The sequence below is a fragment of the Mesorhizobium hunchu genome (genome assembly GCF_040081975.1).
GTDB classification, from domain to species: Bacteria; Pseudomonadota; Alphaproteobacteria; order Rhizobiales; family Rhizobiaceae; genus Mesorhizobium; species Mesorhizobium hunchu.
In genome coordinates this window covers 1-56,537 of sequence record NZ_JBEBMG010000002.1, presented here as the reverse complement: position 1 = coordinate 56,537, position 56,537 = coordinate 1, and the positions used below count along the sequence as shown (strand labels likewise).

Here is a 56,537-nt window from a genome sequence, read left to right as displayed (position 1 = left end):
CACGCCCACCGGTTTCAAGGAGGCGTTTCGCCAGTATTGCGAGGGCGGATGGATGGGGCTGGCCGTGCCGGCCGAGCATGGCGGCCAGGGCCTGCCCTATGCGCTGCACAGCGCCGTCGGCGAATATATGGCGGCGGCCAACATGGCGCTCTTGATGTATCCCGGCCTCACCCAGGGCGCGATCGCGGCGATCCTCGCGCATGGCTCCGACGAGCAGAAGGCGACGTGGCTGCCGAAGATGGTGGAAGGTGCATGGACCGGCACCATGAACCTGACCGAGCCGCATTGCGGCACCGATCTCGGTCTCCTGCGCACCAAGGCCGTGCCGGCGGGCGACGGCATCTATAAAATCTCCGGCCAGAAGATCTTCATCTCGGCCGGCGAACATGACATGGCCGACAACATCGTCCATCTGGTGCTGGCGCGCATCGAGGGCGCGCCGGAAGGCACCAAGGGCATTTCGCTTTTCATCGTGCCGAAGTTCAAGCTCGATCGAAATGGCGATCCCTCGATGCGCAACGCCGTCGCCTGCGGCTCCATCGAGGAGAAGATGGGCATCCACGGCAACGCCACCTGCGTCATGAATTACGACGAGGCGGAAGGCTATTTGCTGGGCACCGAGAACGGCGGCCTGAAGGCGATGTTCGTGATGATGAACGAGGCGCGCCTCGGCGTCGGCCTGCAGGGCCTGTCGCAGTCGGAAGTCGCCTGCCAGAACGCGGCGATCTATGCGCGCGAGCGCCTGCAGGGCCGCGCGCTGAGCGGCCCGAAGGAACCGGACAAAAAGGCCGATCCGATCATCGTCCATCCCGACGTGCGCCGCAATCTGATGACCATGCGGGCCTGGAACGAGGCCGGCCGCACCTTCATGCTGTGGACGGCGCTGAAATCCGACATCGCCCATCGTTCGCCCGACGAGAAGGACCGTCAGGCCGCCGACGACATGCTCGGCCTGATGACGCCGGTGCTCAAGGGCGTCATGACCGACAAGGGCTTCGACCATGCCGTCATGGCGCAGCAGGTGTTCGGCGGGCACGGCTACATCGAAGAGAACGGCATGAGCCAGTTCGTGCGCGATGCCCGCATCGCCATGATCTACGAGGGCGCCAACGGCATCCAGGCGCTCGACCTGGTCGGCCGCAAGCTGGCGATGAACGGCGGCCGCGCCATCCAGGCCTTCTTCAAGGAGGTCGGCGACTTCTGCGAGGAGAACCGCGCCGACGAGAAGATGGCGCCGTTCACCAAGGCGCTGAAGAAGGGCCTCAACGACCTGCAGGCCGCCACCATGTGGCTGATGCAGAACGCGATGGCGAAGCCCGACAATGCGGGCGCCGCCTCCAACGACTACATGCACCTGACCGGCCTCGTCGCACTTGGCTATATGTGGGGCCTGATGGCCAAGACCGCGCAGGCAGCCCTTGCCGCCGGTGCCGGCGACGACGCCTCCTTCTATGAGAACAAGCTGGTGACGGCGCGCTATTTCATGGAGCGCGTCATGCCCGAAAGCGCTGCCCACCTCGCCCGCATCTCGTCCGGCGCCGACACGATGATGGCGCTGCCGGCGGAGGCGTTCTAAGGTGGCGAACACCGACACTCCCCTCCCCCTTGAGAGAAATTCGGGAGCACTTCCATGACTGCCCCCGCCGAAATCCTCTCCCTGCCGAGGCCCACCTGGGTCACGGACGACGTCGCCATGCTCTACGACATGGCGCATCGCTTCATGGCGGACGAGATCGCGCCGCATTACGACGCTTACGAGAAGAACGAGATCGTCGATCGTTCCGCCTGGGAAAAGGCCGGCGCGGCGGGCCTGCTGTGCGCCTCCATGCCAGAAGAGTACGGCGGCGCGGGCGGCAGCTTTGCCCATGAAAGCGCCATCATCGACGCCGTCGCCCATGTCGGCGTCGACGGTTTCGGCATCGTGCTGCATAACGCCATCGTCGCGCCCTACATTCTCCACTACGGCTCGGAGGAGCAGAAGAAAAAGTGGCTGCCGCGGCTGGCGAGCGGCGAGTTGATCGGCGCCATCGCCATGACGGAGCCCGGCGCAGGCTCCGACCTCCAGGGCATCAAGACGCGCGCGGAAAAGGACGGCAACCAGTACCGCCTCAACGGCTCAAAAACCTTCATCACCAACGGCCAGAACGCCAACCTGGTCATCGTCGTCGCCAAGACCGATCCTGCGCAAGGCGCCAAGGGCACCTCGCTGATCGTGGTGGAGACGGACGAAGTGGAAGGTTTCGAACGCGGCCGCAACCTCGACAAGATCGGGCTGAAGGCCAACGACACGTCGGAACTGTTCTTCAACGATGTGCGCGTGCCGACCGCCAACCTGCTCGGCAGCGAGGAAGGTCAGGGCTTCGTGCAGCTCATGCAGCAGCTGCCGCAGGAGCGGCTCTTGATCGGCGGCCAGGCGGTGGCCATGGCCGAGCGGGCGCTGGCGGTGACGATCGACTATGTGAAGGAGCGGCAGGCGTTCGGCAGGCCGATCCTGGATTTCCAGAACACGCAGTTCAAACTGGCCGAACTCAAGACCGAAACCACCATCGGCCGCGTCTTCTACAATGACTGCGTGACGCGCCATCTCGACGGCGGCCTCGACCCGTCCACCGCTTCGATGGCGAAATACTGGCTGTCCGACCTGCAGGGAAAAGTCGTCGACGAATGCCTGCAACTTCACGGCGGCTATGGCTATATGAATGAATATCCGATCGCCCGCATGTATCGCGACGCCCGCGTGCAGCGCATCTACGGCGGCACCAACGAGATCATGAAGTTGCTGATCGCGCGCACGCTCTGACGCGATCAGCCACCCGAGGAGACAAAAATGGCCGAAGCTTATGTCTATGACGCCGTGCGCACACCGCGCGGCAGGGGCAAGAAGGACGGATCTCTGCACGAGGTGCCCGCCGTGCGGCTGGCGGCCAGGACGCTCGAAGCGTTGCGCGACCGCAACGACCTCGACACGGCAAATGTCGACGACATCATCTTCGGCTGCGTCGATCCGGTCGGCGAGGCCGGTTCGGTCATCCCGCGCGCGGCGGCCTTCGAGGCGGGCTACGACAACAAGGCGCCAGGCATGCAGATCTCGCGCTTTTGCGCGTCCGGTCTCGACGCCATCAATTTCGGCGCCGCCAAGATCGCACAGGGGGCGGACGACATCGTCATCGCCGGCGGCGTGGAATCGATGAGCCGGGTGGGCATGGGCGCGTCAGGCAGCGCCTGGGCGATGGACCCTTCGGTCGGCCTGCCGGGCTGGTTCGTGCCGCAGGGCATCTCGGCCGACCTGATCGCCACCAAATACGGATTCTCCCGCGACGATGTCGACGCCTATGCGGTGGAGAGCCAGAAGCGCGCGGCGCACGCCTGGGAGAAAGGCTGGTTCAGGAACTCGGTGATCCCGATCAAGGACCAGAACGGGCTGACCATCCTCGACCATGACGAGCACATGCGCCCGTCCACCGACATGCAGTCGCTGGCGGCCCTCAACCCGTCCTTCACCATGATGGGCGAGATGGGCGGCTTCGATGCTGTGGCGGTGCAGCGCTATCCGGAACTGGAAGAAGTCAACCACGTCCACCACGCTGGCAATTCCTCCGGCATTGTCGACGGCGCGGCCGCCGTGCTGCTCGGCTCGAAGAAGGGCGGCAAGGCGATGGGATTGAAGCCGCGCGCGCGCATCAAGGCTTTCGCCAATATCGGCTCGGAACCCGCGATCATGCTGACCGGCCCGGTCGACGTGACAGAAAAGCTGCTCAAGCGTGCCAAGATGAAGCTGTCCGACATCGACCTGTTCGAGCTCAACGAGGCCTTCGCCTCCGTGGTGCTGCGCTACATGCAGGCGTTCGACATTCCGCACGACAGGATCAACGTAAACGGCGGTGCGATCGCCATGGGCCATCCGCTCGGCGCCACCGGCGCCATGGTTTTCGGCACGGTGCTGGACGAACTGGAGCGGCGCGATTTGAACACCGCGCTGGTGACGCTGTGCATCGGCGCCGGCATGGGCACCGCGACGATCATCGAGCGTGTCTGAGACGATCCGAGGGAGACAGGACATGACCTACAAGAACTTCTCCGTCGAAACCGACGCAGACGGCATCGCGCTCGTCACCTGGGACATGCCGGATCGATCCATGAACGTCTTCACCGAGGCGGTGATGGACGAGCTGGACAAGATCATCGACCAGGTGGTGACTGACGCCGGCATCAAGGGAGCTGTCATCACTTCCGGCAAGGAGACCTTCTCGGGCGGCGCGGACCTGAACATGCTCAAAGGCCAGCTCGAGCGCTTCCATGCAGCGAGGGCGAAGGACCCGGAAGCCGCGACGAAAATGCTGTTCGAGGGCGCCGGCCGCATGACGTGGCTATGGCGCAAGCTGGAAACCTGCGGCAAGCCCTGGGTCTCGGCCATCAACGGCACCTGCATGGGCGGCGCGTTCGAACTGTCGCTGGCCTGCCATGCGCGCGTTGCCGCCGGCAGCGACGCCGTGAAGATGGCGCTGCCGGAGGTCAAGGTCGGCATCTTCCCCGGTGCCGGCGGCACCCAGCGCGTGCCGCGGCTCGCCGACACGCAGGCCGCGCTGCAGATGCTGACGTCGGGCCAGACACTGACGCCGCAAAAGGCCAAGTCGATGGGCCTCGTCACCGAGATCTCCCCGCCGAAGCAACTGGTCGAGGCAGCGAAGGCGCTCATCAAGAACGGCCTGTCGCCGGTCGCACCGTGGGACCAGAAGGGATTTCGGATACCCGGCGGACAGATCTACTCGGCCGCCGGCGCGAACCTGTGGCCGCCGGCCATCGCTATCCTGCGCCGCGAGACCTGGGGCAACTATCCCGCCGCCACGGCGATCCTGAAATGCGCCTATGAGGGCCTGCTGGTGCCGTTCGATACGGCGCTGCGCATCGAACAGCGCTACTTCACCGAAATCATGCAGTCGAAGGAAGCGGCGGCGATGATCCGCTCGCTGTTCATCTCGCTGCAGGAATTGAACAAGGGCGCGCGCCGGCCGGAGGGGGTGCCGCAGACGAAGTTCAAGAAGATCGGCGTTCTCGGCGCTGGCTTCATGGGCGCCGGCATCGCCTTTGTCACAGCCAGGGCCGGCATTCCCGTGGTGCTGCTCGACCGCGACGTGGCCTCGGCCGAAAAGGGCAAGGCGCACTCTGCCGGCCTGATGGACGAGCTTCTCAAGAAAGGCCGTGCCAAGCCGGAAGACAAGGAAAAGCTGTTGTCGCTGATCACACCGACGGCCGACTACGCGACCCTCGACGGCTGCGACCTCGTCATCGAGGCGGTGTTCGAGGATTCGGCGGTGAAGAAGGAGGCCACAGAGAAGGCCGAGGCAGTGCTGAAGAGCTCGGCCGTCTTCGCCTCCAACACCTCGACCATTCCGATCACCGCGCTGGCGAAGAACTCGGCGCGGCCGAAGAATTTCGTCGGCATCCACTTCTTCTCACCCGTCGACAAGATGATGCTGGTGGAAATCATTCTCGGCAAGAAGACGGGCGACAAGGCGCTGGCGCGCGCCATCGACTATGTGCGGGCGATCAAGAAGACGCCGATCGTCGTCAACGACACACGCGGCTTCTACGTCAATCGCTGCGTGCTGCGCTACATGTCGGAAGCCTACAAGATGCTGATCGAGGGCGTGCCGGCGGCGATGATCGAGAACGCCGCCAAGGCGGCCGGCATGCCGGTCGGCCCGCTGGCGCTGACCGACGAAACGGCCGTCGATCTCGCGCAGAAGATCATGCATCAGACCGTGCGCGACCTCGGCGAGAAGGCCGTCGATCCCGAGCAGATGAAACTCATCGACACGATGGTCGACAAGCATGACCGCAAGGGCCGCAAGAACGGCAAGGGCTTCTACGACTATCCGGCGAAGCCCGCCAAGAAGAAGCTGTGGCCGGGCCTGAAGGACCTCTACCCGCAGAAGAAGCCGGAAGACGTGGACTTCGAGGAACTGAAGCAGCGCCTGCTGGTCGTCATCGCGCTGGAAGCGGCGCGGGTGATGGAGGAGAAGATCGTCACCGATCCGCGCGAGGCCGACGTCGGCTCCATCCTCGCCTTCGGTTTCGCGCCCTACACCGGCGGCACGCTCTCCTATATCGACGGCATCGGCGCGAAGGAATTCGTGGCGACGGCCAAGCGGCTGCAGAAGAAATACGGCGCGGAGTTCAAGGCGCCGAAGCTGCTTCTCGACATGGCCGAGAAGGGCGAAACCTTCTACCAGCGCTTCAATCCGTACGCAAAGGGAGAGGACAGGAAGGCTGCCCAGGAGGTAGACAAGAGCGCCCGGCAGGCCTAGAACGAAAAGGCATTTTTTCCTGTTCAGGGAGAGCATGATGCTCTCACACGACCGCGTCTGGGCGGCCATAGATGCGCTTGCCGAGCGCTACGCACTGTCGGCCTCCGGACTGGCGAAGCGCGCCGGGCTGGATTCCACGGCGTTCAACAAGTCCAAACGCCAATCCGCCGACGGACGCCCCCGCTGGCCGTCGACCGAATCGCTGGCCAAGATCATGGAGGCGACCGGCGCGTCGCTGGAAGAATTCATGACTCTGGTGGAAGCGCGCGTCGCCGCAAAGCCGTCGAGCAGCTTGCAGGGGCAATTGCCGCTGCCGGCTTCGTCGGTGCCGCTGCTCGGTTTCGCGCAGGCGGGCGCCGGCGGCTTCTTCGAGGATGCCGGCTTTCCGCAGGGCCAGGGCCTCGACCGCGTGGACCTGCCGGTCGGCGCGCGCGAGGATGCCTATGCGCTGAAAGTCCAGGGCGATTCCATGCTGCCGCTCTACCGTGACGGCGACGTGCTGATCGTCGAGCCGGGCGCTGCCCTGCACAAGGGCGACCGGGTCGTCGTGCGGACGGGCGGCGGCGAAGTGATGGCCAAGGTGCTCGGACGCCGGACACCGGAAAGTGTGCGACTGGTCTCCCTCAATCCGGATCATCCGGAGCGCGAACTCGCCATGCGCGACATCGAATGGATGGCGCGCATCGTCTGGGCGAGCCAGTAGAAGATGCGGCCGACACAAATCCTGCTCGGCGTCGCGATGGTGGCCGCCGCCACCGCCCTCATCGCCATGGGCAGCGGGCGGTTCGCGGCCCCGACGGACAGCGCCGTCACGATCGACAATCCGGACATGAGCGACCTGCCTGACGAAAGCGCGGCGCAGACATCGCAAGGGAATGAGGGCACCCAAGCCGAACTTTCGCCGGTGCAGCAGGAACAGCCGGAAGCGCAGGCGCAGGACGCACCGTCCGCTCCTCTATCGCCATCGTACGATCCGGCCCGCACCATCGACCCGGAGACGATCGCACCACCGGACGTGGCGGCGCGCGAACTCGAGCGCGTGGCCCCGCGCAAGCCGCTGAGCACTCTTTCGCTGGCGCAGCCGCCGAAGCCCAAGCCGCCCGAGGAACTCAAGAACGAACCGCTCTACCAGCCGGTCGCCGTGGCGGCGGGGCTCATCGAGGCCAAGGGCAACACGATCGCGCTCTCCGGCGTCGAGGCGGTCAAGCCGGACGAGACCTGCTCCGACGCCGCCGGCAAGTCCTGGAACTGCGGAATGCGCGCGCGGACCGCCTTCCGCGCCTTCCTGCGCGGACGCGCGGTCACCTGTAGCGGTGCCAGGACGACGAAAGACGCGGCAGCGTCCGGCACAGACGCTCCGACAGCGACGGTAGCCGACTGCAAGGTCGCCAGGCAGGACGTCGGCCAATGGCTGGTCGAGAACGGCTGGGCGCGCGCAGCACAGGGCGGAGCCTACGCCGATGCAGGCGAAGTGGCGCGCAAGGCCGGCAAGGGCATCTTCGGCGCGGCGCCCGATCTGTCAGGCCTGCCGCCGCCACCTGCGGCGGTCGAGGACACGGCGCCGGAAGCGCCCTCCTCCATCCTCGACCTGTCCGGCACGGCGGCAACGCCGCCCGACGATCCGTCTATGCAGCAGCAAGTTTTCCCGCCAGCGCCCGCTCAATGAGCGCGCGGGTTTCGCCGATGCCGTAGAGGGCGGAGAAGGAGCCGAAGCGCGGGCCACGCTCCTGGCCGATCAGCACCTGGTAGATCATCTGGAAGAAAGCGACGGAAACGCCCGGCCCGCCTTCCGGCGAGCGCTTCGCGTGATCCTGATACCGCTCGACCTTGCGCGCGACGTTGAGCGCCGCGTTCTGGATCGCTTCGCCGTCGGCGTCGGCCGGGAGAGCGCCGAGCGCGTCCGACAGTGCCGTCAGCGCCTCGCGCTCCACCGCGTCGGCGGCGCGATAGACCTTGGATGGCTTCACGAAATCGTCGAAGTAGCGGATCGCGTAGCCCGTCAGCCGGTCCAGCTCGGGATGCGTCGCGGCGGTAACGCCCGGCGCGTAACGCGAGATGAAGCCCCACAGCACGTCCTTGTTCTGGGCGTTGGAGGCGCTGACGAGATTGAGCAGCAGCGCGAAGCTGACCGGCAGGTCGATCGCCGGTGGATTGCCGCTATGGATGTGCCAGACCGGATTGCCGAGTCGCTCCTTCCAGTCCTGACGCTGATAGGCGGAGAGGAAGGCATAGTACTCGTCGACCGCCTTGGGGATGACGTCGAAATAGAGCTTCTTGGCCTGGCGTGGGCGCTGGAACATGTAGAGCGCCAGGCTCTCGGTCGGCGCATAGGTCAGCCACTCGTCGATGGTCAGGCCGTTGCCCTTCGACTTGGAGATCTTCTGGCCGTTCTCGTCGAGGAACAGTTCGTAGACGAAATGCTCGGGCGCGCGGCCGCCGAGGATGACGCAGATGCGATCATAGATTACGGCATTGGTCTGATGGTCCTTGCCGAACATCTCGAAATCGACGCCGAGCGCTGCCCAGCGCATGCCGAAATCCGGCTTCCACTGCAGCTTCACAGCGCCGCCGGTGACGGGCAGCGTCGTCTCGGTGCCGTCCTCGTCGTCGAAGGTGACGGTGCCGGCCTTCGCGTCCACCGCCTTCATCGGCACATAGAGCACGCGGCCGCTCTTTGGCGAGATCGGCAGGAAGGGGCTGTAGGTCGCCTGGCGTTCCTCGCCCAGCGTCGGCAGCATCACCTTCATGATGGCGTCGTACTTTTCGACTGCACGCAGCAAGACCTCGTCGAAACGGCCGGACTTGTAGTAATCGGTGGCGCTGGCGAACTCGTAGTCGAAGCCGAACGTGTCGAGGAAGCGCCGCAGCATCGCGTTGTTGTGGTGACCGAAGCTCTCGTAATCGCCGCCGAAGGGGTTTGGCACGACGGTCAGCGGCATGTGAAGATAAGGCTCGAGCGCGGCCCGGTCCGGCACGTTGTCGGGAATCTTGCGCATGCCGTCCATGTCGTCGGAGAAGCAGAGCAGCCGGGTCTTCACCTTGTCTTCGGTCAGAATGCGGAAGGCGTGGCGCACCATGGTCGTACGCGCCACCTCGCCGAACGTGCCGATGTGCGGCAGGCCCGACGGACCGTAGCCGGTCTCGAACAGGACCGTTTCCGGCAAGCCGCTCTTCTCGTAGCGCTTGATGATCTTTTTCGCTTCCTCGAAAGGCCATGCCTTGCTTTCCGCGGCGGCGGCCAGAAGGTCGGGGGTGAGGTCGAGCGGTGCCAATTGTGTCATGATGATCTTCCGAAATCCGCGGTTGCTCTAGGCCGCGTTGACAGAGGCGTCAACGATGGCGCGGCTTTTTCCTTGCGAGCGGCATTGGGCGCTCCTACGTTCGATGCGCTTTCAACGGAGAAATCGATGTCCCGACCGTCTGTCCACGAAGCCCTGATCTACCTGATGGTCATCACCTCGGCCTCCGACAGCGACATGACGGACGCGGAACTGTCCCGCATCGGCGAGGTCGTGCGCTCCTGGCCGGTTTTCGAGGATTTCGATGCCGAAAAACTCATAGGCGTGGCCCAGGATTGCCAGAAGCGGCTGCACGGACCGGGCGGGCTGGAGGCCGTGCTTGAGGCGGTGGCCGTCGCCCTTCCGGACAGGTTGGGTGATACCGCCTATGCCGCCGCCTTCGAGGTCGCGGCCGCGGACCTTGAAATGCGGCTGGAGGAGGTGCGCGTGCTGCAACTCATCCGCCGCGCGCTCGACCTGGACACGCTCGTCGTCGCGGCGATCGCGCAGGCGGCCAAGGCGAGGCTGCGCACGCTCAGCTGAGCGGCGTCTCCCGGCTCAGTAGAAGTCGACCGGGAAATAACGCAGATAGAGTTCGGCGAACGTACCCTTGATCGACAGTTGCTGCAGCGCATAGTCCAGTGCCGCCGCAAGGGCGGCGTCCTGCGGCTTGACGGCCACGGCCATGCCGCCGCCGACATATTCGGGGGCGAGATAGGGGCCGCCGACGAAGCGGCAGCATCCGGCCGCATCGGCGCTGTCCAGCCAGAAGGAAAGCCGCATGCCGTCGCCGAAGGCGGCGTCGATCTTGCCGTTCTTGAGGGCGTCCCGGAGCGCTTCCGGCTTGTCGTAGGCAACGGCCTCGACCCAACCGAATTCATCGCGCAGCATACGCTCATGCGCCGATCCGCGCAGCACGCCGACGCGCCTGCCTTGCAGCTTGTCGTAGAGCGGATCAGCCAGTGCCTTCGACTTCAGCGTGACGAAACGCGCCGGGAACTGGAGGTAAGGCCGGGAAAACACGTATTTCTGGCGGCTCGCGCCGGTGACGGCGATCCCCGCCAGGATCGCCTCCCCCTCCCCTTTTGCGAGCGCCGTTTCGAGATCGCTCCAGGGCAGCGCCTGGATTTCGCATCTGTCGGCCAAGGCAAGTTCGGCACAGATGGCGCGGGCGAGATCGACATGAAAGCCGGACAGATGGCCTTGCCCGTCGAGGAAGTTGAAAGGCGGAAAATCGGTCGTCGTCAGGAAACGCAGCCGCGGCAGCGCGGACAGGTCCGGTTTCGGCAGCGGTTCCTTGGAGTCCCAGAAGATCGGCGCCTGTGGCGCTGCCGCAAGCGCGAAGGTCGGCATGAACAGCGCCAGCACGATCGCCAGCAGTCCACCGAACCGGACCCCGGCCCGGCGGTTTGTCGATCTTGGCCTTTCGTCCAAGAGACGGCGGGGCGCGACTCTTTTGACTTTGAATAAGCGGATTTGCGGATAAGCTCGATCGGGACGAAGGTCTGACACGCGTGCGACTATCATTGACCTGTCAGGCAACCGGCTGAGCTTTTTCATGGAGGTTTTGAGCGTCGTCTGCGCCATTCCTAACATCAGACGATCCGACGACATAGAATAAAAGAGGGACTTGACGCCGGCAGCCGAAACTAGGCCGGCGCAGCGCCTGGGCAGGCGCTTCGGGGGGACAAGAATGGACATGTCAGGACGTCTCCATGGGAATGGAGAGCTGCCTGTCGACGACCTGGAAAATTCGATCGGCGAAGCCGATCTCGACTATGGCACGCGCCTGTCGGAGATCTTCTTTCCGGTGCTCGCAGAATGGCGGTCGGTCCTTGCGCGCCTGTCCATTCCTCCCGAAGACGCCTTTCAGGCAGCCGCGCTCGCCAAATCGAACAATGCCGACTTCGCGTCCACCCTTCTGGCTTTCGGCGTGCGCGAGCACGAACTGGTTCTCGCGCTGGCCGCCGACCTTGGCCTGTCCGCGGCGCATCGGATCGATCCGACACGGCTGGTTATCAGCGACGACCATGCCGGGATGCTGTTGCGCAATCCGGCATGGCATGTCCCGGTGAAGCTGCTCGAGACCGACGGCGGCGTCTCGTTCCTGATCACCCAGCAACGCATTCGGCTCGATCTCGTGCGCGCCCGCCTCAGGGCGAGCCCCGGTCTGGCGGCCCGGCTGAAGATCGTCGGTTCGTCGCATTTGCGCGCCGCCATCATCGAGAAGACGAAACCCGCCTTGTCGCGGGCGGCCGTGAGCGATCTTTTCGACAGGTTCCCGCCGATGTCGGCCCGTTTCGTCGCCAACGCCTGGCAAGGCACAATCCTGGGCATGGCGCTCGCCATCCTGCCTGTCGGACTTCTGCTTGCCCCAACCGCAGTGATGGCGATCCTGCACGGATTGGCCACCTTCTTCTTTTTTGCCTGCATCAGCCTGCGCTTCGCAGCCATCGCATCCCTGAATCCAATCGGCGAGGAGGCTGCCGTTGAAACACCGCCGGAGGAGGCGCCGTTGTTTTCGGTTCTCGTCGCGCTCTATCGGGAAGCGGAGATGGTGCCGAACCTGCTGGCCGCGCTGGACCGGCTCGTCTGGCCGAGGCACCGGCTGGAAATCAAGCTGGTCTGCGAGGCGGACGACGCACCGACGCTTGCCGCGATCCGGGCGCATGACCTTCCACGCCACGTCGAGGTGGTCGAAGTGCCGCCCGGCCTGCCGAGAACCAAGCCGAAGGCGCTGGCCTATGCTCTGCAACTGACGGGCGGCACGTTCCTGACGCTCTACGACGCGGAGGACGAGCCGCATCCGCTGCAGCTTGTCGAGGCATGGCGGCGTTTCAGCCGGAGCGGGCCGGAGCTCGCCGTGGTGCAGGCGCCGCTGGAGATATCCAACCGCAAGGATGGCGCCATCACCAGGATGTTCGCCTTCGAATATGCCGGGTTGTTCCGAGGCTTGCTGCCCTGGCTGTCGAAACACAGGCTGATGCTGCCGCTCGGGGGCACCTCCAACCATTTTCGCCGCGCCGCTCTGGACCACGTCGGCGGCTGGGACCCCTACAACGTCACCGAGGACGCCGATCTCGGCATGCGGCTTGCGCGTTTCGGCTATCGCGCCGAGACGATCACCCTGCCGACCTTCGAGACGGCGCCGAACCGGATCCATGTCTGGCTGCCGCAGCGAACGCGCTGGTTCAAGGGCTGGGCGCAGACGTGGCTGGTGCATATGCGCGATCCGCTCGGGCTGGCGACAGACCTCGGTCCGGCATCCTTCATCGTCGCGCAGATCCTGTTCGCCGGCATGTTGGCGTCGGCCATGCTGCACCCGCTGCTGCTCGCGACCCTCCTTCTCCTCGTCCTGGAATTCCTGTCCGCGAAGCCGCTCACCACCTTCGGATCGGCGCTGCTCCTGTTCGACGTGGCCAACGTCGCCTGCGGCTACCTGTCCTTCCTGCTGCTCGGCTGGCAGACGCTCAAGCCCGGCGAGCGGACAGGCTTCTGGAAAGTGGTGCTGCTTACGCCGCCTTACTGGGTCCTCCTGTCGTTCGCGGGCTGGCGGGCGGTCTGGCAATTGTGGCGCCGGCCGCATCTGTGGGAAAAGACGCCGCACGAGGCGCGACGCCGGTGGCCGCCGTCCGCTATGCGCAATGAGTCCTTGCGCACGCCGCCCTGGCGCGATCTCAATCGTCCAGCAGGTCCGGTCCGCCGATGATCTTGTCGTCTTCCTGGCCGATCACCTCCAGATCCCGCCCCTCATAGGGCAGGGAAAGCAGGACACGGCGTATGGCCGCCAGGCGGGCGCGGCGCTTGTCGTTGGAGCGGATCACCGTCCAGGGCGCGGCGTCGCTGTGGGTGCGCTCCATCATCTCCTTGCGAGCGCGCGTATAGTCGTCCCACTTCGCCACGCCGGCGATGTCTATGGGCGAGAACTTCCAGCTCTTCAGCTTGCTGTGACGCCTGTCGTGGAAGCGGTCGAGCTGCATCTCCCGGCCGATGTTCAGCCAGAACTTGAAGAAGTGGATTCCGTCGTTGTGGATCATGCGCTCGAAGTGCGGCACCTCGGCGAGGAAGCGGGCATGCTGTTCGGGCGTGCAAAAGCCCATGACCGGCTCGACGCCCGCCCGATTGTACCAGGAGCGGTCGAAAGTCACGAACTCGCCGCTGGTCGGGAAATGCGCGACGTAACGCTGGAAATACCACTGCCCCTGCTCCGTCTCCGTAGGCTTGGGCAGGGCGACGTTGCGGGCGGTACGCGGGTTCATGTATTGCCGCATCACGAAGATCGTGCCGCCCTTGCCGGCGGCGTCGCGCCCCTCGAAAAGCGCCAGCACCCGCTCGCCGCTTTTCTGCATCCAAGCCTGCGCCTTGACGAGTTCGACCTGCAGCAGCGCAAGCGTCGCCTCGTATTCCTTGCGCTTCATCTTGTGGTCATAGGGATAGCCGCCCGAGGTCAGCTTGTTCTTCTCGACCCAGTCGGGAAGCTTCGGATCGTCGATATCGAACTCCCGCTCCTTGCCTCCCACCTTGATCTTGATGGTCTCGGTTTTCTGTGATCGAGCAGCCTGACTGGCCTTCTTCATGAAACTGAACCTTTTGGACACTACGGTTCATGCTATGGGGAGGTCCCGAAAGGGTCCAGCGGAAGTTGCGGGCAGGGTTACGGAGCGCCGGAGGATGTCGGTCCCAACAGAAGACGACGATCAGGACAACGCCATCGGCAGATTCTTTCGACGGCTGGGATTCAGCAGCGAGAGGATGGCCGAAGGTACAGCGGGCCTGTCAACCGGCAACGAGGAACTGAAACACCTGTCCGGCGAGGCGCTGGCCGCCGCCGTGACCGATCCGCTGATCATCTTCGACCGGTTCGGCGCGCTGGTGCACGCCAATACCACCGCCCACGCGGCGTTCAATGGATTGCGCGACGGCATGTCGCTGGCGCTCCGGTTCCGGGCGCCGGAAATGCAGGAGATGTTCGATGCGCTGCTATCGGGCGCCGCCGCGTCCGCCACGACCGACTACGGCGAAAAGCTGCCCGTCGAGCGGGTTTTTCGGGTGACGGCCTCGGCAGTCGGCCAGGGCACCGACCTTTACGTGCTGATCTTCAAGGACCAGAGCGAGTCGCGCCGCATCGAACGGATGCGGGCCGATTTCATCGCCAACGCCAGCCATGAACTGCGCACGCCGCTGGCTTCCATCGCCGGCTTCATCGAAACACTGCGCGGTCCGGCGCGCAACGACGCGGCCGCGCGCGACCAGTTCCTGTCCATCATGCAGGACCAGACGGGGCGCATGGCGCGGCTGATCGACGACCTGCTTTCGCTGTCGCGCCTGGAAATGAAACCCTATCTCAGGCCCGGAACGCGCGTCGACCTCAACCGCACGCTGGATGCGGTGATCGACTCACTGGCGCCGCTGGCCAGCGACAGCGGCGTCATCATCGAGCGCGATCTGCCCGGCGGCGACCTGATGGTGCCGGGCGATCGCGACGAACTGTTCCAGGTGTTCCAGAACCTCCTGGAGAACGCCTGCAAATACGGCCAGTCCGGCAAGCGCGTCGTCGTCTCGGCGAGCGAAGGCAGCGACGGTCCCGAGCCGACGATCGACGTCACGATCAGGGACTTCGGTCCGGGTATCGCGGAAGAGCATATTCCCCGCATCACCGAGCGCTTCTACCGGGTGGACGCCGAGACCAGCCGGGCGCAGAAGGGAACGGGACTGGGGCTTGCCATCGTCAAGCACATCCTGACCCGCCACAAGGCCTGGCTGTCGATCCGCTCGGAGCTGGGCAAGGGCGCGGCGTTCACCGTTCACTTGCCGGCAAACTAGATTTATCACTCGCGCCGGACTATCTGTGGCGTTGAGGACATTCGTCTTTCTGTCACGCAGGAAGCGTATCAACACGCATTCCGGCAAGACGAATCACCTGATCGGGAAGGCGAGGCCATGCAGTCGGTGCACACCGTCAGCGCCTATGACGGCGAACTGAACTATCTGGCGAAGCGGATCGCCGCGATGGGCGGCCATGCCGAGCGCATGGTCGAACAGGCGATCGCAGCGCTGATCAACGCCGATGCGGGACTGGCCCAGAAGGTGATCGAGGACGACCAGGTGCTGGACGACGCACAGCGCGAGATCGACGACAGGTCGATCGTCGTCATCGCGCGCCGCCAGCCGATGGCGACGGACCTGCGCGAGATCATCGGCACCATTCGTATCTCGGCCGACCTGGAGCGGGTCGGCGACCTGGCCAAGAACGTGGCCAAGCGGGTGGTGGCGGTGACGCAGGGCCAGCATCCGACCAGCCTGTTTCGCGGCATCGACGCGCTGGCCGGCCTTGCGCTCACACAACTCAAGGAAGTGCTCGACATCTACGCCTCGCGCGCGGTGGACCGGATCGCGTTCCTGCGCGACCGCGACGACCAGATCGACGCCATGTACACGTCGCTGTTCCGCGAACTGCTGACCTACATGATGGAAGACCCGCGCAACATCACGCCGTGCACGCATCTCCTGTTCTGCGCCAAGAACATCGAGCGCATCGGCGACCACGCCACCAACATCGCCGAGACGATCTATCACATCGCCACCGGCGAGCAGATGCCCGTGGACCGCCCCAAGGGCGACAAGACCGACAGGGTCGGCGCGCCCAGGGACACCGCGGCGATCTGAAGACTTTCCAGGCGGAAAGAACCGGCCAACCGCTGGTCGGTTCAGGCCGTCGCCACGCGTTCACCGTCCTGGCCGTTCTGACATTCCCAAACGGATCGGCGCGCCCGCAAACGGAACGGACCCTCGAACCGACATTCGCTTCAGCGCCGCATGGCCCGGCGGTCAGCGCGCGCGACGGCGCTCGGCGACCGGCTGGAAAGCGACGCGCGAATGATAGGTGCAGTAAGGGCCGCCTTCCTTGGAATCGTTGCCGCAGAAGGAGAAGTCCTCCGTCAGCGGATCGCCGTTCGGCCATTTGCAGGTGTGCTCGGTCAACTCGACCAGTTTCAGCCGGCGCGAGATCGGCACGACCACGTTCTCGACGGGACGCAGATGCTGGCGCGCTACCGGCTCGGCGTCGAACTGGATCTGCAAGGCCGTGGCGCCAACCGTCGCGGTGACATGGCGATGCGCGGCGGCAGGCCGGCTCGCCGACTTCGACGCGGACGGGCTGGCCTTCTTCTTGTGCGCCGGCGCGGCCGTGGCGCGGCCCCGGCTCGACAGCTTCAGCCGGTGCACCTTGCCGATCACCGCGTTGCGGCTGACGCCGCCGAGCTGCGCGGCGATCTGGCTTGCAGACAGACCCTCCGACCACAGCTTGCGCAAGAGTTCGACGCGTTCATCAGTCCAGTTCATCAAACTGCACTCCCTTGAACCGTACGACGTCCGGAATCGTTCCACGCCCCGGCTCTCGCCGAGCGAACACCACATCTATCGGGTGATTAGATCCGCCGCACGAAATCTAGCTATTTCCAGTTCACAGATACCGTATGCGTTGACTCGGTGACAAGAGTCCGAACGGCAACACGAATCTGTTTTTTCGGTTTTCCCCAACTTGCCTTTTCGCTGATGCGCAAGATGGGGCGTTGGAGCGGGCCGGGGCGTCAGGCGACGTTTTCGTTGACTTCACAGCCGAAAACCACCATAAGCCGCAAAAGGCCGCCGCGTTGGCGGCTTTTTGATTTTCCGGTTCCGGAGACGCATATAATGAGCGGTTCGGCGCTTTACGAGACCTTCGCCCGCGCACCCCTTGCCTTCGATCATGGAGAAGGCTCCTGGCTGGTCACGGACCGAGGCGAACGATATCTCGATTTCGCCGCCGGCATCGCCGTCAACTCGCTCGGCCACGGCCATCCGCATCTCGTCGAGGCGCTGACGGAGCAGGCGCGCAAGCTGTGGCATGTCTCGAACCTTTATGAGATTCCCGGCCAGAGCCGGCTTGGCGAGCGCCTGGTCGAGGCGACGTTCGCCGACAAGGTGTTCTTCACCAACTCCGGCGCGGAAGCGCTGGAATGCGCCATCAAGACGGCGCGCCGCTATCAGTATGCCGGCGGCCATCCCGAGCGTTACCGCATCATTACCTTCGAAGGCGCCTTCCACGGCCGCACGCTGGCGACGATCGCCGCCGGCGGCCAGCAGAAATACCTGGAAGGCTTCGGCCCGAAGGTGGACGGCTTCGATCAGGTCCCGTTCGACGACCTCCAGGCTGTCGAGAAGACGATCGGCCCGGAAACAGCGGCGATCCTGCTGGAACCCGTGCAGGGCGAAGGCGGCATCCGCGATTTTCCCATGCAGTCGTTGAAGAAGCTGCGCCAGCTTTGCGACGAGCACGGCCTGCTGCTTATCTTCGACGAGGTGCAATGCGGCATCGGCCGGACGGGCAGGCTGTTCGCCTATGAATGGTCCGGCATCGCGCCCGACATCATGGCGATCGCCAAGGGTATCGGCGGCGGCTTCCCGGTGGGCGCTTGCCTGGCCACCGAAGAAGCGGCGAAGGGCATGACTGCGGGCGTCCACGGCACCACCTTCGGCGGCAATCCGCTCGCCATGGCGGTGGGCAACGCGGTGCTCGACGTGGTGCTGGAGCCCGGCTTCCTCGATGAGGTGAAACACAAGGCGCTGCTGTTCAAGCAGGGGCTGGCTGCGATCGCCGACGAATTCCCAGACGTCATCGAAGGCGTGCGCGGCTCGGGCCTGATGCTCGGCCTGAAATGCGCCATGCCCAACGGCAAAGTGAACGCTGCGCTGCGCGACCAGCATCTCCTGGCCGTGCCGGCCGGCGACAACGTGATCCGGCTGTTGCCGCCGCTCACCGTCACCGAGGACGATATCCGCCAAGGGCTGGAGCGCATCCGCGCCGGCGCCCGGCATCTCTCCGAAGCGGCGCAAGCCGCCGCACAGTGACGGAGACCCATCCATGACGCTCCGCCATTTCACCGATCTGTCCACCGTTGCGACCGGCGACCTCAGGGCCATGCTCGACGATGCCGCGGCGCGCAAGGCGCGCCTCAAGGCAGGCGAGCGCTCGCGGCCGCTCGACGGCAAGGTGCTTGCGATGATCTTCGACAAGCCGTCGACGCGCACGCGCGTGTCGTTCGACGTCGGCATGCGCCAGCTCGGCGGCGAGACGATCATGCTGACGGGCACCGAGATGCAGCTCGGCCGCTCCGAGACCATCGCCGACACGGCAAAAGTGCTGTCGCGCTATGTCGACGCCATCATGATCCGCACGACCTCGCACGACCGGTTGCTCGAGCTGACCGAGAACGCGACGATCCCCGTCATCAACGGGCTGACCGACGACACGCATCCGTGCCAGATCATGGCCGACATCATGACCTTCGAGGAGCATCGCGGCCCCGTCGCCGGGAAGACCTTCGCCTGGAGCGGCGACGGCAACAACGTGTTGCATTCCCTGCTGGAAGCCTCGGCGCGCTTCAGCTTCAACCTCAACGTCGCGGTGCCGGAAGGCAGCGAGCCGGGCGACAGATACGTCGAGTGGTCGCGCGGCAACGGCGGCCAGGTGCGCTTTACCCGCAGCGCCGAGGAGGCCGTGGACGAAGCGGACTGCGTCGTCACCGACACCTGGGTGTCGATGGGCGCCGAGCACCGGGCGCGCGGTCACAACATCTTCATGCCCTACCAGGTCAACGCCGCGCTGATGGCGAAGGCGAAGCCGGACGCGCTGTTCATGCACTGCCTGCCGGCGCATCGCGGCGATGAGGTGACCGACGAGGTGATCGACGGCCCGCATTCGGTGGTGTTCGACGAGGCGGAGAACCGGCTTCACGCCCAGAAGGCCGTCCTCGCCTGGTGCCTCGGAGCGTGACGGACGGCGCTTGAATGCCGCAGCGGTGGTGCCTATCTCCGGCCCATCACCGCAAACCAAGAATGCCCTGCGGCACGCTTTCCACCCGGAAGCGCGGCCGACGGCCGGAGATTTGTCATGCTGGAAGCTGTGCAGTTGACCGAACATAATCCCAAGCTCGGCGAATTCGACCATGCCGGCGACGACCATGTCGTCCCCTTCGAGGTCGGTCCGCTCGACGTGCGCGGCCGCGCCGTCCAACTCGGCCCGGCGCTGGAGGCGATCCTGTCGCGCCACGCCTATCCGGAGCCGGTTGCCCGGCTGCTGGCGGAAGCGTGCGTGGTCACGGTCCTGTTGGGGACGTCCCTGAAGTTCGAGGGCAAGTTCATCCTGCAGACCCGCACCGACGGGCCGGTCGACATGCTGGCGGTGGACTTCTCCACGCCGAACGCGCTGCGCGCCTATGCGCGCTTCGACGCCGAACGGCTCGACGCGCTGACGGCCGGCGGTCCGCTGACTGACCAGGCCCTACTGGGCGCGGGCGTGCTGGCGCTGACCATCGACCAAGGCGTGCACATGCAGCGCTACCAGGGCATCGTCCAGCTCGACGGTATCGGACTGGAGGAGGCCGCGCGCATCTATTTCCGCCAGTCGGAGCAGATCCCGACCGACCTCAGGCTCGCCGTGGCCCGCCAGGTGCTACCTGGCGGACGCAGCCAGTGGCGCGCCGGCGGCGTGCTCGCGCAGTTTCTGCCAGAAGCACCGGAGCGCATGCGCGTGCCGGACCTTCCCGGCGGCGACGGCGATCCGGCCGAGACGATCAACGACCCGGTCGACAATGCCTGGCAGGAGGCGCTGGCGCTGATGGAGACAATCGAGCCGGCGGAACTGGTCGATCCGACCGTCGGCTCGGAACGGCTGCTGTTCAGGCTGTTCCACGAACAGGGCGTGCGCGTGTTCGACGCCGTGGCGGTGGACGACCAGTGCTCGTGCTCGCGCGAGAGGATCCACGGCGTGCTCAGCGGCTTCACGGCCGAGGAGATCCGCGACAGCACCGAGGACGGCAAGATCACCGTCGCCTGCGAGTTCTGCTCGACGAGCTATGAATTCGACCCGGCCGAATTCAGCGGCAATTGAGCGGCCGCCTTCTGCCTGTTCGCGGCGGGCAGCCGCGTATGGCGATGTACCCCTACCCTAACCCTCCCCTCAAGGGGGAGGGAAATTTTGCGTCGGCTCTACAATGAGTCGACGTTTGCATTTCGGGCGGAACGGCGATGTCGGCATCTCTCTCCCCCTTGTGGGGAGGGGACAGGGGTGGGGGTGCGCGACCGTCAAAATTCGATATGCGATTGCCCTGCCTGAGGGGCGGGAAGAAAGTCAGTTCACGGTTCTCATCGTGCCCGGCAGGTCGAGCGAGAAGGCCGGAATGGCGACGTCGAACAGTTCGTCTTCCGTGTTGCGCATCGTATAGTGCCCGACCATGACGCCTGACGGCGTCGAGAGCGGACAGCCGGAGGTGTATTGATAGCTGTCGCCCGGATCGAGTTCCGGCTGCTCTCCGACGACGCCCGGACCCTGCACCTCCTCCACGCGCCCCGCCTCGTCGGTGATGCGCCAGTAGCGCGACAGAAGCTGCACCCATTCGTCCGAGCGGTTGGCGATGGTCACGCGATAGGCCCAGACATAACGGTTCTCGTCAGGGTCGGAGCGCTCCGGCATGTAGAACGGCTCGACTTCGACTACGATGTTTCGGGTCGCGGCGCGATACATGAGCCCTCCTTGCCGGCAACATCCATGACTGCGATAATGCCGCCTCGGGCGAGGCCGGCAGCCGCCGGACGCTTACGCCCTGTCCAGCGCCTGGACGATGTCGTCGATCAGGTCGCCCGTATCCTCCAGGCCGACCGAAAGCCTGACCGTGCCCGGCCCGATGCCGAGTTCGGCTCTCGCCTCGTCGGTCAGGTTCTTGTGCGTGGTCGTGGCCGGATGGGTGATCAGGCTCTTGGCGTCGCCCAGATTGTTGGACATCAGCACGATCTCCAGCGCGTTCTGGAAGGCGAAGGCAGACCTCTTGCCCCCCTCGATATCGAAGCAGATCAGCGTCGAGCCGCCGCTCATCTGTTTCCTCACGATCTCTGCCTGCGGATGATCAGCGCGGCCGGGATAAATCACTCGCGCGACCCTGGAATGATCGGCCAGCACGTCGGCGATGCGGCCGGCCGACTCCGTCTGCTGGCGAATCCGCAGCGGCAGCGTCTCCAGCCCTTTCAGCAGAACCCAGGCGTTGAACGGCGACATGGACGGACCGGTGTGGCGGAAATAGTCGTGCAGGTTCTCCTCGATCCACTTCTTGTCCGACAGGATGACGCCGCCGAGGCAACGCCCCTGCCCGTCTATGTGCTTGGTGGCGGAATAGACGACGACATGGGCGCCCAGTTCCAGCGGCTTCTGGAAGAGCGGCGTGGCGAAGACATTGTCGACCACCAGCCGCGCGCCGGCCGCGTTGGCGAGCCTGGCGACGGCGGCGACATCGACCACTTCGAGCGTCGGGTTGGTCGGGCTTTCGAGAAAGAACAGCTTCGTCTCGGGCCGCACCGCCTTTTCCCAGTTGGCGATGTCGCGGCCATCGACGATGGTGCAGGCGATGCCATATTTCGGGGCGAGCGTCTCGACCACCCAGCGACACGACCCGAACAGGGCGCGCGCGGCCACGATATGATCTCCGGCCTTGAGCCCGCACAGCACCGCTGCCGCCACCGCGGCCATGCCCGACGCCGTGGCGCGGGCATCCTCCGCACCCTCCAGCGCGCACATGCGCTTCTCGAACATATCGACGGTCGGGTTGGAATAGCGCGAATAGATGAAGCCCGGCTCCTCGCCCTTGAAGCGGGCCTCCGCCTGCTCGGCGCTGGCGTAGTGATAGCCCTGCGTCAGGAACATCGCCTCCGACATCTCGCCGAAGCCTGACCGCAGCGTGCCTTCATGCACGAGTTGGGTGGCCGGCTTCCAGTTGCGCTTCTTTTCCGTCATCGTCCTTCACCACAAAGTTGGGCACCGCAAAAACCGATACGGGCACAAAAAAACCGGCCGCGAAAGCCGCAACCGGTGCCATGGGTCTCTGCCTGGCGGTCCTTTAGCGACTTGTTTAACGTGGCTGCAAGCCGACCGGCCAAATCACCACGGGATAAAGGTCCTTTAGACCTGCGCCCGGCTTGCGTCAATCGACGGCTCGGTTAAGAGCTTTGTGCCAGACTGCCAATGGAGCGACAGGTGCGGCAGACAGGCATCCTTCCCGACCAGGACATCGCAGCATTGTTTTCATCCGGCGCGCTCAAGGCCGCGCGGCCGCTCGATGCCGACCAGATCCAGCCAGCCAGCCTCGACCTGCGCCTCGGTGGCAGGGCCTACCGGGTGCGGGCGTCCTTCCTGCCGGGACCGGAAAGCACCGTCGAGGCCAAGCTCGACCGGCTGAAGCTGCACGAGATCGACCTGACCGAAGGCGCGGTGCTGGAGACGGGCTGCGTCTACATCGTGCCGCTGATGGAGCGGCTCGCGCTGCCGGCCGCCATATCGGCGTCGGCCAATCCGAAAAGCTCGACCGGCCGGCTCGACATCTTCACCCGCGTCATGACCGACCGCGGGCACGAATTCGACAAGATCGCCGCCGGCTATCACGGCCCGCTCTATCTCGAAGTCAGCCCGCGCACCTTCCCGATCGTGGTGCGGGCCGGATCGCGGCTGTCGCAGATACGCTTCCGCACCGGCCATGCCGTGCTTTCCGAAGACGAGGTGCTGGCGCTGCATCGCGCCGAGACGCTGGTGGCGACCGAACCGCCGGATATCTCGGGCGGCGGCATCGCGCTTTCCATCGACCTCGCCGGCGACGCCAACGGACTGGTCGGCTATCGCGGCAAGCACCACACCGGGCTGGTCGACGTCGACAGGCGCGCCGCGCACGACGTCGCCGATTTCTGGGAGCCCCTTTATCGGGACAAGGCGCGCGAACTGGTGCTCGATCCGGACGAATTCTATATCCTGGTCAGCCGCGAGGCGGTGCACGTGCCGCCGCTGCAGGCGGCGGAGATGACGCCGTTCGATCCGCTGGTCGGCGAATTCCGCGTTCACTATGCCGGCTTCTTCGACCCTGGCTTCGGCCATTCGGCAGCCGGCGGAACCGGCAGCCGCGCGGTGCTGGAAGTGCGCAGCCACGAGGTGCCCTTCATCCTGGAACACGGCCAGATCGTCGGCCGCCTCGTCTACGAGCACATGCTGAAGCGCCCGGACGCGCTTTACGGCAACGATCTCGGCTCGAACTACCAGGCGCAGGGCCTGAAGCTGTCGAAACATTTTCGCCCGGCGGGCGGCTGACGCAGCGAGGAGACCCCACGCCGCCGTCATCCCGGAAATCGAACGAAGCGAAGCGGAGTGCGGTTATCCGGGACCCATGCCTGAACGCTGCGGCCGCGCGAGGGGCGCCGGTTCTGCACCGTCGGCGTGGCATCACCATTCCGGAATGGATCCCGGCTCTCGCCTCACGACCTGCGGCCGCTCGGCAGCGGCCGGGATGACGAGCGTGGAGTCCCTCCTTGAGCGATATCCCTACAATACCCTGACCGTCACCGCCTCCGGCGCCTCGATCTCCAGCGGATTGCGCAGCGGCAGGCCGAAGTCGCCGGCCTCGATCTCGAACACGTCGCCGGCCTCGGCCCTGACACCGTCGGCGAAGGACAGCGTCGCGGTGCCGAACATGTGCACATGGACGTCGCCGGCCTGTCGGAACACGGGATATTTGAAGTGATGCCGCTCCAGGTTGGCGATCGAATGCGACATGTTCTGCTCGCCCGACAGGAACGGCTTTTCCCACAGCGTCTTGCCGCCGCGCAGGATGCGTGAGGTGCCGCGGATGTCGGCCGGCAGGTCGCCGACGAGGATTTCCGGGCCGAAGGATGCGTTGCGCAGCTTGGAATGGGCGAGCCACAGATAGTTCACCCGCTCCGTCACATGGTCGGAGAATTCGTTCGACAGGGTGAAGCCGACGCGGAAGGGCTGGCGGTCGTCGCCGATGACGTAGATGCCGGCGATTTCCGGTTCCTCGCCCGCGTCCTCGGCGAATGCCGGCGACATCAGCGGCGCGCCGGGTGCCACCGCCATGATGCCGTTGCCCTTGTAGAACCATTCCGGCTGGACGCCTTCCCTGCCCTCGGCCGGCTTGCCGCCCTCCAGGCCCATGCGGAACATCTTCATGGAATCGGTGAGTTGCTCGTCGGCGGCATCCAGCTTCTTGTGCATGGAATCGCGCGTGGCGGCGGAGCCCAGATGCGTCAGCCCCGTGCCGGTGAGATGCAGATGCGCGGGATCGGGGTGGTTGATCGGCGATATAAGGCGGTCCTTCCTGTAGGCCGCCTCCAAGTCGACGGCCTCGCCGAAGCCCTTACGCTCGATCAAAGCCTCCAGCCCGACGCCGGTGCGCGCCGCCTCCATGGCAAGCGAGTAGACGCTGCGGGCGCCGTTGACGACGCGCGCCTTGCCGCCGTTGCGGGCGACGACGCGGATGATGTCGGCGTCGTCCAGCATCTGTGAGATGAGCATGATGACTTCTCCCTTTGTCCGTGCCCGCCCACGCGAGGCAACCCGGCCTCACGGCACGGCCTGCCCACCCCCAATGGTTTCGAGACGATTTCCCGCAGGGCTTCGCCCTGCGACTCAGATCAGGCCTTGTTCTTGTTGTAGACGTCGAAGATGACGGCGCCGAGCAGCACCAGGCCCTTGACGACCTGCTGCCAGTCGACATTGACGCCCATGATCGACATGCCGTTGTTCATGACGCCCATGATGAAGCCGCCGACCACCGTGGCGATGACCTGGCCGACGCCGCCCATAGCGGAGGCGCCGCCGATGAAGACGGCAGCGATGACGTCGAGCTCGCTGCCGAGGCCGGCCGCCGGCACCGCCTGGCCGAGGCGCGCGGCGATGATCAGCCCGCCGAGCGCCGACAGCACGCCCATGTTGATGAAGACGTAGAGGGTCAGCCGCTCGATCTTGATGCCGGAAAGCTGCGCCGCCTTGGCATTGCCGCCGAGCGCGTAGACGCGGCGACCGATGACCATGCGTTTCGTGACGAAGACGAACAGGCCGATCAGCACGCCCATCACGACGAGAACGATCGGCAGGCCCTTGTAGACCGCGAACTGGTAGACGAGGAACAGGGTGAGCAGGCTGATCACAATCGTCTTGACGACGAACAGAAAGAACGGCTCGGCCTCGTAGCCGTGACGCTCGCGCGTGCGGCGCGCCGAAAGGCCGAACCAGGCATAGGCGGCCACGCCGACCAGGCCGAGAAGAACGGACGTCATCTGGAGCTGGACGCCGCTGCCGAAGATGGTCTTGCCGGCGGCGTTGACCGTGGGCGGCACCAGCGTCCACACGCCCAGCACCTCAGGGATGAAGCCGGAGCTCAGTTCCTTGAAGTCGACGGGCAGCGGGCCGACCGACAGGCCGCCGCCCAGCATGGCCTGACACAGGCCGCGGAAGATCAGCATGCCGGCGAGCGTGACGATGAAGCTCGGTATTCGATGATAGGCGATCCAGTAGCCCTGGGCGGCGCCGACGGCCGCGCCGACGACGAGGCAGAAGAGCGACGCAACCAGCGGATTGCTCAGGATGCCGAGATGCCACGTCACCATCATGTTGGCGGCCAGCGCCCCGATGAAGCCGGCGACGGAGCCGACCGACAGGTCGATATGGCCCGCCACGATCACCAGAAGCATGCCCAGCGCCATGACGATGATGAAGGAGTTCTGCTGCACCAGGTTCGACAGGTTCAGCGGCTTGAACAGGGTGCCGTCCGTCGTGAACTGGAAGAACAGCATGATGATGATGAGCGCCAGCACGAGGCCGTATTCGCGCAGGTTCGTCACCAGCGCCGAGACGGCGACGCGCTGTTGCCGGGTTTCCTGGGCGACGCCGGTCTGCGGCGAGGGAGAGCTGTCGACGCTCATGATGCCTTTTCTCCGCGAATGATGGCGCGCATGATCTTCTCCTGGCTGGCATCCGAAGCCGCCATTTCGCCGACCATGCGCCCCTCGTTCATGACATAGATGCGATCGGAGATGCCGAGCAGTTCCGGCATTTCCGACGAGATGACGATGATCGCCTTGCCCTCGGCGGCGAGGCGGGCGATGATCGTGTAGATTTCATACTTGGCGCCGACGTCGATGCCGCGTGTCGGCTCGTCGAGGATCAGAACCTCGGGATTGGCGAACAGCCATTTCGACAGGACCACCTTCTGCTGGTTGCCGCCAGACAGGTTGCCGGTCACCTGATAGACGCTCGAGGCGCGGATGTTGGTCGCCTTGCGGTAGTCGTTGGCGACGTCCAGTTCGCGCAGGTCGTTGATGACGCCGCGCCGCGATGACACCCCACCCATATTGGCGAGCGAGATGTTGTGCTTGATGTGGTCGATGAGGTTGAGGCCGTAGGTCTTGCGGTCCTCGGTGACGTAGGCGACGCCCTGATCGACGGCGCGGCCGACGCTGGACAGGTTGACCGGCTTGCCGTTGAGAAGAACCTCGCCGGTGATGTTGCGGCCATAGGAGCGCCCGAACAGGCTCATGGCGAACTCGGTGCGGCCGGCGCCCATCAGCCCGGCGATGCCGACGACCTCGCCCTTGCGCACGTTGAGGTCGATGCCCTTGATGACCTGACGCTCGGAATGCAGCGGATGATAGACGGACCAGTTCTTCACCTCGAAGACGACGTCGCCGATCTTCGGATCGCGCGGCGGGTAGCGGTCCTCCAGCGAGCGGCCGACCATCGAGGTGATGATGCGGTCCTCGCTCATGTCGCCGCGCGCCATCGTCTCGATGGTCTGGCCGTCGCGGATGACGGTGACGCGGTCGGCGACTCGGCTGATTTCGTTCAGCTTGTGCGAGATCAGGATCGAGGTCATGCCTTGCTTCTTGAATTCGACCAGCAGGTCGAGCAGCGCCTGGCTGTCCTTCTCGGACAGGCTGGCGGTGGGCTCGTCGAGGATCAGCAGTTGCACTTCCTTCGACAGCGCCTTGGCGATCTCGACGAGCTGCTGCTTGCCGACGCCGATATTGGTGATGAGCGTGTTCGAGTCTTCGCTGAGACCGACCTTGTGCAGCAATTCGCTGGTGCGCCTGCGGTTGGCGTTCCAGTCGATGACGCCGTGGCTGGCGTGCTCGTTGCCGAGGAATATGTTCTCGGTGATCGAGAGCATCGGCACCAGCGCCAGTTCCTGGTGGATGATGACGATGCCCTTGCGCTCGCTGTCGTGGATGCCGGCGAAGCGGCATTCCTCGCCGCGGTAGACGATCTTGCCGTCGTAGCTTCCATAGGGATAGACGCCCGACAAGACTTTCATCAGCGTCGACTTGCCGGCGCCGTTCTCGCCGACGATGGCGTGGATCTCGCCCTCTTCGACATTCAGGTTGACGTTCGACAGCGCCTTCACGCCGGGGAACGTCTTGGTGATGTCGCGCATCTCCAGAATGGTCGAGGCCATTGGGAACACAGCTCCTGGGAACCCGGAAGATACCGGGACCGCCCGTCAACGAAAAGGGGGGCCCGCCAGGCGCGGCCCCCTCTGACCGGTCGCGATTACTTCAGGTCTTCGGCCTTGATGTAGCCGGAGTCGACGACGAGCTTCTGGTAGTTCGACTTGTCGACCTCATGCGGGGTCAGCAGGATCGAGGGGACGACCTTGACGTCGTTGTTGTAAGTCTTCTCGTCCAGGCCTTCCGGCTTCTTGCCCGACAGCACCGTATCCACCAGGTCGACGGTGGCCTTGGCGAGATCGCGCGTGTCCTTGAAGACGGTCGAATACTGCTCGCCGGCGATGATCGCCTTGACCGAGGCGGTCTCGGCGTCCTGGCCGGTCACGATCGGCCAGGGCTGGGCGTCAGTGCCGTAGCCGACGGCGCGCAGCGAGGCGATGATGCCGCGCGACAGGCCGTCATAGGGCGACAGGACGCCGTCGACACGGGTGCCGTCGGAGTAGTTGGCCGACAGCAGGTTATCCATGCGCGCCTGGGCAGTGGCGGCCAACCAGCGCAGCGTGCCGACCTTGTCCATGCCCATCTGGCCCGACTTGATCTTGATCGAACCGTCATCGATCATCGGCTGCAGGACCGACATGGCGCCGTTGTAGAAGAAGAAGGCATTGTTGTCGTCGGGCGAACCGCCGAACAGCTCGACGTTCCAGGGCTTCTTGTCGGGGAAACGCTCCTTGAGGCCCTTCACCAGCGAGTTGGCCTGGATGACGCCGACGCCGAAATTATCGAAGGTGGTGTAGTAGTCGACGTTCGGGGTCTTCTTGATGAGGCGATCATAGGCGACGACGACGACGCCGGCGTCGTTCGCCTTCTGCAGCGCGTCACCTAGCGTGGTGCCGTCGATCGAGGCAATGATGAGCGCCTTCGGACCCTTGGTGATCTCGTTCTCGAGCTGGCTGAGCTGGTTGGGGATGTCGTCCTGGGCGTACTGCAGGTCGACGGTGTAGCCCTTCTCCTCGAGCTGCTTCTTGACGGCGTCGCCGTCATTGATCCAGCGCTGCGAGGTCTTGGTCGGCATGAGCACGCCGACGAGGCCCTTGTCTTCCGCATGGGCGGCGGCGACCGTCATGGCCGCGATGCCGAGAGCCGCCGCAGCGACCAACGATTTGATGATCTTCACTTCACTCACTCCCTGGTTGATGGGCGCCGGGCCGCACGACCTGCGGCTGCACAATCGGGCAACCGCGCTTCAGGCGCGGCATGGACTGATTAAAATCGCTATCCTCCCAATCGGCCCCGGTCGTTTCGATCGGCGTGCGTTCTCGCATCGCCAACCGAAGAACCTGCGGGCGCGGACAAATTGTTGGTCTTCGACATAACAGTCAAATGCGATCTCGGATCATTGCTATATCGAAATTGATATGCGATGGCGAACGCGAGACCGGAGAGCACCTTATGCCCACACCACGCGACCGCAATGCGGGTACGCTGCTGCTGCGCAGCGGGCTCAATCTCAGGCACATGCGCATGATCGTGGCGCTCGACGAGAACGGCCGCGTCAGCGCGGCGGCCCAGGTGATGAACATTTCGCAACCGGCCGCCTCGCGCATGATCGCAGAGATGGAAGCGGCGCTGGACGTGCAATTGCTCGAGCGCCTGCCGCGCGGCGTGACCCTGACCCCCTTCGGCAAGGCGCTCGCCCGGCGCGCGCGCCTCATTCTCCTGGAGATGCGCGAGGCCGGCCGCGAGATCGCCGAGCTGAAGTCCGGGAAGGGTGGCTCGGTGTTCATCGGCGCCGTCACCGCGCCGGCCATCGAACTCGCCGTGCCGGCGATCCGCGAGATCCGCAGGCTCTATCCGCGCATCGAAATCACCATGCAGGTGGAAACCTCCAACGTGCTGGCGCGCGAGCTGATCGCGTCGCGGCACGACTTCATCATCGCCCGCATCCCCGATGACCTCAATCCGCGCCTGTTCGAAAGCCGCGTGATCGGCGTCGAGAAAGCCTGCCTCATCGTGCGCCGGGACCATCCCCTCACCACGAAGACCAGCCCGGTCAGGCTGGAGGAAACGACCGGCTACGACTGGGTGTTCCAGTCGGGAGGCTCGCCGCTGCGGCAGGCGATGGAAGCCAACTTCCTCAACCGCAACATCGCGCTGCCCGAGCGCATCCTCAACACGTCGTCGCTGCTGCTGACACTGGTCATGGTGGCGCAATCGGACGCGATCGCCCCGGTCTCGATCCAGGTGGCGCGCTTCATCCAGAGTCCCGACGGGCTCGCCGGTGCCATCGACGTGCTGCCGACCGAGTTCGACATCGAGGTGCGGCCCTACAGCCTGATCACGGCCAAGCAGCGGGTGCTCTCGCCCGCCGCCAAGATGCTTTACGATTTCATCCTGCGCGAAGTGGGATGACCGGCGCGAGGCGCTACGCGTGCTTCAGGATCGCCGAAAGGCGCGGCGTGAAGGCGCGGCCGATCGGTTCGGCCGCCGCGCCGATCGGCACCGACCAGGGGTCGACGATACCGAGCTGGAAGCGCGGCAGGCGGCGGCCCGCCCGGTCGGCCAGCGACGGCAGCAGCGGGTGCGTCGCGTCGACGAGACGCCGCGCCAGTGCCGGCACCGTGCCGGTGGTCAGGATCACCGTCTGCGGGTCGAGCACGTTCTCGATCAGCTGGATGCTCCAGCGCATATCCTCCGACGCCTCGGCGATCCATGCGTTGATCTTGGGATGACCTTGGCGGGTCAGGGCTTCCAGCCTGGCTGGCAGAGCGGAATCGGCGGGATCGAGACCCAGAGGGCCGTAGAGCGCAGCGAGCGAGGCCCGATGCTCCAGCGGGATGCGATCGCTGCCGCGCGGCGACAGCAGCGCCATGCCGATTTCGCCGGCATTGCCGTTGCTGCCGCTGTAGAGTTCGCCGTCGAGAATGAGGCCGGCGCCGATGCCGTAGCCGAGATACAGACAGACCGCGTGATCGAGGCCATGCGCCGCGCCGACCATGCGCTCGGCGATGGCGCAGGCGGCCGCGTCGTTCTGCAGGGAAACGCCGAGCCCGGTCCTGGCCGCCAGCGTCTCGGCAAGCGGAAATTTCTGCCAGCTCGCCATCATCCAGGCGTTGTCGTCCGCGCCGTCGAGGCCGAACGGGCCGGGCATCGCCACCCCCAGGCCAATCAGGCGCGTTGGCGAATGCGGCCGCGCCGAAGCAAGCTCCGCACGCACCCGCTCGACCAGCCCGAGGACAACCTCGATGCCGTGCGAGGGGCCGCCCTGCGGCAGCGGCGCCTCGGCGCGGGCCAGCATTTCGCCTGCGAGGTTGACCGCGATGGCACGGGTGACGTGGCGGTCGATCTGCAGCCCGATGGCGAAGGCGCCGTCGGCCACCAGCGCATAGGGCGTGGAAGGCTGGCCGCGCCCCTTGCGCACCACATCCTGCGCGGCGACCAGCCCGTCGCGCTGCAATTCCTCGACGATGTTGGAGACCGTCTGTTTGGTCAGGTGCGTGGCCCTGGCAAGGTCGGCGCGGGAGAGGCTACCGTTTAGCCGCAGCGCCTCGATCACCACGCGCCTGTTGTGGGCGCTCGCGGCTTCCTGGTTGGTGCCGCTTCGCGCGCGGATTGGTCGAATCTCGTCCACCGGGCTGCTCCCCCTCTTGACTCCAGTAGAAGCATGGAAAACTATTAAGTCAATCGACTTGACTTAATGAGGATATGGCCACAGCGGCAAGCGCCGGCGGCTGCGAGCAAAGGCAGGTTCGTAAATCGGCGTGTGACCACGCCGGGCAGAGGCAACGGTCCGCCGGGCGGCGGCCACAATGGGAGGAACTGGCATGTTGAAATCCATCGGCAAGACACTTCTCGGAGCGGTTTTCCTGGGCGCGCTGGCCGCGCCGCACGCGGCGTTCGCGGACACCAAGATCAACGCGCTGTTCATGGCGCAGGCCGCCTATAGCGAGGCCGACGTGCGTGCCATGACGGAGGCCTTCCAGAAGGCCAATCCCGACATCAGCGTCAACCTGGAATTCGTCCCCTATGAGGGCCTGCACGACAAGACGGTGCTGGCGCAGGGCTCCGGCGGCGGCTACGACGTCGTTCTCTTCGACGTCATCTGGCCGGCCGAATACGCCACCAATAACGTGCTGGTCGACGTTTCCGGCAAGATCACCGACGACATGAAGAAGGGCGTCCTTCCCGGTGCCTGGACGACGGTCCAGTACGACGGCAAATATTACGGCATGCCGTGGATCCTCGACACCAAATACCTGTTCTACAACAAGGAAATGCTCGAGAAGGCCGGCATCAAGGAGCCGCCGAAGACCTGGGAAGAGCTCAGCGCCGACGCCAAGATCATCAAGGACAAGGGCATCGTCAAGGAACCGATCGCCTGGAGCTGGGCGCAGGCGGAAGCCGCGATCTGCGATTATACCACGCTGGTGAGCGCCTATGGCGGCGACTTCATCAAGGACGGCAAGCCGGACTTCCAGAACGGCGGCGGGCTGGACGCGCTGAAATACATGGTCGACAGCTACAAGTCCGGCCTCACCAATCCGAACTCCAAGGAATTCCTGGAGGAGGACGTGCGCAAGGTGTTCGAGAACGGCGATGCCGCCTTCGCGCTGAACTGGACCTACATGTACAACATGGCCAACGACCCGAAGGACAGCAAGGTGGCCGGCAAGGTCGGCGTCGTACCGGCCCCGGGCGTCGAGGGCAAGAGCAAGGTGTCGGCCGTCAACGGCTCGATGGGTCTCGGCGTCACCACGGCCTCCAAGCATCCCGACGAAGCTTGGAAATACATCGTCTTCATGACCTCGCAGAAGGTGCAGAACCAGTACGCCAAGCTCAGCCTGCCGATCTGGGCGTCGTCCTATGAGGATCCGGCCGTGACCAAGGGCCAGGAGGAACTGATCGCGGCGGCGAAGCAAGGACTGGCGGCGATGTATCCGCGCCCGACCACGCCCAAGTACCAGGAGCTTTCGGCCGCGCTGCAGCAGGCGATCCAGGAATCGCTGCTCGGCCAGAAGTCGCCCGAAGACGCGCTCAAGGAAGCCGCCGAGAACAGCGGGCTGTAAAGCCGCATTGAGCACTTTTCTGCCGACGGCGTTACGCCGTCGGCAGGAGTTTTTCGATCTGTATTGGCCCCATCCAGCAAATGTCGGTGCATCTTGGTATGCCTTCATCTGTCGCCGCACCCCCACCCCTAACCCCTCCCCACAAGGGGGAGGGGGATTTTGCGGCAGCGCCACGACCCATCAAAGTTGGTGATCTTCGCCAAAACGGTGGTGTCGGCGTCTCCCTCCCCCTTGTGGGGGTCCGCAGGACGGGCGAGACGCGTGGCTCGCCGCGGGGGTGCGCGACAGCCGATATCTTGGCAACATTGATATATGGCAGCCTCGTTCCCTGGCGATCGCTGACGATATGGGCCAAGCCGGCGGGAGGTCGGCGTGGTTCTCAAATTCTTCCCTACCTATCCGCCTGCATCGACGCCCCATGACCAACACCTGGCTCACCACGCGCGCCTGGCTTTTGATGCTGCCGTTGCTCATCGTCATGGTGGCGGTCATCGGCTGGCCGCTCGCCGACACGGTCAGGCTCTCCTTCACCGACGCGCGGCTGGTCGGCACCAGCGGCCATTTCGTCGGCATCGACAACTACGCCAGGATGCTGGCGAGCTCCAATTTCCGCTCGACGCTGACGACCACGGCGCTGTTCGCGGTGATCTCGGTAGCCGCGGAGATGGTCCTGGGCGTCGCCGCCGCCCTGCTGCTCAACCAGAATTTCCACGGCCGGGCGATCGTGCGGGCGCTGATGATCCTGCCCTGGGCGCTGCCCACAGTGGTCAACGCGACGCTGTGGCGGCTGATCTACAATCCCGAATACGGCGCGCTGAACGCGGCGCTCACACAGCTCGGCCTCATCGACGGCTACCGGTCGTGGCTCGGCGAACCGGCAACCGCGCTCGCCGCCATCATCGTCGCCGACTGCTGGAAGAATTTCCCGCTGGTGGCGCTGATCGCCCTGGCCGCGCTGCAGGCCGTACCGCGCGAGATGAATGCGGCGGCACTGGTCGACGGCGCCGGACCGCTGGCGCGCTTCCGCTTCGTCATCCTTCCCTATCTCGCCGGGCCGCTGATGGTGGCGCTGGTGCTGCGCACCATCGAGGCCTTCAAGGTGTTCGACATCATCTGGGTGATGACGCGCGGCGGACCGGCCAATTCCACCCGCACGCTGTCGATCCTCGTCTATCAGGAGGCTTTCTCTTTCCAGCGGGCGGGGTCCGGTGCCTCGCTGGCGCTGATTGTCACGCTGCTGATCACCGTTCTGGCGGTCGCCTATGGCGTGATGATCCGCAAGGCGGCAGGGAGCGCGGCATAGGTATGGAGCGCAGAAGCCTCGCCTTTTCGATCTTCATCCATGCGGCGGCGCTGTTGCTCGCTCTGCTCATCCTGGCACCGCTCGCCTGGCTGTTCGTCATGAGCATCTCGCCGGCCGCTGACCTCGCCGCCAAGCCGCTCAAATGGTGGCCGCACGTCGCCGATTTCTCGCGTTACCGGACATTGCTCTCCACGGCGGAGAACAGTGCCGGCGCCGCCTTCATGGCCTCGCTCAGGAACAGCCTGGAAGTCGCCGGCATGGCCACGCTCGCCTCGCTGCTGGTGGCGATCCCGGCCGGCTGGGCGGTGTCGCGCACGCCGTCGGTCGGCTGGTCGCTCTCCATGGTCATCGCCACCTACATGCTGCCGCCGGTGGCGCTGGCGGTGCCGCTGTTCATGGGGCTCGCCCATTTCGGGCTGCTCAACAACGTGTTCGGGCTGGCGCTGGTCTATCTGACGCTGCTCGCGCCGTTCACGACCTGGCTGATGAAATCCGGCTTCGACGCCATTCCGCGCGAGATCGAGGCGGCGGCGATGATCGACGGCGCGGGCCTGATCCAGACCTGGCGCATCCTGACGCTGCCGCTGGCCGCGCCGGTGGTGGCGACCTCGGCGCTGTTCGCCATCCTGCTCGCCTGGGACGAATTCTTCTATGCGCTGCTCTTCACCTCCGACCAACGCGCCAAGACGCTCACCGTCGCCATCGCCGACCTCGCCGGCGGGCGCGTCTCCGATTACGGGCTGATCGCCACCGCCGGCGTGCTCGCCGCCCTGCCGCCCGTGCTGATCGGGCTGGTCATGCAGCGCGCGCTGATCTCTGGGCTGACCAGCGGCGGCGTCAAGGGATGACAACAGCAAACGTGAAACCGGGAATGACCATGCAGGCCCTCACACAGCGCCCCGAAGGGCTCGTCGCCATCGACCGGGAAATGGCGAGACAGAACGCCGATGCGCTCGCCTCCTTCAATGAGGCGACGCCGATGGCCGAGCGTCTCGCAGCCTCGTTGAAACGGACCGGCCGGCTGCTGCTTCTGGGCATGGGCGGCTCCCACGCGGTCGGACGGGCGGTCGAGCCGCTCTACAGGGCGTGCGGCATCGATGCGGTCGCGATTCCCCTGTCGGAGCAACTCGGCGAGCCGCTGTCGTTGCACGGCCGCACGGTCGTCGTCACCTCCCAGTCCGGCGAAAGTGCGGAGGTGGTGCGCTGGTTCAAGGAGACGGGCGCGCGCGACGACGTGTTCGGGCTGACGCTGGAAGCCGGGTCTTTCCTAGGCCGCACCGCGCCATGCCTGGTCGGCGCGGGCGGCACCGAGCGCGCCTTCGCCGCCACCCGCAGCCTGACCGTCACCTTCGCGCTGCATCTGGCGATCCTCCATGCGCTGGGCGAAGGCGCTGCGCCGGCCATCCATGCGCTGGAGACGGCGCAGGAGATCGACATCGCGCCGGCGCTGGCGGCCCTCGAGGGCGTCGCCACCGTGGTCACGTCGGGCCGTCGCCTGCAGGGCCTTGCCGAGACGATCGCGCTCGGGCTGACCGAACTGGCGCGTCTGCCCTGCTATGCGCTGGAAGGCGGGCAATTGCGGCACGGACCGATGGAGATGCTGGGGCCGAAGGTCGGCGTCGTCCTGTTTCGCGGTAACGATCCGACCGGTGATCTCGTCGCCGGGCTGGCCAGCGCGGTCGCGCAGACAGGGTCGCCGGTTGTCGTCTTCGACGCCTCCGGCGCCGACCCGGCACAGGGCGCCGTCACGCTCCGCTTCCAGCCCGCCTCCGGGCTTGCCGCGGTCTTCGCCATGCTGCCGGCCGCGCAGCGGCTCATGATCGCCTTCGCCGACAGCCGCGTCGACAATGCCGGCACGCCGGTGCGCTCCACCAAGATCACGCGGGACGAATGATGAAGCCGCTGGCCGTCATCGGCAACGTCAATGTGGACCTGATCGTCGGCCCGGTCGCTCCCTGGCCGGCCGCCGGCACCGAAATCTCGGTCGATCACGATGAGGTACGCGTCGGCGGACAGGCCGGCAACAGCGCGCTGACCTGGGAGGCGCTTGGGGTCGACTACGCGATCGCCGCCAATGTGGGCTCGGATGCGTTCGGCCAGTGGCTGCGGCGCAGCTTCGGCCGTCGCGCCGAGCGCTGGGCGGTGCGGCCGGAGCGCACGACGCTGTCGGTCGGCATCACCCACCCGGACGGCGAACGCACCTTCCTGACGACGCGCGGCCACCTGCCCCGCTTCAGCCTCGACGACGTGCTGGGGGCGCTCGACGGCGAACGGCTCTGCGGCGGCTACGTCCTGCTCGGCGGCGCGTTCCTGACCGACGACCTGACCGCCCGTTACGGCGATCTTTTCGACTGGGCCGACCGATGGAACATCACCATCGCGCTCGACACGGGCTGGCCGCCGGACGGCTGGACCGAGCGCAACCGCGCCCTGCTGCGCGGCTGGCTTTCCCGCTGCGGTTGTGCCCTACTCAACGAGGTGGAGGCTGCCGGCCTGAGCGGTCGCCGCGACCCTCTCGATGCGGCCCGCGACCTTCATGCCATGATGCGGCCGCAGGCCGTGCTGGTCGTCAAATGCGGAGCCGAAGGCGCTCTGGCGATCGGGCCGGACGGGAACGCCGCCCGCGCCGCCGCGCCGAGGGTCGAGGTGGTGGATACGATCGGCGCCGGCGATGTGTTCAATGCGGCCTTTCTCGCCGCGCTTGCCGATGGAACGCCGCTGGCGGGGTGCCTGGAGGCCGGAACGCAGATCGCCTCGCGCGCCGTCTCGACATCGCCGCGCAGCTACGGCTCGCTGCCGCAGGGAGCACATGATGAGCACGCTTGACATCCGCGACGTCCACAAAAGCTACGGCCGCACGGAGACGCTGAAGGGCATCGACATTTCGCTGGCGCATGGCGAATTTCTGGTGCTGCTCGGGCCGTCCGGCTGCGGCAAGTCCACGCTGCTCAACATCATCGCCGGGCTTGCCGAGCCGACTAGCGGCGACGTGCTCATCGACGGCCGCTCCGTCGTCGGCATGCATCCGAAGAACCGCGACATCTCGATGGTGTTCCAATCCTACGCGCTCTATCCGAACCTGACGGTGCGCCGGAACATCGGCTTCGGGCTGGAAATGCGCAAGGTTCCCGCCGCAGAGCGTGAAAAGGCAGTACTGGAGGCCGCGAAGCTTCTCCAGATCGAGGCCTTGCTCGACCGCAAGCCGGCGCAGCTTTCCGGCGGCCAGCGGCAGCGCGTGGCGATCGGGCGGGCGCTGGTGCGCAAGCCGCGGCTGTTCCTGTTCGACGAGCCGCTCTCCAACCTCGACGCAAAACTCCGGCTCGAAACACGCACCGAGCTCAAGCGCCTGCACCAGATGCTGAACACGACGATCGTCTATGTGACGCACGATCAGGTCGAGGCGATGACGCTGGCAACCCGCATCGCGGTGATGCGCGACGGCCGCATCGAGCAGCTCGGCACGCCGAAGGAGATCTACGACCGCCCGGCGACGCGCTACGTCGCGGGCTTCGTCGGCGCGCCGCCGATGAACATGCTCGACGCCGTGGCGAAGGGCGGCCGGCTGGTGCTTGCGGATGCCGACACGTCGCTGCCGCTGCCGGTCGCGTTCCAGGCCTCGGTCGGCGACGGCCAGGCAGTCACGGTCGGCATGCGACCCGAAGCCCTGCATGTCGCCGATTCAACCTCGGGGAGCACGCTCGGGACAACCGCCGAAGTCATCGAACTGACCGGCCCAGAGATCGTCGCGACGCTGCGGCTCGGCGGCGCGGCCGGTCAAAGGATCGTGGCCTGCCTGCCGCCGCGCACACCGATCGGCGAAGGCGATCCGTGCAGGCTTGCCGTCGATCCGGACACGATCCACCTCTTCGATCCCGAGAGCGGGCGCTCATTGGAGCGCGTCGAGGCCGCGCCGTAGCCACGCCACCGACCCGCCTTCACTGCCTTGAGGAGGTCACGGCCCCGAAACGCGACAGGGCCATGCAGCGCGAAACCGCATGGCCCCTCTTTCGTCGCGGCTTTCAGGCCGACGATCGCCTACTGCTTGTGCATCTGGCGGTGATGCTGCTTTCCATGTCCGCCATGCTTGCCCTTGTGAGGGCCGGCGTGATGGGCGGCGCGCAGTTCCTTGCGATCGAGCTTGCCGTCATCGTTCCTGTCGAGCGCGGCAAACTCCTTTTCTTTCTGCTTCTGGATCTCGTCCAGGGTCACCTTGCCGTCGCCGTTGACGTCGAGGCGGCGTTCCATGCGATCGGCCTGCCGCTCGATCATGCGCTTCATGACGAAGTTTTCGATCTCTTCGCGTGAAAGCGTGCCGTCATTGTTGGAGTCGGCTGTCTTGAGCTTGTCCATGTCGGAAAACTTCTGCAGGTCGATCGGACCGCGATTTCCCTTTTTGCCGTCCTTGGACATGTCGGTCGTTTCCTGGTTCACGTCCGACTTCTGCTCGTCCTGAGCAAATGCGTATCCGACCGAAGCAATAGAGGCCATCACGATAATGGAGGCGGCGAGTTTCTTCATCTTCTACTCCAATTTTTCTATCAACGCCTTGGGTGACGCACGACCGATGATCGTGCCCGCCACATGAACGGCCCATGAATGCTTCGATTAAATATTTGTAATATTAGGGATTTCCGAAATCCCGGCCTGTGACCGCCGATCATTTCCGCCGTTCCCTGCGTTAAGCGATGAACAGACGGCGGTGCGGTGACAAACGTTCAGAAATGTTCAGTCCTCCTCAGAAAGGAGAGGATGGCCGATGCCTTGCCGCGGAAATCGAAACACGCCTGCTCCGTCAGCGGCCTGCGGGCGACGGTGGCCAGTTCGGCGACAAGAAATGAGATATCCTCGGCCACGGCGACACAACGCATATGGTCTCCCTGTTTCGGCAACAAGACCAGGACACTTCCCAGCTCACGATATTCGATCGCCGCCATGCGCTGAATGGCAAAATCGCCGTCGACGCGAATGTCGAACGCCACCGATCCGCCGGTCCTCTCCGCTGCGGAACCGATCCGGTCGGAGAATGGCGGCGGCAACTCGGCGGCATCGCCGAACGATTCCTCCAGAAGTGCCAGTTCAACATGCGCCGCAACCATTGGGCGAGATTGCGACGCCAGAGGATTCCCACAATATGCCAACGGCCGGAATCCACAGCAAAACGCTGGAGCGATCGGCTTCCGGCGTGCAGAAATGAGGAAACGATGGCAATCGCGGTGAGCGAACGCCGCAACTCGAACCGGCAAGACGCAGACGCCTCCGGGCTGCGCGGCGGCCCAGTCATCCGAAGAACCGTCAGGCCGGGAACTGGTGCTGCAGCCAGCCGATCACGGCCTTGACGTCCGCAAGCATGAAGGCCGCACTCGTCTCTTCCCGCTCCTTCACCCGTACTGACACGCTGCCCATCTCGTTGACCGCCTCGAAGCCGGTCTCGTCGGACGTCTCGTCTCCGAGGAAGACCGGCATGCGCCCGTGAAAGGGAGCCTGCGCCACGAACCGCCCGATCGCGCCGCCCTTGACGGCTAGCGTTGCCGACCAGAGATCGGTAGCCTTCGGGCAGCGTCTCGAGCGCTTTGGCGACGCTCTCCTCTGCGCGCGCGAGAAGATGTGGCGCGGCGCGCGTATGGACCGCGAGCACGGCGCTTGCGCTCGACACGGATTGACGATGAGCGCCTCCAGCAATTCCTTGGTCGCGCCCGCGAACGTGGAAAGCAGGGGCCCCTGCCCGTCTTCGCGCGCGCGAGGCGCAATCGCGCCGAACCGCCGGCAATTGCAACCGGCCGCTGCTTTGACCGGTGGCGAGACATGGGCGATAAGCTTAACAGCGGTTTGCCAGATACGGGTGGCGGTGAACGGACATGCGGCTGTTGCTTGTGGAGGACAACAGGGAACTCGCGGAGTGGCTTGCCCGCACCCTGCGCCAGGCCCAGTACACGGTCGACGTCGTCTTCGATGGCGAAGATGCGGAACACGCGCTGTCGCTTGACGAACACGCGCTTGTCATCCTCGACATTGCGTTGCCGAAGATGAGCGGCCTCGACGTCCTGAAACGTCTCAGGGCCGCGCGCAATCCCGTCCCGGTGATCGTGCTCACCGCTAATGCGAGCCTCGACAACCGTGTTCGCGGCCTGAACGAAGGGGCGGACGACTATCTTGCCAAGCCGTTCGAGATCGAGGAACTGGAAGCCAGGATCCGGGCGCAATTGCGGCGGGTGAACAACCGCAAGGAGCCTGTCAGCCGCTGCGGCGATCTCTATTTCGACAGCAACACGCGCCTTTTCCGCCTCGGCGACGCCGCCCTGCCGCTCAGCCCGCGCGAGCACGCCGTTCTGGAACAGCTTTTCCTGAAAGCCGGGCACACCGTCAGCAAGACGGCGCTGTCGGCGGCGATCTACGATTTCGACACCGACGTCGATCCGAGCGCGATCGAGATCCACGTCCATCGCCTCAGGAAGAAGCTCGAGGGCGCCGGGGTCCAGATCACCACGCTGCGCGGCCTCGGCTATCTCCTGCGCGCGCAGGGATGACGGCGATGGATAGAGGGCAGGCGCCTCGGGAAGCCGCGGAAGGGTGGCGCCCCCTCGCCCGCATTCCGCGCTTCAAAAGCCTGCGGCTCCATCTGTTGTCCTGGGTGGTCGTGCCGCTCGTCGGCCTGGCCGCGGTCAATCTGTGGACGAGCCGGCACAATGCGGTGGAGACGGCGAACCTGGTGACCGACCGGATGCTGCTCGGATCCGCACGGGCCATCGCCGAACAGGTGACGGCGTCCGGCGGCATCATCGATGCGACGGTTCCGCCGGCTGCCATCGAGATGTTCGACACCGGCGACCGCGACAGCGTCTACTACCGGGTCCAGACCTCGGGCGGCCGGCTTTTGTCGGGATATCCGGAATTGCCGGCCGTGCCGGGCACAACAGGCACGGAGAAGGCGTTTCGCGGGCAGAAGTTGCGGCTGCGCAGCTTTTCGCACCCGGTGGTTGGGGCAGGCGCGGATTCGCCTGTCCTGGTGACGGTCGGCGTGACGCTGGAAGGCCGCAACGCCATGGTGCGCCGCTTGTGGCTGTCCGCATTTGCGCAGCAGGCCGCGCTGGTCCTCATCGCCGGCTTCTTCGTCCTGATCGGCCTTCGCCGGGGACTGGAACCTCTCCTGCGGCTGCGCGACATCGTCCGGTCGCGTGGCAACGTCGAGCTGGAACCCGTCTCCGTGCCGGAGGCGCAAACCGAGATCCGGCCCCTGATCGAAGCCCTGAACGGCTATATGGACCGCGTTCGAGCCCAGATGGCGGCGCAGCGCCGTTTCGTCGCCAACGCGGCGCACCAGTTGCGAACGCCGCTCGCCCTGCTCGCCACCCAGACCGCCTATGCCCAGCGCGAGATGAGCGTGCAAAGCCGCGAGGAGGCGTTGACGGCCATTCAGGCAAGCACGCGGCGGCTGGCGCGTCTGGCCGAACAGCTTCTGACCCTGTCGCGCGCCGAGCCGGGAAGCCGCCGCCCGCGGTCCGACGAGATCGATCTGACCGACGCCTGCCGCGAGGTGCTGGAGCGCCTTGCCCCGGTCGCCGTGGATCGCGGTATCGACCTCGGTCTCGAGGCGGAGGGTCCCGTCCTGGTGACCGGCGACAGGACGATGCTGGGTGAAATGATCGTGAACCTGGTCGACAACGCGCTGCGCCACGGGCGGCCTAACGGCAACGTCACGGTCGAGGTCGCGGAGCGAGACGGCAGGGCGGCGCTCACCGTCGCCGACGACGGCCCCGGCATTCCCGAGGCCGAGCGGGAACATGTCTTCGAGCGCTTCTACCGCATGGCGCAGGACGGCGTGGAAGGCAGCGGCCTGGGCCTGGCCATCGTGCGCGAGGTGGTCGAAAACGCCTCCGGGCAGGTGACCTTGTCCGAGGGCGTTTCCGCTGGGCTCGTGGTCAGCGTCGTGCTGCCTCTGAGACGTGTCAGGAAGCGTTCTTCGTCGCCCGCCGCGCTCAGTGGTCCTGGCCGCTGAAGGGCTGCGGCCGCCACTTCACGAGGCGGTTCTCGACCTGCGTGATCACGAACTCCACGGCCAGGGCCATGACCGCCAGTATGATCATCGCGGCGAACACGCCGTTGGCGTTGAAGGCGCCCTGGGCGGTCGAGATGAGCAGGCCCATTCCCTGCCTGGCGCCGAGGAATTCCCCGACCACCGCACCGACGAGGGCGAAGCCGAAGCTGACGTGAAGGCTGGCCAGAATCCAGCTCAGGGCCGAGGGGATGATGACCGTGCGCGTGATCTGCATCGGCGAAGCGCCGAGGATCTGGGCATTGGCGATCATGGCGCGGTCGGCTTCCCTGACGCCCTGGAAAGCGTTCCCGAAGACAACGAAGAAAACCATGACGAAGGCCAGCGCCACCTTGGACGGCATGCCCAGGCCAAGCGCGATGATGAACACCGACCCGAGCACGACTCGCGGCACCGAGTTGGCGATCTTGATGTAGATCGAGAAGACGTCGGCGAGCAGCCGGTTGCGGCCAAGCACGATGCCGGCCACGATGCCGGCCAGCGCGCCGATGAAGAAGCCGAGGAAGGTTTCCTCCAGCGTGACGAGGATCTGCTGCCACAGCGGCCCCTGCGAGGTGCCTTCGGTGATCCAGGCCCAGATCTGCCCGGCGATCCCGGAGGGACTGGAGAAGAAGAATGGATCGATCACGCCGGTGTCGGCGCCCAGTTCCCACAGGCCGAGGAAGACGGCGAGGAGCACGAGACGGAGTGTGACGACGAGCGTGTAGCGCTTGCGCGCGCGCGCCCTGGCGCTTCTTTCCGCCGAGGCGATCAGCGCCTCGCGGGATGTCGCGGTTTCTGTCAAGGACGTTGCGGACATGGGACCCTCCTCAGTGCCCGGTCTCGAGCGCGCGGCTCTGGCCGATCTGCACTTCTTCGCGCAGATCGTTCCAGATGACCCTTGCGATCTCGACGAATTGCGGATCGTAGCGGATGTCGGCCATGACGCGTGGGCGCCGCAGGTCGATCCGGTAGACGCTCTTGACCGTGCCCGGGCCGGCGGTGAGCACGTAGACCTTGTCGGCGAGCGCGATCGCCTCTTCCAGATCGTGCGTGACGAAGACCACCGAGGCCTTGAGCTCCGACCATAGGCCCAGCAGTTCATCCTGCATGAGTGTGCGCGTCTGTATGTCCAACGCGCTGAAAGGTTCGTCCATCAGCAGGATCTTCGGCTGGTTGATGAACGTCTGCGCCAGCGCGACGCGCTTGCGCATGCCGCCCGAAAGCTGGTGCGGATAGTGCTGCTCGAAGCGCGCCAGACCGACGCGACCGATCCATTCGCGCGCGCGGTCGTGAGCTTCCTTCCTGCCGACACCGCGATAGAGGGGGCCAGCCGCAACGTTTTCGATGACGTTGCGCCAGGGAAACAGCGCATCGGCCTGGAAGACGAAACCGATGTCGCGGCTGATGCCGGTGACGGGCTGGCCCATCACGCGAACCTCGCCGGTCGTCGGCCTCAGCAGGCTCGTCACGAGGTTGAGCGTGGTGGACTTGCCGCAGCCTGTCGGGCCGACGACGCAGGCGAATTCGCCGCGCGCGACCGTCATGGTGAAATCGCGGATCGCCGTCATGGTGTTGCCGTCCGGCGTGGTGAAACGCAGCGTGACGTCGTCTATGAGAATGGCCGCGTCATTTGCGGCGACATTCGGCGACACCTTTCGCGCCGCCGCGTTGTGCGTGTTCATTGGACTCTCCGTTGAAGGGCACGAGGCCGTCGCCGGACGGAATCGCCGGCCCGCGGCTGGATGGCGGGCTTCGAAGCCTCGGCAGCAGGATTTCAGGGGCAACAGGCCCGGCCGAGGCCGGACCTGCGCGCTCCTGCTCTCAGTTCGAAGTGAGCTTCTTGTTCGCCGCGTCGACGAACTCGGTCGTGTAGGTCTTGGACAGATCGATCTCCTTGCCCTTGACGGTCTTGGAGAAGGTGGCCTGCACCTTGAGAACCGTTTCGGGGCCGCCCTCGGGCATGCGCCCGTCAGGCGTGAACATCGCCTTGCCGCCGGCCAGACCCTGCACGTAAAGGTCCTTGTCGCCGGCGTAGTAGTCCTTCGGCATCTTCTCCGCGATCTCCTCGGCGGAGTGGGTGGCGATATAGTGCATGGTCCTGACCATGGCGTTGGCGAGCTTCTGCGCCTCGTCCTTGTGATTCTCCAGCCAGCTCGACTGGACGTAGAAAGAGGCAGCCGGATAGAGGCCGCCCAGCGCCTGCTTGGTCAGTTCGGGGGTGCGCATGTCGACCAGCACCTTCGCTTCCCCGGTCTTGAGCAGGCGCGCGATGGTCGGCTCGGTCGTCATGCCGGCCTGGATCTGGTCCTGCTTGATGGCAGCGATGAAGGTGTTGCCGGCGCCGACCGGCAGCAGCGTATAGTCGCCCGCCTTGAGGCCAGCGCGAACGGCGAGATACTGCGTCAGGAAGTCGGTCGAGGAGCCAAGGCCGGTGACGCCGAGCGTCTTGCCCTTGAAGTCGGCCGGCGACTTCATCTCGGGATGCTGCGCGGACACCAGTTCCACTTCGCCGGGCGCCTGGCTGAACTGGACGATCGATTCGATGTATTTGCCCTTCGACTGGAGATCGACGGTATGGTCGTAGAAGCCGACGACACCCTGCACGGCGCCGGCGAGAAGCTCGTTCTCGGCCTCGACGCCGGCCTTGGTGTTGAGAAGCTCGACGTCGAGCCCCTCATCCTTGAAATAGCCGAGTTGCTGGGTGAGCACTGCCGGCAGATAGATCTGCTTTTCCATGCCGCCGACGATGATCGTCAGCTTGTCCGCCGCCCTGGCGGCGGGAGCACCGATTGCGATTGCGAGAACCAGCGCGGAAAGCGCCGAACGGATTACGGGTCGGGTCACAGGTTTCCTCCACTTTTAAACGGCGCCTTTGGCGCGGCCGACGCGGCTGCACGCTGGCAACCCGACATCCTCCTGCCGGGAACCGCATCGTGACGATACGGCAGGCTAGCTTTCAACTCGCTTTCAGCCGACGGCGCTGCTTGCCGTTGATTTCGGTGAGCGCGGCCACGCAGTGCCTTGACAAAGCGACGGCTATGTTTGAAATTTTTTGCATGAGGCGATAAATTTTTCATATAAGAATAGTCCGGCCGGCGGCGGATCGAGGACGCCGCGGCGCTTGCGTCGATGCGCGGAACCGGCCGATCGCGCGATAGCGAAGGACGCTGGCGGTTGCCTGGGGTAAAAACCTCCCCACGGCCGCGCTTGGAGGGACGGGAGGAGACATGGCGGACACGATCATCATCGGGATAGACGCGGGAACATCGATCATCAAGTCCGTGGCGTTCGACGCCGGAGGCCGGCAGATCGCGTCCGTGGCGCTTCCCAACACATATGAAATCCTGCCCGGCGGTGGCGCGGAACAGGATCTCGGCCGCACATGGGCCGATACCGCCGCCTCGCTGCGCCAGCTCGCCGAAAAAGTTCCCGACCTCGCGCGGCGGACGGTCGCGGTGGCGGTAACCGGACAGGGCGACGGCACCTGGCTGATCGACGGCGAAGGAGAGCCTGTCGGCCCGGCATGGCTTTGGCTCGACGCTCGTGCGGCTCCCACGGTCGAGGAGATACGGGCATCGCCGGACGACCGGGCGCGCTTCGAGAAAACCGCGACCGGCCTTGCCGCCTGCCAGCAGGGCGCGCAACTCGCGCATATCGGCCGGCACATGCCGGAGCGCCTGAAGGGCGCCGCCACCGCCTTCCATTGCAAGGACTGGCTCTATTTCAAGTTGACCGGCAGCCGCGCCACCGATCCTTCCGAGGGCTGCTTTACTTTCGGGGATTTCCGCCGTCGCGCCTATGACGACGAGGTCGTCGGCCTGCTCGGGCTGGAGGGCATGCGTTCCCTGCTGCCGCCGATCGTCGACGGCACCAGGCAAAATGCCGGACTTTCACCGGAAGCCGCCGCTGCGACCGGGCTGAAAGCCGGCACGCCGGTGGCGCTCGGCTATATCGACGTCGTGTGCACGGCGCTGGGCGCGGGCCTGTTCGACCGCCGGGCGACGCCCGGATGCACCATCATAGGCTCCACGGGCATGAACATGCGGCTGGTCCTGTCCGCCGATCAGGTCGAGCTGAACGACGACGCCACCGGCTACACGATGTGCATGCCGGCGCCAGGCGTCTTTGCGCAGATGCAGTCCAGCCTGGCCGCCACGCTGAACATCGACTGGGTGCTGTCGCTGGCTTCCGACATTCTGCGGACGCAGGGGATCGAACGCGGCCACGACGACCTGATCGGACTGATCGACGGCTGGGTCACGGCGGCTTCGCCCGGCGCCCTGCTCTACCAGCCCTACATTTCCGAGGCCGGCGAACGCGGGCCTTTCGTCGACGGCAATGCGCGGGCCGGCTTCGTCGGCATCTCCCAGCAGCACGGCTTCGGCGATCTCGTCCGGTCGGTGCTCGAAGGCCTCGCCTTCGCGGTGCGCGACTGCTACGCGGCGATGGGTCCGCTGCCGCAGGAAATCCGCCTGACAGGCGGAGCGGCGAAAAGTCCGGCGCTTCGCGCCATGCTGGGCGCGGTTCTGGGCGCGCGCACGAGGACCAGCCGCAGGGTCGAAGCGGGCGCCGCGGGTGCGGCGATGATCGCCGCCGTCTCCACCGGACACTATGCCAGCATGGACGAATGCGCCGCCGAATGGGTCGATCCCATGCTCGGCGAGGTCGAGGATCCGGACACCGCCCTGGCGCAGCGATACGGCAAGGTCTTCGACGCCTATGTTGAGGCGCGCACGGCCCTGCGCCCGGTCTGGCGGTCGCTTGCCAGCGCGCGCAAATCCATCTGAACATCGGGATAGAAGCATGACGACAGCGCGAAGGATTGCGATCATCGGGGACCGGTTCATGCTGCCGGAGGTCTTTCGCACGGAGATCGACAAGGCATGCGGACCGGGACACGACATCCGCACGCGCGAGGACGCCTGGCCTGACGAGCCGATGGAGCATGGCTATTCGGTGGCCGGGATGGATGGGCTCAAGGAGTATTTCGGGACGGCCGACGACGTGGTGGACTTCGTTGGCGACGCGGAGATACTGGTGACGCATCTCGCGCCGCTTTCGGCGTCGATGATCGAGCGCCTGCCCGCGTTGAAGATGGTCGCCGTTTCGCGCGGCGGCCCCGTCAATGTCGACGTGGCCGCAGCGAAGAAAAAAGCTATCCGCCTTGTCAATGTACCGGGCCGCAACGCCAGCGCCGTGGCCGAATTCACCATCGGCGCCATCCTGGCCGAGACGCGCCTTATCCGGCTCGGCCACGAGGCGCTGCGCCGTGGCGATTGGCGCGGCGACCTCTACCGCGCCGACAGGACCGGCCGCGAACTGAACGAGATGACGGTCGGCGTCGTCGGCTATGGCGCGATCGGAACCCGCGTCGTGCGCCTGTTGAGGGCGTTCGGCTGCCGCATACTGGTTGCGGACCCCTATGTGCAACTGTCGGAAGAGGATCGGCAGGCCGGCGTTTCGCTGGTGCCGCTGGACCAACTGCTCGCCGAGGCCGATGTCGTCACCCTGCATCCGCGCGTCACCGAGGAAACCCGCCACATCATCGACGAGGCGGCGCTGGCGGCGATGAAGCCGGACGCGCTTCTGGTGAACACCGCCAGGGGACCGCTGGTCGACTACGACGCGCTCTATGCGGCGCTGTCGTCTGGCAGGCTCGGCGGCGCCATGCTCGATACCTTCGCCGTCGAGCCCGTTCCGACGGACTGGCCCCTGCTCAAGCTTCCCAACGTGACGCTGACCCCGCATGTGGCGGGCGCATCGGTCCGCACGGTGACGTTCGCGGCCGAAAAAAGCGCCGAGGAAGTGCGCCGCTATATCGCCGGCCTGCCGCCGGTGAATCCGTGCTGACCTTGCGGAGACCTACCATCTCCTGTGCATAGGCGCCGAGGCGGCGGGGAAACCCGGATGGCTTCCGCCGGACCTGAAATCTACGCCGAGACGGGCGCGATCAAATCCAGGCGAGAGAGTTCGCCCTCGACTTCGTCCCAGGTCGCGCATACGGTTCCGGCGCCGGCCGCACGCAGTTTTTCGGCATGGCCCGGATAGGTATGGCCGCCACCGATGAAGCCGATGGCCGCCATGCCGGCGGCGACCGCGCCCTGCACGCCGAAAGGCGAATCCTCGATGACGGCACAGTGCTTCGGGTCGGCACCCATCCGTTCCGCCGCGAACAGGAAAATATCCGGCGCCGGCTTTCCGCGCGCGACCATGGAAGAGGAAAATATGTTCTCGCCGAAATACGGCGCGAGCCCGGTGACCGACAGGCTGTGGTGGATCCGCTCCAGCGAGGAGGACGAGGCGACGCAGCGGGGATTGGGCAGCCGTTCGAGGAACGGCTTGAGGCCAGCCATCGGCTGCAGCCTTTCGGTGAAGAGCACCTTCACCTCGTCCCACAGGCCCGCGGTCTGATGCTCTTCGAGATGATGGCCGGTCGTGAGCCTGATGCGTTCCAGGATATCGGCCTGCTTCATGCCGACGCATTGCAGGACAGCCTGCGGGTCGAGTTCCATGCCGTGCTTCGAATAGACCCGCTGGTAGGCGAGCGCCGCCAGCGGTTCGCTGTCGACCAGCACGCCGTCGCAGTCGAATATGATCAGTCCGTCCGTCATGCTCTCTCCGTTTGCGGACCGATAATCACAGGTCCCGCAGCGCTTCAAGCAATTCGTCGTGAATAAGCCCGTTCGAGCCGATCTTCTGCGTGTCCTCGTCCACGGAGTCGGCGCCCGAAAGCGTGGTGACCTTTCCTCCCGCCGCCCGCAGCAGCGGCATGGCGGCGGCGTAGGACACGATGTCGGCCTTGATCGAGACCGCCGCGTCAAGCTGGCCGGCGGCGACGGTCGAATATTCGAAGGCGCCGGAGACGATCACCCGTACGCCGCGCGCGCCGATGCCGAGGCGTCGGATGATCTCGGCCGTGCGCGCCACCTCTTCGGCTGAGAAATGAGACGTCAGGACGACGGCAATCACCGCGTCGGCCAGCCTTGCCGTGGCCGAGACCTTCGCCGGCCTGCCGTTGACGGTGGCGATCCCGTCGCTGGTGTACCGCGCCTCGAATCCGGCGGCGGGCGCGACGGTCAGGCCGACCCTGGTCGCGCCCTGTTCCTGATAAGCCAGGGTGACGGAGAACCACGGCAGGCCGGACGCGTAGTTGATGGTGCCGTCGAGCGGGTCGACGATCCAGCGGCTTTCGCCCGGCGTTCCCGTCGTGCCGGCCTCCTCGGACAGGATGGACGCCTGCGGCGTCAGCGCGCGCAGGCCATCGATGACGATGCGCTCGGAGGCGAGATCGGCCGCGGTGACAATGTCCAGCCCTTCCTTGCGGGTGACATCGAGGCGCTGGTCGCGCATGGACATCAGCGTCGCCGCGGCCTTGCGGGCGATGGCATCGGCAGAGTCCAGAATTTCCTGATAGCTGCTCATTTCTCGTTCTTTCCGGGGTAGTCGACGTCGGTGACGAAATCGCGGGCGGGGCCGAAATCGCCGATCGGGGCGATGTGAGAGACGATTCCGGTTTGCGGCGACCAGGCATGCAGCGCGAAGGCCGGCGGCTCGAAGATGAAGCGGTTGGGCTCGCCCGGACGCAGGTCGAGGGCCACCTGGTGCGCAACGCCCGGCGCGACGAAACCGACCGTGCCGGCAAAGCGCGTGGTGATGGGTCGATGATAATGCCCGCAGGCCACACGCTCGATCTCGGCATGAGCCTTGACCATGTCGCGAAAGCCGTCGCCGACCGCGCACATCATGATGTCCATGCCGTGGACGCCGACCGGAAAGGGCGGATGGTGCATGAAAACGAAAGTCGGACGGCCGTCACCCTCGGCGAGCCGCTCGCCGAGCCAGGCCTCGCGCCGGGCGCAGATCGCCCCACCGTCCTCTCCGGACTGCACCGTGTCCAACCCGATCAGCCGGACCGGAAAGTCCTCGACCGTATAGTGCAGGAAGTCCGGCGACTGGCGCAGATAGGGAAATTTCGGCGCCATCACGTCGCGCATCGTCTCGCGCCGGTCGTGGTTGCCGGGGATGACGAAGACCGGCATGGGCAGCGCGGACAGCATGTCGGCGACCAGCGCGTACTCCTCCGGGCGGCCGCAATCAGCGAGGTCGCCGGTGACGAGCACGCAATCGGGCGCCGGATCGAGGGCCGCGACCGTCGCGATGGCGCGTCGGGTCATGGTGTTGGTCTCGAGGCCCTCATAGGCCATCTGACCGTCGGGTCGGATATGGAAATCGCTGATCTGGGCAATGAGCATCGGGGGCGTCCGGCTGGATGAACGAAAGGCTGACAAAAGAAGGGCGCCGCACCGGCGCCGCCCTGAGGAGGCGCGCCGGCCGCAATCGGGCCGGCGCGCATGGCATGGCGCCTTATTTCATGAGCGCCTGGGTTTCGGAAACGAGGCTGTCGAGACCGTCCTTGATCGACACGTCGCCGCTCATCACCTTGCTGATGATCTCGCGCTGCGTGCGCCAGATGCGGACCGTGTTGCCGGCCGAATAGCCGGGCCATGGACGCGACATCGCCATCTGCTTGGCCACGGTGGCGTAGTTCGGGTCCGCCTCGTAGAACGGGCCGAGATAGTCGGCGCCGGTGGCGGCCTTGTTGGTCGGCAGGTAGCCGCTCATCTTGACGACCTGCTCCTGCGCCTTGGGGCCGGTGACGAATTTGAGGAACTCCCAGGCAGCCTTCTGCTTGGCCGGGTCGGAGGCGGTGATCACCGCCGCGTTGCCGCCGGTCGGCAGGCCGCCCTTCTCCTTGTCGTCGACCGGGAAGACGGCGGTGCGCAGCTTGAAGCGGTCGCCGATCAGTTCGGTGTCCTGGCTGAGGCGGGCCGGCGTGTCGAAGAAGAGGCCGATCTGCCCGGCGATGAAAGCCTGGCGCGACTGGTCCCAGTCGATCAGCGGCATGCCGGCGTCGGTGACGAAGCTGCGGAAATATTCCAGCGCCTTCTTGCCGTGCTCGTCGCCGAACGCGACCTTGCCGTCCTTGGTCAGTTCGCCGCCGCCCTGCATCAGCATGGCGTCCCAGAGCCATTCGTCGGGCCAGTCATGGATGTTGTAGGCGAGACCGGCTATGCCGGGGCCGGTGGCCTTGATCTTCTTGGCGAGTTCCATGATGCCCGGCCAGTCGGTCGGCATGTTGTCGGGATCGCCGCCGGCCTTTTTGACCAGGTCGGCATTGTAGAACATGATCGGCATGGAGGCGTTGAAGGCCAGCCCGTAGAGCTTGCCGTCCACCCGGCCGAGGTCGAGAATGTTGTCGGCGTAGTTGGCGTCGCGCCATTCCTTCGGCTCGGCGTCCATCAGCGGACCGAGGTCCATGATCTGGTCGCGCGCCTTCAGCTTGCCGACCAGTTCGTGCAGGACGTGATAGCCCGAATAATAGACGTCGGGCAGGTTGTTGGTGATCGAGGCCCGCAGCATCGCCTGGTGGCCTTCGTCGTAGCTGGCGGCCGGCGCGCGGAACTGGATCTTGATGTCGGGATGTTCCTTCATGAATTCCGCGGCCAGCGGCTCATGGAACTTCGCGAAGGCCGGGAACGCGTAGTAGACATCGAGCGTCACGGGGGACTGGGCAAGCGCCGTCGACGCCGCTCCCAGCAATGCGGCCGAGGCCGCGATGATTTTTGACAGGAATTTCATTCAGGCTTTCCTCCGGTTGGTCATGCGATTTGCCCGATGGTCTTGAGGCGATGATGCCGCCTTGCCCCCGAAGGTATGGGGGACCGGCGCGACCGGGCTTCTAGCCGCGCCAGTTGTCAGTTTTATTTCACGCCGGTCATCGTGATGCCCTCGATGAAGCGGCGGCGTGCGAACAGGAACGCGAGCAGCAGAGGCGCGGTCAGGATCGTCGCGGCGGCCGTCAGCGCGCCGTAATTCGTGCCGGCCTCGGCGTCCGAGAAGAACATCATGCCGAGCGGCGGCGGCGCCAGGTTGACGTCGGATATGACGATCAGCGGCCAATAGAGATCGTTCCAGTGCGCGACGAAGGAGAACACCGCGAAGGCGGCGATCGCCGGCATGGCGCTGGGCGTAACGATGCGCCACACGATCTCGAATTCGCTCATCCCGTCGAGCCGCGCGGCGTGGATGATGTCGTCGGGAAAGGACCGGAAGAACTGCCTGAACAGGAAGATCGCGAAGACGGAGAGGAAGAACGGCACCATCATGGCGAAGTAGGTGTTGAGCAGGTCCATCTTCGCGAGAGCGATGTAGATGGGCAGCGCCGGCACCTGCTCGGGCACGCACAGGCCGAGCAGGACGAGCACGAAGAGCAGGTTGCGGCCCGGGAACTTCAGCTTGGCCAGCGCGTAGGCGCAGGGAATGGCGGTGAGAAGCTGGATGATCAGGATGCCGCCGCACACGATGATGCCGTTGAGCGCGAAGCGCAGCAGCGGCGCGCTGGTCAGCGCCATCGCATAGTTCTCGAAGCCGTAGAAATGCTTCGGCCATATCCTGAGCTGGGCGTTGAAGACCTCGTCCGGCGGCTTGATCGAGGTCACCAGCATCCACAGGAACGGCAGGAGAATGAACGCCGCGCCGGTGATCAGGATGGCATGGGTGATGAACAGCGAGGCGAAGCGCCGGCCGGCAGATCCCGCCGGCGTCTTCGGTGTGCCCGCGATCGCGGGAGCGGTGATGCTTGTGTCGGTCATCAGTAATGCACCCTGCGGTCCATGACGACGGTCTGGAGGATCGAGAAGACCAGAATGAAGATGAGGAAGATGAAGGTGAGCACCGACGCATAGGCCATGCGGAAGTACTGGAAGCCTTCGAGATAGACCTTGTAGAGCAGGACCTCGGTCGACCCCACCGGACCGCCGTGGGTCAGCACCGCCACCGTGTCGAAGACCTTGAAGGCGGTGATCGAACTGGTGACGATGACGAACATGGTCGTCGGGCCCAGCAGCGGCCATGTGATCGTCAGGAACCGATCGATCTCGCCGCCGCAGCCGTCGATTTCGGCAGCTTCGTAGAGATCCTTGGGAATGGTGGAGAGACCCGCCAGGAACAGGATCATGTTGAAGCCGACCAGTTGCCAGATGCCGATCACGGCGAGCGTCGGCAGCGCCAGCGAAGGATTGCTGAGGAAGGCGATTTCGCCGATGCCGAGCCAGCGCAGCACCGCGCTGACCGGGCCGAGGCTGGGGTGAAGCAGGAACTGCCACACCGTCGCCATGGCGATGAAGGTCGATGTCACCGGCAGGAAGTAGATGATCTCGTAGAGCGAGCGGGTGCGTTTGCGGCGGTGGACGAGGACGGCGACCAACAGCGACAGGATCACCGATCCGGGCAGCACGATCGCGACATAGAGGAGCGTATTCTTGAGCGCGCGGCGGAATTCCGGATCGGTCAGCGCGGCGGTGATGTTCTGCAGCCCGACATAGTGGAGGCCCACGTCGCCGAGTTCGTAGTCGGTGAAGCTGAGATAGGCGAGCACGCCGAGCGGCACGAGGATCGTCAGGACCAGGAGCAGCAGGGCGGGCAGCGCGAAGCCGCCGGCGACCAGCCTCTCGATGAATGCCTGCCGGGCGCCGGGGCGGGCGATCGGAGCGGAGACGGCCGTCACGCTCATGATGCGCGTGCTCCTTCGGCAAGACGCAGCTTGCCCTTGGGGGCAGCGGAGGATGCGCCTTGGGATTGTGCGTCCACCCGGTTCCCGGCAGCGTCGAAGACATGGCATGCCGAGGGGTTGAACAGGAGTTCGGTGTTCTCGACCTCGGCGTCGGGCACGCCTGCGCCGATGCGCGAGGTCACCGAAGTCCCGGGCAGCGACGGAACGTCGAAATGCAGGATCTTTTCCGAGCCGAGATGCTCGCTGCGCCGCAGCGTCGCCGCAAGCGAGACCTGGTCCGGCGATTGGCGGGCTGTCGCGCCGGGCAGGATCATTTCCGGGCGGACGCCGATCGTCGCCTTCTCGCCGGCCTCGAGGCCGGTGTCGATCGGCAGCGATTTTCCGAGCAGTTCCAGCCGTCCGCCGGCACCCACGGTCGCGGGAATCAGGTTGATCGTCGGGCTGCCGATGAACTGGGCGACCTGGATGTTGGCGGGTCTCTCGTAGAGTTCGTCCGGCGTGCCGAGCTGAAGGATATCGCCGCCTTCCATCATCGCCACCCGGCTGGACATGGTCATCGCCTCGACCTGGTCGTGGGTGACGTAGACGAATGTCGCGCCAAGTCTCTGGTGGAGTTCCGCCAGTTCGCTGCGCATGTGGACGCGCAGCTTGGCATCGAGGTTCGACAACGGCTCGTCCATCAGGAAGGCGGCGGGCTGGCGCACCATGGCCCGGCCGAGCGCGACGCGCTGGCGCTGGCCGCCCGAGAGCTGCGCCGGCTTGCGCTCCAGCAGCGGCTCGATCTGGAGCTGGGACGCGATGGCCCTGACCTCCTTGCCGATCTCCTGCATGACCCTGCGGCGGCGGGGCGACAGCAGGCGGATGAGGGGCAGGCGCTCATACAGGCTGAGCCCGGTCATCGTCAGGGGAAGGGCGATGTTGTTGAAGACGGACATGTGCGGGTAGAGGGCATAGCTCTGGAACACCATGGCAATGCGCCGCTCGTGCGGCCGCAAATGGTCGATGGGCGCGCCGTCGACGAGGATCGAACCCGAGCTCTGCGGCTCCAGACCGGCGATGATGCGGATGAGCGTCGATTTTCCGCAGCCGGACGGGCCAACGAGGGTCAGGAACTCGCCATCCTTGATGGAAAGGTTGATGTCCTTGAGAACCTTGTGGGCTCCGAACGACTTCGAGAGGTTCTTTATGTCTACTGCAGCCACTTGTGGTTGCTCCGTTTCGCGAACAATCGGGTCGAGGCGCTACCGCGGCGGGTAGACCTCATGCACGACATCATCGATGAAGAAGGGGGAAAGACCGGGAATCTCGCTGGGCCGCACCGTGTAGTCCGATCCGGAGAATTCATACACGAGCGCGCCGAGACGGGCCTCTCCGGCCATGCCTTCGGGTTGCAGCGTCGCGCCGACCAGGAAGCCGGACGCCGGCCCCCACAGATACCTGACGCCGTCGATCTGGCGATCGTGCAGCTTGTGCAGGTGGCCGCTGGCCACGAACGCCACGTCATGGCGGCGCGCCATGTCGAGCAGGCGCGCACGCGGCTCCGGCGTCGGCGCCCAGTAACCCACGTCGCCCTCGGTCGGCTCGCCGATGAAGAGCGGGCGGTGGGTGAACCAGCCGATCCGGCGCCCGGACGCTTCCTGCATGACGGTTTCCAGCCATGCGGCCTGCTCCGCTTCCGCCGGCTCGCCGCTTCCCACCAGCATGGAATCGAGGCCGATCAGGCGCCAGTTCTCTATGTCGCGGTACCACCAGTCCGGACCGAAATGGCGGCGCCACCTGTCGAGCCGCTGCACGTTTACCGGCTGGTGCCTATGCTTCGGCTCGCCGACGTCGTGATTGCCGGGAACCGCGAGATAAGGGATGCCGATGCTGTCCATCATCTCGGCGCAATAGCGCATGTCTTCCTCGACATCGGCGCCATCCACGGTGACGTCGCCGGTGTGGACGATCAAATCCGCGCCACTGGCCTTCAGCCAATCGACGAGCGGCTGCCAGTTCGCATGGAAATGCCGCTTTCCAGGACTGAGATGGGTGTCGGATATCTGCACTATTCGCGTCATGGAACGTCGTGAACCTCTGCCGCTTCACGCGGCGCTGACATCGTCATTTGAAAACGCCGCACGGCGGCTGGCGCATTCTTTCTCCCGCATGTGAAGGCATGACGACGATGCACGGCGCTCCCGCCAAGGAGCCGCATGACGCCGCCGCCTCCGGGAGCGGCTCACTTCGTCGAAATAGCTTTGATCGGCATGTCGGACCTCCCAGTCACGTTTTCCGTCGATCGCCTCGATAGTCGGGGCGATCCCCAGGTCGGAAAACTTCCTCCAGCTTTCGATTGAAAAAAATTTCACATGTTGATAAAAATATCAAGGCAAAAAAGCAGGAATTCGGCGACCCCTTGCGGGACGGCGCCGTGAGGAGGCGGGATGGGCGCGCAAGCCGGGATGGTCGATCTGTTTGTGATCGGCGGTGGGATCAACGGTGCTGGTCTTGCGCGGGATGCGGCGGGGCGTGGGTTGTCGGTTGTGCTGGCCGAGAAGGGGGACCTGGCCGAAGGGACGTCGTCGCGCTCGGGCAAGCTGGTGCACGGGGGGCTGCGCTATCTCGAATATTACGAGTTCCGGCTGGTGCGCGAGGCGCTGATCGAGCGCGAGGTGCTGTTGAAG

At 65.4% G+C, this 56,537-nt stretch carries 51 protein-coding genes and 1 riboswitch (1 of these 52 running past the window's edge); of the genes, 26 read left to right on the top strand and 25 right to left on the bottom strand.

Going from position 1 to position 56,537, the window contains the following annotated elements; translation table 11 throughout:
- The 6 genes in view from ABMA46_RS03820 to ABMA46_RS03795 are tightly spaced (at most 54 nt apart) and all read left to right on the top strand, a layout consistent with a single transcriptional unit that may run on beyond the window.
- Nucleotides 1-1,576, top strand: the 3' portion of a protein-coding gene (locus ABMA46_RS03820) for an acyl-CoA dehydrogenase C-terminal domain-containing protein (RefSeq protein ID WP_348997988.1). It extends 221 nt beyond the left edge of the window; the window shows 1,576 of its 1,797 coding nt (coding positions 222-1,797); its start codon lies beyond the left edge, outside the window; it ends in the stop codon at nt 1,574-1,576.
- A gap of 54 nt (nt 1,577-1,630) precedes the next feature.
- Nucleotides 1,631-2,800: an acyl-CoA dehydrogenase family protein gene (locus ABMA46_RS03815; protein WP_348997987.1), complete on the top strand. Its 1,170-nt coding sequence runs from the start codon at nt 1,631-1,633 to the stop codon at nt 2,798-2,800.
- 27 nt (nt 2,801-2,827) lie between these two features.
- On the top strand, nt 2,828-4,036 hold the full coding sequence (locus ABMA46_RS03810) for an acetyl-CoA C-acetyltransferase (RefSeq protein WP_348997986.1): 1,209 nt from the start codon (nt 2,828-2,830) through the stop codon (nt 4,034-4,036).
- A 22-nt stretch (nt 4,037-4,058) separates the two neighbouring features.
- Nucleotides 4,059-6,308, top strand: a complete 2,250-nt coding sequence (locus ABMA46_RS03805; protein WP_348997984.1) for a 3-hydroxyacyl-CoA dehydrogenase NAD-binding domain-containing protein — start codon at nt 4,059-4,061, stop codon at nt 6,306-6,308.
- 37 nt (nt 6,309-6,345) lie between these two features.
- Complete coding sequence (locus ABMA46_RS03800) at nt 6,346-7,011, top strand: S24 family peptidase (RefSeq protein WP_348997983.1); 666 nt, start codon at nt 6,346-6,348, stop codon at nt 7,009-7,011.
- Between the two features lie 3 nt (nt 7,012-7,014).
- Nucleotides 7,015-7,974: a thermonuclease family protein gene (locus ABMA46_RS03795; RefSeq protein WP_348997981.1), complete on the top strand. Its 960-nt coding sequence runs from the start codon at nt 7,015-7,017 to the stop codon at nt 7,972-7,974.
- On the opposite strand, the gene ABMA46_RS03790 is transcribed toward ABMA46_RS03795, so the two are convergent.
- Nucleotides 7,934-9,589, bottom strand: a complete 1,656-nt coding sequence (locus tag ABMA46_RS03790; protein WP_348997980.1) for a lysine--tRNA ligase — start codon at nt 9,587-9,589, stop codon at nt 7,934-7,936. The genes ABMA46_RS03795 and ABMA46_RS03790 overlap by 41 nt on opposite strands.
- A 126-nt stretch (nt 9,590-9,715) precedes the next feature.
- On the opposite strand from ABMA46_RS03790, the gene ABMA46_RS03785 reads away from it, so the two are divergent.
- A complete protein-coding gene (locus ABMA46_RS03785; RefSeq protein ID WP_348997979.1) occupies nt 9,716-10,129 on the top strand; it encodes a tellurite resistance TerB family protein in 414 nt (137 codons plus the stop codon).
- 15 nt (nt 10,130-10,144) lie between these two features.
- On the opposite strand, the gene ABMA46_RS03780 is transcribed toward ABMA46_RS03785, so the two are convergent.
- Complete coding sequence (locus ABMA46_RS03780; RefSeq protein ID WP_348998522.1) at nt 10,145-10,939, bottom strand: transporter substrate-binding domain-containing protein; 795 nt, start codon at nt 10,937-10,939, stop codon at nt 10,145-10,147.
- Nucleotides 10,940-11,285: 346 nt separating this feature from the next.
- Between ABMA46_RS03780 and ABMA46_RS03775 the strand changes: the two genes are divergently transcribed.
- Complete coding sequence (locus tag ABMA46_RS03775) at nt 11,286-13,295, top strand: glycosyltransferase family 2 protein (RefSeq protein ID WP_348997978.1); 2,010 nt, start codon at nt 11,286-11,288, stop codon at nt 13,293-13,295.
- On the opposite strand, the gene ppk2 is transcribed toward ABMA46_RS03775, so the two are convergent.
- Nucleotides 13,264-14,163 carry a polyphosphate kinase 2 gene (gene ppk2 / locus ABMA46_RS03770; protein WP_348997976.1) on the bottom strand — a complete coding sequence of 300 codons (900 nt, stop codon included), beginning with the start codon at nt 14,161-14,163 and terminating at the stop codon, nt 13,264-13,266. The two genes, ABMA46_RS03775 and ppk2, sit on opposite strands and share 32 nt — an antisense overlap.
- Before the next feature lie 175 nt (nt 14,164-14,338).
- On the opposite strand from ppk2, the gene ABMA46_RS03765 reads away from it, so the two are divergent.
- Both ABMA46_RS03765 and phoU read left to right on the top strand, forming a co-directional pair.
- Nucleotides 14,339-15,409 (top strand): ATP-binding protein, encoded by a 1,071-nt coding sequence (locus tag ABMA46_RS03765; protein WP_348997975.1) that lies wholly within the window; start codon nt 14,339-14,341, stop codon nt 15,407-15,409.
- 117 nt (nt 15,410-15,526) lie between these two features.
- The gene (gene phoU, locus ABMA46_RS03760; protein WP_348997974.1) at nt 15,527-16,252 is read left to right on the top strand and encodes a phosphate signaling complex protein PhoU; all 726 of its coding nucleotides are present in this window, start codon (nt 15,527-15,529) and stop codon (nt 16,250-16,252) included.
- 162 nt (nt 16,253-16,414) lie between these two features.
- On the opposite strand, the gene ABMA46_RS03755 is transcribed toward phoU, so the two are convergent.
- Nucleotides 16,415-16,927, bottom strand: a complete 513-nt coding sequence (locus tag ABMA46_RS03755; RefSeq protein ID WP_348997973.1) for a GcrA family cell cycle regulator — start codon at nt 16,925-16,927, stop codon at nt 16,415-16,417.
- A gap of 351 nt (nt 16,928-17,278) precedes the next feature.
- On the opposite strand from ABMA46_RS03755, the gene ABMA46_RS03750 reads away from it, so the two are divergent.
- The 3 genes from ABMA46_RS03750 to ABMA46_RS03740 all read left to right on the top strand — a co-directional run bounded on the left by ABMA46_RS03750 (nt 17,279) and on the right by ABMA46_RS03740 (nt 20,516).
- Entirely contained in the window at nt 17,279-18,475 is a 1,197-nt protein-coding gene (locus ABMA46_RS03750) for an aspartate aminotransferase family protein (protein ID WP_348997972.1), read from the top strand.
- A 13-nt stretch (nt 18,476-18,488) separates the two neighbouring features.
- On the top strand, nt 18,489-19,400 hold the full coding sequence (gene argF, locus ABMA46_RS03745) for an ornithine carbamoyltransferase (protein WP_348997971.1): 912 nt from the start codon (nt 18,489-18,491) through the stop codon (nt 19,398-19,400).
- A gap of 117 nt (nt 19,401-19,517) precedes the next feature.
- A complete protein-coding gene (locus ABMA46_RS03740) occupies nt 19,518-20,516 on the top strand; it encodes an Hsp33 family molecular chaperone (RefSeq protein ID WP_348997970.1) in 999 nt (332 codons plus the stop codon).
- Between the two features lie 240 nt (nt 20,517-20,756).
- Here the strand turns inward: ABMA46_RS03740 and apaG are convergent, their stop codons facing one another.
- A complete protein-coding gene (gene apaG, locus ABMA46_RS03735) occupies nt 20,757-21,149 on the bottom strand; it encodes a Co2+/Mg2+ efflux protein ApaG (RefSeq protein ID WP_348997969.1) in 393 nt (130 codons plus the stop codon).
- Nucleotides 21,150-21,221: 72 nt separating this feature from the next.
- The gene (locus ABMA46_RS03730) at nt 21,222-22,409 is read right to left on the bottom strand and encodes an O-succinylhomoserine sulfhydrylase (RefSeq protein WP_348997968.1); all 1,188 of its coding nucleotides are present in this window, start codon (nt 22,407-22,409) and stop codon (nt 21,222-21,224) included.
- Nucleotides 22,410-22,492: 83 nt separating this feature from the next.
- Nucleotides 22,493-22,570: riboswitch (SAM riboswitch) on the bottom strand.
- A 67-nt stretch (nt 22,571-22,637) separates the two neighbouring features.
- Between ABMA46_RS03730 and ABMA46_RS03725 the strand changes: the two genes are divergently transcribed.
- Nucleotides 22,638-23,747 carry a 2'-deoxycytidine 5'-triphosphate deaminase gene (locus ABMA46_RS03725; protein WP_348997967.1) on the top strand — a complete coding sequence of 370 codons (1,110 nt, stop codon included), beginning with the start codon at nt 22,638-22,640 and terminating at the stop codon, nt 23,745-23,747.
- Nucleotides 23,748-23,978: 231 nt separating this feature from the next.
- Here ABMA46_RS03725 and araD1 read toward each other — a convergent pair whose 3' ends face one another.
- The 4 genes from araD1 to chvE all read right to left on the bottom strand — a co-directional run bounded on the left by araD1 (nt 23,979) and on the right by chvE (nt 29,075).
- On the bottom strand, nt 23,979-24,968 hold the full coding sequence (araD1, locus tag ABMA46_RS03720) for an AraD1 family protein (RefSeq protein WP_348997966.1): 990 nt from the start codon (nt 24,966-24,968) through the stop codon (nt 23,979-23,981).
- 119 nt (nt 24,969-25,087) lie between these two features.
- Entirely contained in the window at nt 25,088-26,377 is a 1,290-nt protein-coding gene (mmsB, locus tag ABMA46_RS03715) for a multiple monosaccharide ABC transporter permease (RefSeq protein WP_348997965.1), read from the bottom strand.
- Nucleotides 26,374-27,906, bottom strand: coding sequence for a multiple monosaccharide ABC transporter ATP-binding protein (mmsA, locus tag ABMA46_RS03710; protein WP_348997964.1), 1,533 nt, complete (start codon nt 27,904-27,906; stop codon nt 26,374-26,376). Before mmsA ends, mmsB begins: the two co-directional genes overlap by 4 nt.
- Nucleotides 27,907-28,001: 95 nt before the next feature.
- Nucleotides 28,002-29,075 carry a multiple monosaccharide ABC transporter substrate-binding protein gene (chvE, locus tag ABMA46_RS03705; protein WP_348997963.1) on the bottom strand — a complete coding sequence of 358 codons (1,074 nt, stop codon included), beginning with the start codon at nt 29,073-29,075 and terminating at the stop codon, nt 28,002-28,004.
- Nucleotides 29,076-29,350: 275 nt separating this feature from the next.
- On the opposite strand from chvE, the gene ABMA46_RS03700 reads away from it, so the two are divergent.
- The gene (locus ABMA46_RS03700) at nt 29,351-30,310 is read left to right on the top strand and encodes a LysR family transcriptional regulator (RefSeq protein ID WP_348997962.1); all 960 of its coding nucleotides are present in this window, start codon (nt 29,351-29,353) and stop codon (nt 30,308-30,310) included.
- Between the two features lie 13 nt (nt 30,311-30,323).
- Here ABMA46_RS03700 and ABMA46_RS03695 read toward each other — a convergent pair whose 3' ends face one another.
- Nucleotides 30,324-31,529: an ROK family transcriptional regulator gene (locus tag ABMA46_RS03695; RefSeq protein WP_348997961.1), complete on the bottom strand. Its 1,206-nt coding sequence runs from the start codon at nt 31,527-31,529 to the stop codon at nt 30,324-30,326.
- Between the two features lie 193 nt (nt 31,530-31,722).
- Here ABMA46_RS03695 and ABMA46_RS03690 point away from each other — a divergent pair, with 193 nt between their 5' ends.
- The 6 genes from ABMA46_RS03690 to ABMA46_RS03665 all read left to right on the top strand — a co-directional run bounded on the left by ABMA46_RS03690 (nt 31,723) and on the right by ABMA46_RS03665 (nt 38,183).
- Nucleotides 31,723-32,964, top strand: a complete 1,242-nt coding sequence (locus ABMA46_RS03690) for an extracellular solute-binding protein (RefSeq protein WP_348997960.1) — start codon at nt 31,723-31,725, stop codon at nt 32,962-32,964.
- A gap of 418 nt (nt 32,965-33,382) precedes the next feature.
- On the top strand, nt 33,383-34,267 hold the full coding sequence (locus tag ABMA46_RS03685; protein WP_348997959.1) for a carbohydrate ABC transporter permease: 885 nt from the start codon (nt 33,383-33,385) through the stop codon (nt 34,265-34,267).
- Nucleotides 34,268-34,269: 2 nt separating this feature from the next.
- Nucleotides 34,270-35,115 carry a carbohydrate ABC transporter permease gene (locus tag ABMA46_RS03680; protein ID WP_348997958.1) on the top strand — a complete coding sequence of 282 codons (846 nt, stop codon included), beginning with the start codon at nt 34,270-34,272 and terminating at the stop codon, nt 35,113-35,115.
- 23 nt (nt 35,116-35,138) lie between these two features.
- Nucleotides 35,139-36,161, top strand: a complete 1,023-nt coding sequence (locus ABMA46_RS03675) for an SIS domain-containing protein (RefSeq protein WP_348997957.1) — start codon at nt 35,139-35,141, stop codon at nt 36,159-36,161.
- Nucleotides 36,161-37,093, top strand: coding sequence for a carbohydrate kinase family protein (locus ABMA46_RS03670; RefSeq protein WP_348998521.1), 933 nt, complete (start codon nt 36,161-36,163; stop codon nt 37,091-37,093). Before ABMA46_RS03675 ends, ABMA46_RS03670 begins: the two co-directional genes overlap by 1 nt.
- Nucleotides 37,080-38,183 (top strand): ABC transporter ATP-binding protein, encoded by a 1,104-nt coding sequence (locus tag ABMA46_RS03665; protein WP_348997956.1) that lies wholly within the window; start codon nt 37,080-37,082, stop codon nt 38,181-38,183. Before ABMA46_RS03670 ends, ABMA46_RS03665 begins: the two co-directional genes overlap by 14 nt.
- A 119-nt stretch (nt 38,184-38,302) precedes the next feature.
- On the opposite strand, the gene ABMA46_RS03660 is transcribed toward ABMA46_RS03665, so the two are convergent.
- From ABMA46_RS03660 to ABMA46_RS03650, 3 genes are all read right to left on the bottom strand, one after another.
- Nucleotides 38,303-38,785: an EF-hand domain-containing protein gene (locus ABMA46_RS03660; protein WP_348997955.1), complete on the bottom strand. Its 483-nt coding sequence runs from the start codon at nt 38,783-38,785 to the stop codon at nt 38,303-38,305.
- A 197-nt stretch (nt 38,786-38,982) separates the two neighbouring features.
- Nucleotides 38,983-39,363 carry a hypothetical protein gene (locus ABMA46_RS03655; protein ID WP_348997954.1) on the bottom strand — a complete coding sequence of 127 codons (381 nt, stop codon included), beginning with the start codon at nt 39,361-39,363 and terminating at the stop codon, nt 38,983-38,985.
- Nucleotides 39,364-39,559: 196 nt separating this feature from the next.
- Nucleotides 39,560-39,757: an HAD family hydrolase gene (locus tag ABMA46_RS03650; protein ID WP_348997953.1), complete on the bottom strand. Its 198-nt coding sequence runs from the start codon at nt 39,755-39,757 to the stop codon at nt 39,560-39,562.
- 365 nt (nt 39,758-40,122) lie between these two features.
- On the opposite strand from ABMA46_RS03650, the gene ABMA46_RS03645 reads away from it, so the two are divergent.
- Both ABMA46_RS03645 and ABMA46_RS03640 read left to right on the top strand, forming a co-directional pair.
- Entirely contained in the window at nt 40,123-40,791 is a 669-nt protein-coding gene (locus ABMA46_RS03645) for a response regulator (protein WP_348997952.1), read from the top strand.
- Between the two features lie 5 nt (nt 40,792-40,796).
- Nucleotides 40,797-42,260 (top strand): sensor histidine kinase, encoded by a 1,464-nt coding sequence (locus ABMA46_RS03640; protein ID WP_348997951.1) that lies wholly within the window; start codon nt 40,797-40,799, stop codon nt 42,258-42,260.
- Here ABMA46_RS03640 and ABMA46_RS03635 read toward each other — a convergent pair.
- The 3 genes from ABMA46_RS03635 to ABMA46_RS03625 form a co-directional block, all read right to left on the bottom strand.
- Nucleotides 42,241-43,116: an ABC transporter permease gene (locus tag ABMA46_RS03635; protein ID WP_348997950.1), complete on the bottom strand. Its 876-nt coding sequence runs from the start codon at nt 43,114-43,116 to the stop codon at nt 42,241-42,243. The two genes, ABMA46_RS03640 and ABMA46_RS03635, sit on opposite strands and share 20 nt — an antisense overlap.
- 10 nt (nt 43,117-43,126) lie before the next feature.
- Nucleotides 43,127-43,981: an ABC transporter ATP-binding protein gene (locus ABMA46_RS03630; RefSeq protein ID WP_348997949.1), complete on the bottom strand. Its 855-nt coding sequence runs from the start codon at nt 43,979-43,981 to the stop codon at nt 43,127-43,129.
- A gap of 139 nt (nt 43,982-44,120) precedes the next feature.
- Nucleotides 44,121-45,143 carry an ABC transporter substrate-binding protein gene (locus ABMA46_RS03625; RefSeq protein ID WP_348997948.1) on the bottom strand — a complete coding sequence of 341 codons (1,023 nt, stop codon included), beginning with the start codon at nt 45,141-45,143 and terminating at the stop codon, nt 44,121-44,123.
- Between the two features lie 383 nt (nt 45,144-45,526).
- On the opposite strand from ABMA46_RS03625, the gene ABMA46_RS03620 reads away from it, so the two are divergent.
- Nucleotides 45,527-47,086: an FGGY-family carbohydrate kinase gene (locus tag ABMA46_RS03620; RefSeq protein WP_348997947.1), complete on the top strand. Its 1,560-nt coding sequence runs from the start codon at nt 45,527-45,529 to the stop codon at nt 47,084-47,086.
- A 16-nt stretch (nt 47,087-47,102) separates the two neighbouring features.
- Nucleotides 47,103-48,149 (top strand): 2-hydroxyacid dehydrogenase, encoded by a 1,047-nt coding sequence (locus tag ABMA46_RS03615; protein WP_348997946.1) that lies wholly within the window; start codon nt 47,103-47,105, stop codon nt 48,147-48,149.
- Between the two features lie 80 nt (nt 48,150-48,229).
- On the opposite strand, the gene ABMA46_RS03610 is transcribed toward ABMA46_RS03615, so the two are convergent.
- The 8 genes from ABMA46_RS03610 to ABMA46_RS03575 form a co-directional block, all read right to left on the bottom strand.
- Nucleotides 48,230-48,910, bottom strand: a complete 681-nt coding sequence (locus ABMA46_RS03610; RefSeq protein WP_348997945.1) for an HAD family hydrolase — start codon at nt 48,908-48,910, stop codon at nt 48,230-48,232.
- Nucleotides 48,911-48,935: 25 nt separating this feature from the next.
- Nucleotides 48,936-49,721, bottom strand: coding sequence for an inositol monophosphatase family protein (locus ABMA46_RS03605; protein ID WP_348997944.1), 786 nt, complete (start codon nt 49,719-49,721; stop codon nt 48,936-48,938).
- Entirely contained in the window at nt 49,718-50,551 is an 834-nt protein-coding gene (locus tag ABMA46_RS03600) for a phosphodiesterase (protein WP_348997943.1), read from the bottom strand. Before ABMA46_RS03600 ends, ABMA46_RS03605 begins: the two co-directional genes overlap by 4 nt.
- Nucleotides 50,552-50,663: 112 nt before the next feature.
- Nucleotides 50,664-51,938 (bottom strand): ABC transporter substrate-binding protein, encoded by a 1,275-nt coding sequence (locus ABMA46_RS03595; RefSeq protein ID WP_348997942.1) that lies wholly within the window; start codon nt 51,936-51,938, stop codon nt 50,664-50,666.
- A 122-nt stretch (nt 51,939-52,060) separates the two neighbouring features.
- Entirely contained in the window at nt 52,061-52,951 is an 891-nt protein-coding gene (locus ABMA46_RS03590; protein WP_348997941.1) for a carbohydrate ABC transporter permease, read from the bottom strand.
- Complete coding sequence (locus ABMA46_RS03585) at nt 52,951-53,865, bottom strand: carbohydrate ABC transporter permease (RefSeq protein WP_425475696.1); 915 nt, start codon at nt 53,863-53,865, stop codon at nt 52,951-52,953. The genes ABMA46_RS03590 and ABMA46_RS03585 overlap by 1 nt, the downstream gene beginning before the upstream one ends.
- A gap of 2 nt (nt 53,866-53,867) precedes the next feature.
- Nucleotides 53,868-55,073: an ABC transporter ATP-binding protein gene (locus ABMA46_RS03580; protein WP_348997939.1), complete on the bottom strand. Its 1,206-nt coding sequence runs from the start codon at nt 55,071-55,073 to the stop codon at nt 53,868-53,870.
- A 39-nt stretch (nt 55,074-55,112) separates the two neighbouring features.
- Nucleotides 55,113-55,931, bottom strand: coding sequence for a metallophosphoesterase family protein (locus ABMA46_RS03575; RefSeq protein ID WP_348997938.1), 819 nt, complete (start codon nt 55,929-55,931; stop codon nt 55,113-55,115).
- Between the two features lie 366 nt (nt 55,932-56,297).
- Here ABMA46_RS03575 and ABMA46_RS03570 point away from each other — a divergent pair.
- On the top strand, nt 56,298-56,537 hold a 240-nt coding region (locus ABMA46_RS03570), incomplete at its 3' end, for an FAD-dependent oxidoreductase (protein ID WP_348997937.1).

Excerpts from the sequence above, each read along its gene's own strand:
- ABMA46_RS03660 (WP_348997955.1), bottom strand. The coding sequence starts at position 38,785 with ATGAAGAAACTCGCCGCCTCCATTATCGTGATGGCCTCTATTGCTTCG.
- ABMA46_RS03575 (WP_348997938.1), bottom strand. The coding sequence starts at position 55,931 with ATGACGCGAATAGTGCAGATATCCGACACCCATCTCAGTCCTGGAAAG.
- phoU (WP_348997974.1), top strand. The coding sequence starts at position 15,527 with ATGCAGTCGGTGCACACCGTCAGCGCCTATGACGGCGAACTGAACTAT.
- ABMA46_RS03680 (WP_348997958.1), top strand. The coding sequence starts at position 34,270 with ATGGAGCGCAGAAGCCTCGCCTTTTCGATCTTCATCCATGCGGCGGCG.
- ABMA46_RS03630 (WP_348997949.1), bottom strand. The coding sequence starts at position 43,981 with ATGAACACGCACAACGCGGCGGCGCGAAAGGTGTCGCCGAATGTCGCC.
- ABMA46_RS03600 (WP_348997943.1), bottom strand. The coding sequence starts at position 50,551 with ATGCTCATTGCCCAGATCAGCGATTTCCATATCCGACCCGACGGTCAG.
- ABMA46_RS03685 (WP_348997959.1), top strand. The coding sequence starts at position 33,383 with ATGACCAACACCTGGCTCACCACGCGCGCCTGGCTTTTGATGCTGCCG.
- ABMA46_RS03740 (WP_348997970.1), top strand. The coding sequence starts at position 19,518 with ATGCTGGAAGCTGTGCAGTTGACCGAACATAATCCCAAGCTCGGCGAA.
- ABMA46_RS03755 (WP_348997973.1), bottom strand. The coding sequence starts at position 16,927 with ATGAACTGGACTGATGAACGCGTCGAACTCTTGCGCAAGCTGTGGTCG.
- ABMA46_RS03800 (WP_348997983.1), top strand. The coding sequence starts at position 6,346 with ATGCTCTCACACGACCGCGTCTGGGCGGCCATAGATGCGCTTGCCGAG.
- ABMA46_RS03635 (WP_348997950.1), bottom strand. The coding sequence starts at position 43,116 with ATGTCCGCAACGTCCTTGACAGAAACCGCGACATCCCGCGAGGCGCTG.
- argF (WP_348997971.1), top strand. The coding sequence starts at position 18,489 with ATGACGCTCCGCCATTTCACCGATCTGTCCACCGTTGCGACCGGCGAC.
- ABMA46_RS03795 (WP_348997981.1), top strand. The coding sequence starts at position 7,015 with ATGCGGCCGACACAAATCCTGCTCGGCGTCGCGATGGTGGCCGCCGCC.
- ABMA46_RS03615 (WP_348997946.1), top strand. The coding sequence starts at position 47,103 with ATGACGACAGCGCGAAGGATTGCGATCATCGGGGACCGGTTCATGCTG.
- mmsB (WP_348997965.1), bottom strand. The coding sequence starts at position 26,377 with ATGAGCGTCGACAGCTCTCCCTCGCCGCAGACCGGCGTCGCCCAGGAA.
- ABMA46_RS03655 (WP_348997954.1), bottom strand. The coding sequence starts at position 39,363 with ATGGTTGCGGCGCATGTTGAACTGGCACTTCTGGAGGAATCGTTCGGC.
- ppk2 (WP_348997976.1), bottom strand. The coding sequence starts at position 14,163 with ATGAAGAAGGCCAGTCAGGCTGCTCGATCACAGAAAACCGAGACCATC.
- ABMA46_RS03605 (WP_348997944.1), bottom strand. The coding sequence starts at position 49,721 with ATGAGCAGCTATCAGGAAATTCTGGACTCTGCCGATGCCATCGCCCGC.
- araD1 (WP_348997966.1), bottom strand. The coding sequence starts at position 24,968 with ATGCTCATCTCACAGATGCTGGACGACGCCGACATCATCCGCGTCGTC.
- apaG (WP_348997969.1), bottom strand. The coding sequence starts at position 21,149 with ATGTATCGCGCCGCGACCCGAAACATCGTAGTCGAAGTCGAGCCGTTC.
- ABMA46_RS03810 (WP_348997986.1), top strand. The coding sequence starts at position 2,828 with ATGGCCGAAGCTTATGTCTATGACGCCGTGCGCACACCGCGCGGCAGG.
- ABMA46_RS03780 (WP_348998522.1), bottom strand. The coding sequence starts at position 10,939 with ATGCCGACCTTCGCGCTTGCGGCAGCGCCACAGGCGCCGATCTTCTGG.
- ABMA46_RS03645 (WP_348997952.1), top strand. The coding sequence starts at position 40,123 with ATGCGGCTGTTGCTTGTGGAGGACAACAGGGAACTCGCGGAGTGGCTT.
- ABMA46_RS03815 (WP_348997987.1), top strand. The coding sequence starts at position 1,631 with ATGACTGCCCCCGCCGAAATCCTCTCCCTGCCGAGGCCCACCTGGGTC.
- ABMA46_RS03730 (WP_348997968.1), bottom strand. The coding sequence starts at position 22,409 with ATGACGGAAAAGAAGCGCAACTGGAAGCCGGCCACCCAACTCGTGCAT.
- ABMA46_RS03765 (WP_348997975.1), top strand. The coding sequence starts at position 14,339 with ATGGCCGAAGGTACAGCGGGCCTGTCAACCGGCAACGAGGAACTGAAA.
- ABMA46_RS03665 (WP_348997956.1), top strand. The coding sequence starts at position 37,080 with ATGAGCACGCTTGACATCCGCGACGTCCACAAAAGCTACGGCCGCACG.
- ABMA46_RS03700 (WP_348997962.1), top strand. The coding sequence starts at position 29,351 with ATGCCCACACCACGCGACCGCAATGCGGGTACGCTGCTGCTGCGCAGC.
- ABMA46_RS03595 (WP_348997942.1), bottom strand. The coding sequence starts at position 51,938 with ATGAAATTCCTGTCAAAAATCATCGCGGCCTCGGCCGCATTGCTGGGA.
- ABMA46_RS03620 (WP_348997947.1), top strand. The coding sequence starts at position 45,527 with ATGGCGGACACGATCATCATCGGGATAGACGCGGGAACATCGATCATC.
- ABMA46_RS03805 (WP_348997984.1), top strand. The coding sequence starts at position 4,059 with ATGACCTACAAGAACTTCTCCGTCGAAACCGACGCAGACGGCATCGCG.
- ABMA46_RS03640 (WP_348997951.1), top strand. The coding sequence starts at position 40,797 with ATGGATAGAGGGCAGGCGCCTCGGGAAGCCGCGGAAGGGTGGCGCCCC.
- mmsA (WP_348997964.1), bottom strand. The coding sequence starts at position 27,906 with ATGGCCTCGACCATTCTGGAGATGCGCGACATCACCAAGACGTTCCCC.
- ABMA46_RS03675 (WP_348997957.1), top strand. The coding sequence starts at position 35,139 with ATGACCATGCAGGCCCTCACACAGCGCCCCGAAGGGCTCGTCGCCATC.
- ABMA46_RS03785 (WP_348997979.1), top strand. The coding sequence starts at position 9,716 with ATGTCCCGACCGTCTGTCCACGAAGCCCTGATCTACCTGATGGTCATC.
- ABMA46_RS03725 (WP_348997967.1), top strand. The coding sequence starts at position 22,638 with ATGGAGCGACAGGTGCGGCAGACAGGCATCCTTCCCGACCAGGACATC.
- ABMA46_RS03610 (WP_348997945.1), bottom strand. The coding sequence starts at position 48,910 with ATGACGGACGGACTGATCATATTCGACTGCGACGGCGTGCTGGTCGAC.
- ABMA46_RS03750 (WP_348997972.1), top strand. The coding sequence starts at position 17,279 with ATGAGCGGTTCGGCGCTTTACGAGACCTTCGCCCGCGCACCCCTTGCC.
- ABMA46_RS03590 (WP_348997941.1), bottom strand. The coding sequence starts at position 52,951 with ATGACCGACACAAGCATCACCGCTCCCGCGATCGCGGGCACACCGAAG.
- ABMA46_RS03790 (WP_348997980.1), bottom strand. The coding sequence starts at position 9,589 with ATGACACAATTGGCACCGCTCGACCTCACCCCCGACCTTCTGGCCGCC.
- ABMA46_RS03775 (WP_348997978.1), top strand. The coding sequence starts at position 11,286 with ATGTCAGGACGTCTCCATGGGAATGGAGAGCTGCCTGTCGACGACCTG.
- ABMA46_RS03670 (WP_348998521.1), top strand. The coding sequence starts at position 36,161 with ATGAAGCCGCTGGCCGTCATCGGCAACGTCAATGTGGACCTGATCGTC.
- ABMA46_RS03690 (WP_348997960.1), top strand. The coding sequence starts at position 31,723 with ATGTTGAAATCCATCGGCAAGACACTTCTCGGAGCGGTTTTCCTGGGC.